The organism is Marvinbryantia sp. (assembly GCF_047017445.1).
Lineage (GTDB): Bacteria > Bacillota > Clostridia > Lachnospirales > Lachnospiraceae > Marvinbryantia.
This window is the reverse complement of sequence record NZ_JBKXTT010000007.1, coordinates 57672-115342: the sequence shown is the minus strand read 5'-3', so window position 1 is coordinate 115342 and position 57671 is coordinate 57672. Positions and strand designations below refer to the sequence as shown.

53 protein-coding genes, 1 tRNA gene and 2 pseudogenes (2 of these 56 cut by a window edge) are annotated in these 57671 nt (G+C 46.9%); 18 read left to right on the top strand and 38 right to left on the bottom strand.

The window, feature by feature from the left end:
- From ACLU9Q_RS09835 to uppS, 9 genes are all read right to left on the bottom strand, one after another.
- A protein-coding gene (locus ACLU9Q_RS09835; RefSeq protein ID WP_412625145.1) for a glycosyltransferase crosses the window boundary here: on the bottom strand, positions 1-574 show its 5' portion. 458 nt of this gene lie to the left of the window's left edge; only the first 574 of its 1032 coding nucleotides appear in the window; the start codon lies at positions 572-574; its stop codon lies beyond the left edge, outside the window.
- On the bottom strand, positions 571-1905 hold the full coding sequence (locus ACLU9Q_RS09830; protein WP_412625144.1) for a hypothetical protein: 1335 nt from the start codon (positions 1903-1905) through the stop codon (positions 571-573). Before ACLU9Q_RS09830 ends, ACLU9Q_RS09835 begins: the two co-directional genes overlap by 4 nt.
- Before the next feature lie 12 nt (positions 1906-1917).
- Complete coding sequence (locus tag ACLU9Q_RS09825; protein WP_412625143.1) at positions 1918-3072, bottom strand: alginate lyase family protein; 1155 nt, start codon at positions 3070-3072, stop codon at positions 1918-1920.
- Positions 3024-3779 carry a hypothetical protein gene (locus ACLU9Q_RS09820; RefSeq protein ID WP_412625142.1) on the bottom strand — a complete coding sequence of 252 codons (756 nt, stop codon included), beginning with the start codon at positions 3777-3779 and terminating at the stop codon, positions 3024-3026. Before ACLU9Q_RS09820 ends, ACLU9Q_RS09825 begins: the two co-directional genes overlap by 49 nt.
- Before the next feature lie 17 nt (positions 3780-3796).
- Positions 3797-4903, bottom strand: a complete 1107-nt coding sequence (wecB, locus tag ACLU9Q_RS09815) for a non-hydrolyzing UDP-N-acetylglucosamine 2-epimerase (RefSeq protein WP_412625141.1) — start codon at positions 4901-4903, stop codon at positions 3797-3799.
- A gap of 34 nt (positions 4904-4937) precedes the next feature.
- On the bottom strand, positions 4938-6158 hold the full coding sequence (locus tag ACLU9Q_RS09810) for a nucleotide sugar dehydrogenase (RefSeq protein ID WP_412625140.1): 1221 nt from the start codon (positions 6156-6158) through the stop codon (positions 4938-4940).
- A gap of 29 nt (positions 6159-6187) precedes the next feature.
- Positions 6188-6943, bottom strand: a complete 756-nt coding sequence (locus ACLU9Q_RS09805; RefSeq protein ID WP_412625139.1) for a WecB/TagA/CpsF family glycosyltransferase — start codon at positions 6941-6943, stop codon at positions 6188-6190.
- Between the two features lie 92 nt (positions 6944-7035).
- Positions 7036-7800, bottom strand: a complete 765-nt coding sequence (locus ACLU9Q_RS09800; RefSeq protein WP_412625138.1) for an isopentenyl phosphate kinase — start codon at positions 7798-7800, stop codon at positions 7036-7038.
- Between the two features lie 42 nt (positions 7801-7842).
- Positions 7843-8478: a polyprenyl diphosphate synthase gene (uppS, locus tag ACLU9Q_RS09795; protein WP_412625137.1), complete on the bottom strand. Its 636-nt coding sequence runs from the start codon at positions 8476-8478 to the stop codon at positions 7843-7845.
- 109 nt (positions 8479-8587) lie between these two features.
- Between uppS and ACLU9Q_RS09790 the strand changes: the two genes are divergently transcribed.
- Both ACLU9Q_RS09790 and ACLU9Q_RS09785 read left to right on the top strand, forming a co-directional pair.
- The gene (locus tag ACLU9Q_RS09790; RefSeq protein WP_412624485.1) at positions 8588-9970 is read left to right on the top strand and encodes an ISNCY family transposase; all 1383 of its coding nucleotides are present in this window, start codon (positions 8588-8590) and stop codon (positions 9968-9970) included.
- Positions 9971-10021: 51 nt separating this feature from the next.
- On the top strand, positions 10022-10261 hold the full coding sequence (locus tag ACLU9Q_RS09785; RefSeq protein WP_412624486.1) for a hypothetical protein: 240 nt from the start codon (positions 10022-10024) through the stop codon (positions 10259-10261).
- A gap of 234 nt (positions 10262-10495) precedes the next feature.
- Here ACLU9Q_RS09785 and ACLU9Q_RS09780 read toward each other — a convergent pair whose 3' ends face one another.
- The 12 genes from ACLU9Q_RS09780 to ACLU9Q_RS09725 all read right to left on the bottom strand — a co-directional run bounded on the left by ACLU9Q_RS09780 (position 10496) and on the right by ACLU9Q_RS09725 (position 24492).
- Positions 10496-10645: an undecaprenyl diphosphate synthase family protein gene (locus ACLU9Q_RS09780; protein WP_412625136.1), complete on the bottom strand. Its 150-nt coding sequence runs from the start codon at positions 10643-10645 to the stop codon at positions 10496-10498.
- 36 nt (positions 10646-10681) lie between these two features.
- Positions 10682-14128, bottom strand: coding sequence for a hypothetical protein (locus ACLU9Q_RS09775; RefSeq protein ID WP_412625135.1), 3447 nt, complete (start codon positions 14126-14128; stop codon positions 10682-10684).
- Positions 14125-14805, bottom strand: coding sequence for a hypothetical protein (locus tag ACLU9Q_RS09770; RefSeq protein ID WP_412625134.1), 681 nt, complete (start codon positions 14803-14805; stop codon positions 14125-14127). Before ACLU9Q_RS09770 ends, ACLU9Q_RS09775 begins: the two co-directional genes overlap by 4 nt.
- Positions 14806-14917: 112 nt before the next feature.
- Entirely contained in the window at positions 14918-16759 is a 1842-nt protein-coding gene (locus tag ACLU9Q_RS09765; RefSeq protein WP_412625133.1) for a hypothetical protein, read from the bottom strand.
- A 278-nt stretch (positions 16760-17037) separates the two neighbouring features.
- Positions 17038-17364, bottom strand: coding sequence for a helix-turn-helix domain-containing protein (locus ACLU9Q_RS09760; RefSeq protein WP_412625132.1), 327 nt, complete (start codon positions 17362-17364; stop codon positions 17038-17040).
- Positions 17351-18364, bottom strand: a complete 1014-nt coding sequence (locus ACLU9Q_RS09755) for a polyprenyl synthetase family protein (RefSeq protein WP_412625131.1) — start codon at positions 18362-18364, stop codon at positions 17351-17353. The genes ACLU9Q_RS09760 and ACLU9Q_RS09755 overlap by 14 nt, the downstream gene beginning before the upstream one ends.
- A gap of 85 nt (positions 18365-18449) precedes the next feature.
- Positions 18450-19223, bottom strand: a complete 774-nt coding sequence (locus ACLU9Q_RS09750) for a hypothetical protein (RefSeq protein WP_412625130.1) — start codon at positions 19221-19223, stop codon at positions 18450-18452.
- A gap of 201 nt (positions 19224-19424) precedes the next feature.
- Positions 19425-20573: a phosphotransferase gene (locus ACLU9Q_RS09745; RefSeq protein WP_412625129.1), complete on the bottom strand. Its 1149-nt coding sequence runs from the start codon at positions 20571-20573 to the stop codon at positions 19425-19427.
- Between the two features lie 40 nt (positions 20574-20613).
- Positions 20614-21120 (bottom strand): antiterminator LoaP, encoded by a 507-nt coding sequence (gene loaP / locus ACLU9Q_RS09740; protein ID WP_412625127.1) that lies wholly within the window; start codon positions 21118-21120, stop codon positions 20614-20616.
- Positions 21121-21360: 240 nt separating this feature from the next.
- Complete coding sequence (locus ACLU9Q_RS09735; protein WP_412625126.1) at positions 21361-22770, bottom strand: sugar transferase; 1410 nt, start codon at positions 22768-22770, stop codon at positions 21361-21363.
- 367 nt (positions 22771-23137) lie between these two features.
- Positions 23138-23842: a hypothetical protein gene (locus ACLU9Q_RS09730; RefSeq protein WP_412625125.1), complete on the bottom strand. Its 705-nt coding sequence runs from the start codon at positions 23840-23842 to the stop codon at positions 23138-23140.
- 158 nt (positions 23843-24000) lie between these two features.
- Positions 24001-24492, bottom strand: coding sequence for an N-acetyltransferase (locus ACLU9Q_RS09725; RefSeq protein ID WP_302591583.1), 492 nt, complete (start codon positions 24490-24492; stop codon positions 24001-24003).
- Positions 24493-24786: 294 nt separating this feature from the next.
- Here ACLU9Q_RS09725 and ACLU9Q_RS09720 point away from each other — a divergent pair, with 294 nt between their 5' ends.
- On the top strand, positions 24787-26157 hold the full coding sequence (locus tag ACLU9Q_RS09720; protein WP_412625124.1) for an MATE family efflux transporter: 1371 nt from the start codon (positions 24787-24789) through the stop codon (positions 26155-26157).
- Here the strand turns inward: ACLU9Q_RS09720 and ACLU9Q_RS09715 are convergent.
- The 10 genes and pseudogenes from ACLU9Q_RS09715 to aspS form a co-directional block, all read right to left on the bottom strand.
- Positions 26130-26816: a winged helix-turn-helix domain-containing protein gene (locus tag ACLU9Q_RS09715; protein ID WP_412625123.1), complete on the bottom strand. Its 687-nt coding sequence runs from the start codon at positions 26814-26816 to the stop codon at positions 26130-26132. The genes ACLU9Q_RS09720 and ACLU9Q_RS09715 overlap by 28 nt on opposite strands.
- Before the next feature lie 144 nt (positions 26817-26960).
- Complete coding sequence (locus ACLU9Q_RS09710; RefSeq protein ID WP_308594059.1) at positions 26961-27941, bottom strand: ABC transporter permease; 981 nt, start codon at positions 27939-27941, stop codon at positions 26961-26963.
- Positions 27942-28029: 88 nt separating this feature from the next.
- Positions 28030-28725, bottom strand: a pseudogene (locus tag ACLU9Q_RS09705) (ABC transporter ATP-binding protein); the annotation flags it as partial.
- A 3-nt stretch (positions 28726-28728) separates the two neighbouring features.
- Entirely contained in the window at positions 28729-30003 is a 1275-nt protein-coding gene (locus ACLU9Q_RS09700; protein ID WP_412625121.1) for an NEW3 domain-containing protein, read from the bottom strand.
- Between the two features lie 334 nt (positions 30004-30337).
- Entirely contained in the window at positions 30338-32470 is a 2133-nt protein-coding gene (nrdD, locus tag ACLU9Q_RS09695; protein ID WP_412625120.1) for an anaerobic ribonucleoside-triphosphate reductase, read from the bottom strand.
- 140 nt (positions 32471-32610) lie between these two features.
- On the bottom strand, positions 32611-33906 hold the full coding sequence (locus ACLU9Q_RS09690) for a hypothetical protein (RefSeq protein WP_412625119.1): 1296 nt from the start codon (positions 33904-33906) through the stop codon (positions 32611-32613).
- Positions 33907-33967: 61 nt separating this feature from the next.
- Positions 33968-35404, bottom strand: coding sequence for an Asp-tRNA(Asn)/Glu-tRNA(Gln) amidotransferase subunit GatB (gatB, locus tag ACLU9Q_RS09685; protein WP_412625118.1), 1437 nt, complete (start codon positions 35402-35404; stop codon positions 33968-33970).
- The gene (gatA, locus tag ACLU9Q_RS09680; RefSeq protein ID WP_412625202.1) at positions 35405-36868 is read right to left on the bottom strand and encodes an Asp-tRNA(Asn)/Glu-tRNA(Gln) amidotransferase subunit GatA; all 1464 of its coding nucleotides are present in this window, start codon (positions 36866-36868) and stop codon (positions 35405-35407) included.
- Positions 36869-36906: 38 nt separating this feature from the next.
- On the bottom strand, positions 36907-37200 hold the full coding sequence (gene gatC / locus ACLU9Q_RS09675) for an Asp-tRNA(Asn)/Glu-tRNA(Gln) amidotransferase subunit GatC (protein WP_296907220.1): 294 nt from the start codon (positions 37198-37200) through the stop codon (positions 36907-36909).
- Positions 37201-37210: 10 nt separating this feature from the next.
- A complete protein-coding gene (gene aspS, locus ACLU9Q_RS09670; protein ID WP_296835530.1) occupies positions 37211-38956 on the bottom strand; it encodes an aspartate--tRNA ligase in 1746 nt (581 codons plus the stop codon).
- 721 nt (positions 38957-39677) lie between these two features.
- Between aspS and ACLU9Q_RS09665 the strand changes: the two genes are divergently transcribed.
- From ACLU9Q_RS09665 to ACLU9Q_RS09595, 15 genes and pseudogenes are all read left to right on the top strand, one after another.
- Positions 39678-39851 carry a hypothetical protein gene (locus ACLU9Q_RS09665; RefSeq protein ID WP_270395762.1) on the top strand — a complete coding sequence of 58 codons (174 nt, stop codon included), beginning with the start codon at positions 39678-39680 and terminating at the stop codon, positions 39849-39851.
- 13 nt (positions 39852-39864) lie between these two features.
- Complete coding sequence (locus ACLU9Q_RS09660; RefSeq protein ID WP_117974597.1) at positions 39865-40239, top strand: TnpV protein; 375 nt, start codon at positions 39865-39867, stop codon at positions 40237-40239.
- A gap of 140 nt (positions 40240-40379) precedes the next feature.
- Positions 40380-40952: a TetR/AcrR family transcriptional regulator gene (locus tag ACLU9Q_RS09655; protein ID WP_117974599.1), complete on the top strand. Its 573-nt coding sequence runs from the start codon at positions 40380-40382 to the stop codon at positions 40950-40952.
- Positions 40949-41485: a flavodoxin domain-containing protein gene (locus ACLU9Q_RS09650; RefSeq protein ID WP_117974601.1), complete on the top strand. Its 537-nt coding sequence runs from the start codon at positions 40949-40951 to the stop codon at positions 41483-41485. The genes ACLU9Q_RS09655 and ACLU9Q_RS09650 overlap by 4 nt, the downstream gene beginning before the upstream one ends.
- 207 nt (positions 41486-41692) lie before the next feature.
- The gene (locus tag ACLU9Q_RS09645; RefSeq protein WP_270395761.1) at positions 41693-42265 is read left to right on the top strand and encodes a TetR/AcrR family transcriptional regulator; all 573 of its coding nucleotides are present in this window, start codon (positions 41693-41695) and stop codon (positions 42263-42265) included.
- Between the two features lie 3 nt (positions 42266-42268).
- Positions 42269-42985 (top strand): flavodoxin family protein, encoded by a 717-nt coding sequence (locus ACLU9Q_RS09640; protein ID WP_117974605.1) that lies wholly within the window; start codon positions 42269-42271, stop codon positions 42983-42985.
- A gap of 195 nt (positions 42986-43180) precedes the next feature.
- The gene (locus tag ACLU9Q_RS09635) at positions 43181-43615 is read left to right on the top strand and encodes a helix-turn-helix transcriptional regulator (protein WP_412625117.1); all 435 of its coding nucleotides are present in this window, start codon (positions 43181-43183) and stop codon (positions 43613-43615) included.
- Positions 43606-43878 (top strand): annotated as a pseudogene (locus tag ACLU9Q_RS09630) (transposase); the annotation flags it as partial. The gene ACLU9Q_RS09635 and the pseudogene ACLU9Q_RS09630, both read left to right, overlap by 10 nt.
- Positions 43879-44288: 410 nt before the next feature.
- Positions 44289-44591, top strand: coding sequence for a plasmid mobilization protein (locus ACLU9Q_RS09625; protein ID WP_147337196.1), 303 nt, complete (start codon positions 44289-44291; stop codon positions 44589-44591).
- Positions 44592-45944, top strand: coding sequence for a relaxase/mobilization nuclease domain-containing protein (locus ACLU9Q_RS09620; protein ID WP_117974613.1), 1353 nt, complete (start codon positions 44592-44594; stop codon positions 45942-45944).
- Positions 45941-46834 (top strand): ParB/RepB/Spo0J family partition protein, encoded by an 894-nt coding sequence (locus ACLU9Q_RS09615; RefSeq protein ID WP_412625115.1) that lies wholly within the window; start codon positions 45941-45943, stop codon positions 46832-46834. Before ACLU9Q_RS09620 ends, ACLU9Q_RS09615 begins: the two co-directional genes overlap by 4 nt.
- Before the next feature lie 10 nt (positions 46835-46844).
- A complete protein-coding gene (locus ACLU9Q_RS09610; protein WP_270395758.1) occupies positions 46845-47123 on the top strand; it encodes a hypothetical protein in 279 nt (92 codons plus the stop codon).
- A gap of 86 nt (positions 47124-47209) precedes the next feature.
- Positions 47210-48910: a recombinase family protein gene (locus ACLU9Q_RS09605; RefSeq protein WP_270395757.1), complete on the top strand. Its 1701-nt coding sequence runs from the start codon at positions 47210-47212 to the stop codon at positions 48908-48910.
- A gap of 201 nt (positions 48911-49111) precedes the next feature.
- The gene (asnA, locus tag ACLU9Q_RS09600) at positions 49112-50122 is read left to right on the top strand and encodes an aspartate--ammonia ligase (protein WP_296835532.1); all 1011 of its coding nucleotides are present in this window, start codon (positions 49112-49114) and stop codon (positions 50120-50122) included.
- A 75-nt stretch (positions 50123-50197) separates the two neighbouring features.
- On the top strand, positions 50198-51166 hold the full coding sequence (locus ACLU9Q_RS09595) for a hypothetical protein (RefSeq protein WP_296907210.1): 969 nt from the start codon (positions 50198-50200) through the stop codon (positions 51164-51166).
- A 198-nt stretch (positions 51167-51364) separates the two neighbouring features.
- On the opposite strand, the gene ACLU9Q_RS09590 is transcribed toward ACLU9Q_RS09595, so the two are convergent.
- The 7 genes from ACLU9Q_RS09590 to prmC form a co-directional block, all read right to left on the bottom strand.
- Positions 51365-52435, bottom strand: a complete 1071-nt coding sequence (locus ACLU9Q_RS09590; RefSeq protein WP_296835536.1) for a branched-chain amino acid aminotransferase — start codon at positions 52433-52435, stop codon at positions 51365-51367.
- 189 nt (positions 52436-52624) lie between these two features.
- A complete protein-coding gene (gene gdhA / locus ACLU9Q_RS09585) occupies positions 52625-53959 on the bottom strand; it encodes an NADP-specific glutamate dehydrogenase (protein ID WP_296907204.1) in 1335 nt (444 codons plus the stop codon).
- Positions 53960-54168: 209 nt separating this feature from the next.
- A complete protein-coding gene (locus tag ACLU9Q_RS09580) occupies positions 54169-55185 on the bottom strand; it encodes an SH3 domain-containing protein (RefSeq protein ID WP_412625114.1) in 1017 nt (338 codons plus the stop codon).
- Positions 55186-55226: 41 nt separating this feature from the next.
- Positions 55227-55299, bottom strand: a tRNA-Arg gene (locus ACLU9Q_RS09575).
- Between the two features lie 114 nt (positions 55300-55413).
- Positions 55414-56301, bottom strand: coding sequence for a DUF5688 family protein (locus tag ACLU9Q_RS09570; protein WP_296907198.1), 888 nt, complete (start codon positions 56299-56301; stop codon positions 55414-55416).
- A gap of 204 nt (positions 56302-56505) precedes the next feature.
- Complete coding sequence (gene prfA, locus ACLU9Q_RS09565) at positions 56506-57579, bottom strand: peptide chain release factor 1 (protein WP_296835544.1); 1074 nt, start codon at positions 57577-57579, stop codon at positions 56506-56508.
- Between the two features lie 12 nt (positions 57580-57591).
- Positions 57592-57671, bottom strand: the final stretch of a protein-coding gene (gene prmC / locus ACLU9Q_RS09560; RefSeq protein ID WP_412625201.1) for a peptide chain release factor N(5)-glutamine methyltransferase. Its footprint extends 772 nt past the window's final position; the window shows 80 of its 852 coding nt (coding positions 773-852); the start codon falls outside the window, past its right edge; the stop codon is at positions 57592-57594.

Here is a 57671-nt window from a genome sequence, read left to right as displayed (position 1 = left end):
CTTCATTCAGCTTATCAACCACCTCAAACAAATAATGCGCCCCTTTTTCCTTGCATATCCTCGAGAAGAAAACCAGTTTCAATACACCAGATACATCTATAGTTTTTCCACTATAATCCGTGTGAGACAACACTCGACAATTTGGAAAATAATGTGTATTTTTAATTCCCAAAGCCTGGAAATCTGCGTTTATTAATCGGCTTTCCGTAAAAATCGCCTTTACATTACGAAGCAACGATACCATCTGCACATTTTGTTTTGCATAGTTCTGAAGGGTACTACCCATCATAATAATCGAACACTGATTAAGCTTTTTACTTCCCCGCGTTTTCTTTATAATTTGCATTAATCTCTCAAGCCGCTTATTACTGCCAACTCCTAAAATGATCATTCCTTTCACGCAGATAATCTTAAGTATCAGCCTCAGCAAATTTAATGGATTTCTTTTGCAGCTATATAGATCAAAAAAATCCATATCATCAGCATTGTAAATTTTATTTTTTATTAATTCATTCTTTACAGTAACCCCACCCATCGGCGGTGGAAACTCTCCAATATACAAATTTTTCTTCATTGCTCCACTCTTTTCGCTATTTTATTAACTGCCCAGTTATACTTACCGCGTTTTGTCAGCTCAACACTATCCACTATCCGCAGTTCGATATCAAGTTGATTTTCAACCCTTCGGGATAAATATCCTAAAATCTCCTCTTTATCTGCTTCCGTCAAAGTTTCTACCAATACCAGATCCAGATACGCTTTTCCGGGTTCGTATTGTACATATTGATACTGTTTCACTTTCTTAAAAGCATCAAGATGCATTGTCAATGCCCCTTTGAAAATTTTACTTCCCGATTTCGAAATAAGACTGACCTCGGAAAACTTATGTCCCTGTATCTGTGCATATCCCTTTTCATTAAAGCGCACAACATCATCCGTCACATAGCGAATAAGCGGCATTTTGCGCGAAATAAAGCCAGTGCAGCAAATTTTATATTCACCCTCTATTTCTGTAGGCAAAAATTCTGTATAACCGTACAGACCGTTGAAAAGATATCCGTCTTCGTACTCTTCTGCGAATACAGCCCTTTCCGTATGACCATAATTGGATACCGCTTTGCATTGCAGTGTCTGTTCAATATAGCGTTTCATCTCGTCCGTATGATTTTCAGCATAAAAATTAACCAGCTTAAATTTTCTCTTTTTTCCGTTCCGCTCCATCATCTGTGCAAACAAATAGATAGCTGATGGATATCCCGAAATAAAATCCGGCTTAAATTCTTCCACTGCTTTCCAGACTACCGGAAAAGATTTTTCATCAAATAATTTAAATGGAGAAATCACAATCTCATTTTTTAATGGAGAAAAATAATAATCATCATCCTTGTTATGTCCCCAGAATGCCAATGTTCTTGTATTTCGAAGATCATAACCATATTTCCCCAGAAAGTGATTTGTAAAAGCACGCTCTTTGTATATAGAATCTTTATCCAATACTACTTTCAACGCCCGTCCGCTGCTTCCTCCGGTTACAGATTCATAACAGTCAATCTTCTTCCTTGACAGAATTTCCGCCCCTGCTTCAATCGCGTCGTCTTTTGTTAAAAGAGGTATTTTTTCCATTTCTGATATATCTGTCATTTCCTCCGGATTAAAACCCGCTTCTGAAAATCTTTTCCGGTAATACGGAACATTATTATAAGCTTCTATTAACGTTTCTTTAAGCTTTTCAAACTGAACAGCCCGCTTTTGAGCATCATTTAATTCATCGAATTCTTTAAGTTCTTTTAGCGTTTTCTTATATACTTTATTATTCAAAATCACTCTTATAAATAACGGAGATAATAGTTTTTTTATCGTTTTCGGCAATCCCTCATAAACCAATTTTAGCCTGTTTGCGTTCATTGTTCCTCCTGTTCAAATAGCACTATTTTTTATGTTTAAACTACACCGGAAATTTTCTTTACCAACCTGCAAGCAAACCTTTGCCGGTGTTTTGTTTCCATAACAATGCGATATATAAGAATCTGATAACTCAACCTGCTTATCCGTAATCATCGTCAATATGCAATTGAAATCTGCGTCAAGCACATCTGTTCTGTTATCTGCACACTGCATATCCAAGCCCGGGGCAACGTGCCAGACCTGATGTGCCTTGTCGGCACCATCAACATAATCCTCAATAATTAATCTCCTATTAAAATCAAATGATGCCTTTCTCGTATGACAGATTCCCGCATAAGAAACTGTTGCCTCTATCATTACACCGCCACTCTTTTCTTCAAGAACCACATTTTCGACTTTATAACGCTTTCCCCATAAAAATGGTCCTAACATTTCCGCCTGCTCTATTCCCTCCACGCAAACCGTATTATGTGCTTTTGTACTGCGAAATAAATCCCTGGTATTCTTTGGCACATGGTAATTATAGGTTCCCGAATCAACCAAAATTGGCTTTCCACAGTAATAAAGCTGAATACTCAATGCATCAGCATGTCCGTGAGCTGCAATACTTCCAAATCCAAGCTCTGCATGATCCATGCCAATTAATACTTTTCGGTCCATACTTCTAATAAGTGTGTATCCGCCTTTCGGATAGGAACATACAAGCTCCGGTTTATAAAGCCTTTTCTTTCGATAATCTGTCTCCTGCTTCTTTGTAATCAACCAACTGATATTCTCCACAAACGGCAAATCTGTATATCGGAAATTTAATACAGTCCCCATCAACTGAAGCACATATCTGTAATGGTCTTGTATTTTCCCTTGCAGATCCAGAATCTTTCCCTCATCATTGTCCCCGAATGCAATAACTTCTCCATAATCACCGCAGCAATCTGCCAGATATTGACTCATTGAACCAAGGTATGATTTCCAGCTATCCGGGATTTTTATATTATTTTTTTGCAGTGCCAGCCATAATATCCCATATGCCTCCATCGCAAAGCTTTGATAATGGAGTGACATCTCCTTATTTACCCCATCTTCATAGTTTTGCTTTGGCAACTCTTCCGACAAAATTTTTACTGATAGACTTGTCCATGCTCCATAATCAAAAAAAAGCCCTGCCATATAAGATGGTTATTCGCCGAAGAATATCTTGCCCGATGTCTTACAATGTAGTCTGCCATAACAAGCACCCCGCATCGGATCTGTTCCAGCAGTTCCTGCACTTCCGTCTGATATTTAGCTGCTGCGTAATGAAGGAATACATAAGTATAGATCCATGATACAGAGCGGATCCCTATTTCCATTGCACTTGTCCACTCTACACCATGCAGGAACAAATTATGCCGATTCCAGTCATCAAATAATTCTTTTAATTCATTCAGATAAGCAGCATCGCCAGACAGGTAATAGTTTTTTGCCAGACATGCAAACTGGTAGTGTCTGTTCAATTCCCAGTTTGTGCGGATATCGCCAATATCTTCTCTTTGACCAACCGCAATGGAATATGAAAAATCCTTTTCCGGCCAGCTATTGCCTGTCTGAAATCCAGCATTCCATTTATCTTTATATTCCTCATATTCATATTTCCCAAAAATATCAAGAACGCTGAACAATGTATAATTTTTATTTTCTTTGTTGAAAGGTATTCTGCCAGCATCCGGCTGCAATTCATTCAACGCTTGCGGCAAAGAAATTTCTGTTACAGGCAGATGCAGTGCATACAAAGCCTTGTACTCTTTTTTCTGTAAAAACTTTTGCTGCACCCGCCAACCCATTTCCAGAGCATTCATCGACCTTAAGCGATTGATCAGCCATCTGATGTCTTTCATATCGTCTCCCCATTTTTTCAGATTTCTGTATATCCTTTTTCTAATATATCGGCAATTCTTTCACAGGCATGCCCGTCTCCATATGGATTTGCAGCGTGTGCCATCTTTGCATATTCCGTCTCATCATCCAGCAGCCTTGTAAACCATTCGTAAATGGTTTCTTCACTGGTTCCTACCAGTTTCAGCGTGCCAGCCTCTACGCCTTCCGGACGCTCTGTTGTATCTCTCATCACCAGAACCGGCTTTCCATAAGAAGGACACTCTTCCTGAATCCCGCCGGAATCCGTTAAACACAAATGGCATCTCGCCTCAAAGTTATGGCAGTCAAAAACCTCTATCGGTTCGATGATATGAATCTGACTGCAGTCCCCCAATTCCTCATCTGCCGCTTTTCTTACAATCGGGTTCATATGTATTGGATAAATAGCTTTTACGTCCGGATGTTCATCCAATACTCTTCTGATTGCCCGGAACATATGATGCATTGGCTCGCCAAGATTCTCTCTTCTATGTGCTGTAATAAAAATCATCCGGTCATTTCCCACCCAATCAATTTCCGGATGATGATAATCTTCCACAACGGTATGCTGCATCGCATCAATAACTGTATTGCCAGTCACATATATCGTCGTTTCATCTTTTCCTTCCTTTATCAGGTGTTCCTTTGCCAGCTTCGTTGGTGCAAAATTATATTGACTGATAATCCCAACTGCCTGTCGATTAAACTCCTCCGGATATGGCGAGTAGATATTATATGTGCGAAGCCCAGCCTCCACATGCCCAACCGGAATCTGAAGATAAAAACAAGCTAATGCTGTTACAAATGTTGTGGATGTATCACCATGTACAAGGCAGACATCCGGCTTTACCTCTTCAAGCACTATTTTTATTTTTGCCAGTATATTCGTTGTTACATCAAAAAGCGTCTGTCTGTCTTTCATGATAGAAAGATCATAATCGGGAATAACATGAAACGTATCCAATACCTGATCCAACATTTGGCGATGCTGTCCCGTAACACACACGATTGTCTGAATTCCTTTTCTCTTTTTCAGCTCATTAACAAGTGGGCACATTTTAATTGCCTCTGGTCTTGTGCCAAAAACCAACATAATTTTTTTCATATCCACTATCCCTTTATCTTAAAATCTTCCCTTTTTAAATGTGATATACCTCATCAAGATGAATAATATTTTGACAGTCGAGAATTACCTTACCCGCCAGTTTTTCAACATTTTCTTTAATCTCGTTATGCTTGACCATAACGACTACCATATCAACCGATTCCAGAAAGCTGTCCAAATCATGATACTGGTTCTTAACTACATCTTTTTTAATAAATGGATCGTAGACCTTGAGACCTGCTGCAAGATGCCGCTCCTGACTTTCAAGCAGCTGCAACGTTGGCGATTCACGCATATCATCAACATTTTCTTTATAGGTAAGACCATACAGACCTACTTTCGAAATATCTGTCAGCCCTCTCTCTTTCATGATTTCATAAATGCGGTTCAGTACAAAATCCGGCATTCCATCATTCGTTTTCATCGACTCATCAATTACTTTGGCTAGTGAAGGATAATCGCCTACAAGGAACCATGGATCTACTGAAATACAATGTCCGCCAACACCCGGTCCCGGCTGAAGGATATTCACGCGGGGATGCATATTACATATTTTAATAATTTCATAAACATCCATATTATCGTGACGGCAAATTTTCGCAAGTTCATTTGCAAAAGCAATATTTACAGCCCGAAATGTATTTTCCACTACCTTTGTCATTTCTGCCGTTTTAATATCTGTCACAACAATTTCTCCCTGACAAAAAGAAGCATATAATTTTTTTATTGTCTCCCCTACTGCCTTATCGTCCGCGCCAATCGTTCGATTATTGTGCAGAAGCTCGTATACCATATTTCCCGGAATAATGCGTTCCGGTGCATGAACCAAATGAATGTCTTCACCAATTACAAATCCATTTTCTTCAACAGCCGGTCGAATATATCTGTCCATCGTTCCCGGGGATACAGTCGATTCTACAACGATTGTCGCACCCTTCGGGCAAACTTTTAGTACATCCTTTACTGCCGCTATAACATAGCAGGCATCAACTTTTTTGCTAAATTTATCATATGGGGTCGGGACAGAGACAATATAGGTATCCGTAACCTGGTACTCTGTTGTAAACTTGATTCCTGCTTCTACTGCCGTCGCAAATAACTCATCCAGACCATCTTCTTTAAACGTCGTATGCCCTGCGTTCAGGGTAGCCACAAGCTCTTTGTTGTAGTCCGTTCCAATTACCTCTACCCCATGAGATGCCATCATAAGGGCTGTTGGAAGTCCAATGTAACCCAATCCTATTACGTTGATCATTTTTCATATCCTCCTCTGTTTTCTTAATGTTAATTCTTTTTAGCTTTTCGCTTATATTTATATGTCAAGGCAACAAATTTAGCGTTGCCTATAATATAACGTTTCCACATTCTTCCCGGCTCCTGAATAAACCGGTAGAACCACTCCAGACCATGCTTCTGCATCCAGATTGGTGCCCTGTCCGTAACTCCGGCGACAATATCAAAACTGCCTCCAACACCCATGACAAATGGAATATTTAACTGATCTAAATATCGATTTACCCAATATTCCTTTTTGGGAGATGAAAAAGCCACAAACATCATGTCTGCTCCCGACTCTGCCATAGCTTTGACAATTTCCGGTTCATCCGCTTCCGTAAAATATCCATTTCTATATCCTGCAATGCACAGTGTGGGATACTGCTCTTCAAAGATTCTCTTAACCTTTGTAACAACCTCTTCTTTCGCTCCAAAAAGGTATATTTTATATCCCTTATCCGCGGCTACCTTTACGAGTTCCTGAAAAAGATCACATCCTGTTACTCTCTCATTCAAGGGAACCCCTAACTTTTTGGCAGCCCAGACGATAGAAGCTCCGTCCGCGTTGATCAGTGGGCAGGAATTTACAATCTTTCTTAACTCTGCATCTTTCTCCATCAAATTGACTTTTGAAGCATTCACCACAACATGTTGCGTCGGCACGCCCTTTTCAATAATCTTTTCGACCATCTGTATTGTTTCTTCCATGGACACTGCATTTACATAAGTATTCAGGATCTTGTATCGCTTATTTTTTTCCTGCAATTTCCTCTTCTCTCCTTTTGTTACCATTTGTCATAGCTTTCGCCCGATTTTCTCAAATAAAAAAGACCTCTTCCTGATATAAAGGTCTTCTCTTATCCTTGAATTATTGTTCCAACGGTTTTTTCATTTTTCAGCGCCTGTGCAAGTCTTCCAGGCTTTTTTCCGTTTATTACCTGCACCGGACAGTCCATTTTGAACGCCATCCACACTTTTTCGCTCATGCCGCCAGTGACATCATAGCCTTCGGTTGGCTGCTGAAAGATTCCCCAGTCTGCAAAATCCTCGCGCCATATAACCGGTATTACATTACCGTGCAAATCCTCCACTCCATCGCGGTCAGTACAGAAAATAATTTTCTCCAGCTCATAGCCACAGGAGGGTGTATTTGCAATCTGTTCTCCCAGGCGAAAAAATATCTCTTCTGTGGATACGATCCGACAGCTTCCATTTATCTGATATAGGAAATCTCCGTATACCACCGGAAGCATGTGGTAATTCAGGCAGCTAAGCATTCTTTCCTCCAGGCATTCTTTTTCCAGAAACTGTTCTATCCGAAAGGTGTTGGCCGGTATCCCAAAGTTCAGCAATACCTTCACCAGCTCTGCATTCAGAAAAGCATTGCCATTTTTGCCTCTGCACATCCCCATAAGCGCCTGCGTTCCGGATGGTTTATCAACTATGTGATATTTTTTCGCATAGTAATGCCCGAAGGAACCGCCGCCGTTTCCCAGGAGAACCGCCGTGTCGGACTTTTTCCTGAAATCTGCAAGTTCCGCTCCAAGCTGCTTCATTACGCTTTTTCGTATGACACATGGACTGGCTTTGTTTGTCAGAACCGCTCCTCCGAATTTCACCATGATCATTTTTTTCATTACACTAATTTTAAACCTCTTATATTCCTATTTCCCAAGATTAATTTTCACCGTTTTGTAATCATCCACAAACTCGGAAAATTCCTTTTCTGAAAAATCCGGCCACAGTGTGTCTGTAAAATAGATTTCTGCATACGCCGACTGCCATATGAAAAAATTACTCAGACGATGGTTGCCACCGGTTCTTATCACCATGTCAATCATAGGGATTCCTGCGGTATCCAGGTTTGCGCTGATTTCTTCTTCCGTGATTTTCTCTGCTGTAAGGCGTCCGGCTCTGATATCTGCTGCGGTTTTTTTCATTGCACGTACAAGCTCGTCTCTTCCTCCATAGCTAATGCCGATCTGTGCCAAAAGCCGGCTGCACTGCCTGGTCTTTTCTTCCGCCTGCTCAATAATACTCCTCTGCTTCTCATTTAGTCTGCTTCGGTCACCTGCCACTACAATCCGAATTCCCCGCTGCAGGCAGTCCGACAGCCTGTTTGTAAAAAAACGCTCCATAATGGCAAACAACCCATTAATCTCAGCTTCGCTGCGATTCCAGTTTTCTGTAGAAAATGCGTAAACAGTCAAATATGGTATCCCATGGTCAAGACACCAGGTACATATTTCCATAAATTTGTCAACGCCTTTTTCATGTCCGTTCAGCACTGTATAAGCCATTTATGATAATGTCCTAGTATACCACATATGAAAATGTCCCGGATGTGGTAAAATATCCTCTATCTATTTTAGATTGGAGGAAATCATTATCAGAAAGGTAATACTTACAATGGATGAACAGAAAAAATACGAAGTGATCAAATCTCTGGCAGATCACCCGGATGGGAATAAGGACAGGGCTGCCCTCACCCTTGGCTGCACCAAACGCCATATCAACCGTATGCTGGCTGGATACCGCAAAGAAGGAAAGGCTTTCTTTATCCATGGCAATAGGGGACGTAAACCGTCCACCAGCATCCCTGACGAGACCCGCAATCGCATCATCGATCTCTACCTTACAAAATATTTTGATGCTAATTTCCAGCATTATTCAGAACTCCTTGAGGCCCATGAACACATCTGCGTCTCACCTTCTTCTGTAGCTAAGATCCTGGAAAGTAAATATATTCTTTCTCCGAAAGTTACAAAGGCCAAGAAAAAGCGTATGGAAAAGGAGCTTCAGGATAAAAAGAAAAGTGCCTGCAGCCTGAAAGAAGCCGCTGTGCTCCAAACCAATCTCGTAGCGGTTGAAGATGCTCATTCAAGACGTCCAAGATGTGCTTATTTTGGGGAACTGCAGCAGATGGACGCAACTCCCTATGAATGGATCCCCGGGCAGGTATGGCACCTCCACCTGGCTATTGACGATGCTACCGGCCGGGTCACCGGAGCCTGGTTTGACACGCAGGAAACCTTAAAGGGCTACTATCACGTATTCCACCAGATCCTGACCACCTACGGCATCCCTTACAGGATCTTCACAGACCGCCGTACGGTATTTACCTATAAAAAGAAAAACTCCCCATCTCTTGATGAGGATACCTATACCCAATTCGCTTATGCCTGCAAGCAGCTTGGTGTTCAGCTGGAATCCAGCAGTGTCCCGCAGGCCAAAGGCCGCGTAGAACGCCTCAACCAGACACTACAGTCGCGCCTGCCAATCGAATTACGATTAGCAGGGATCACGACCATAGATGCTGCCAATGAATTCCTCCACTCATACATAAAAGAATTCAATGAGAAGTTCGCGCTTCCCCTTAATGGTATCAAATCTGTGTTTGAAACGCAACCGGAAAATGAAAAAATCAACCTGGTTCTCGCTGTCCTGACAGAACGGACCGTGGATTGCGGGCATGCGATCCAGTTCCGGCACCGCCATTACCGGATGCTGGACGCCAGAGGGAAACAGGTACATTACCGCAAAGGCACAAAAATAATGGTTATCCAGGCTTTTGACGGAAGCCTTTTCTGCTGTGTCAATGACAAGGATGTCCATGCACTGGAGGAGATCCCCGAACATATGGAAAGATCCCGGGATCTGGATGCAGACTATCAGCCGCCCAAAGCAAAAAGACATTATATTCCGCCAATGAGCCATCCCTGGCGCAGCAAAACTTTCCAGAAATTCGTAAAGACACAGGAGCACCATCTAATGGATGACGTTCCAGCATAAAAAGCAGCAGAAAAAGATGATAGGTATATACCTACCGAAAGGAGAGATCACATGAGGGACTGGATCGACTGCATCGAAGCGCATACAAAAGCACAGAAAAAATATGATAAAGAACATACACAGGGAATTTACTTAAAACTGAACCTCCGCACAGACCTTGATATCATCCGCTGGTTTTGGGAACAGCCGTCAAAACAGGGAGCCGTAAAACGGCTGATCCGTGAGGAGATCGCCCGAAAAAAGGCGGAAGGAACAGGGAGCGGAGGCGTTGTCAGGAGAACCGTGGAATAATGGGGTTGGGGCCCCGTTATGCCGCGAAAGTCTCTTGAGATAAGCCTCACGGAAAACGCTGTTTCTAAGGAGAAAGGATATATGCCCTTTCTCCTGCCCCCTGCGGGGCGGGTTCGGGCAGGGCCCGATTATGGGTCAAGGGACAGGTCCCTTGCGGGTTCTTAGGGCAGAGCCCTAAGCTTCCAGAGGACATCTGCCACGTAGCCATATGAAATCAGCACCGGAAAACCGGTGCTAATGTTTCAGTTTTTTCGGGACATTTTCAAAAATGCTTGACACGCCTTTTTCATGTCCGTTCAGCACTGATTGAAGCTTATTCTTCCTTGCCCACCGTCGGTTTCCGTCCATGATAACGCCCACATGCTTCAGCTCATTTCCGTCCATACTCCGCTTCCTTTCTCATATTAGTTTTTTCTGCAGCTACCATTCAAAATTTTCCTCATACATTTCAGCCAGCATTTTTTTATATTTTTCATCAATCTGGCCAATTTCCAGTCTGCTGTTCCCTTTGTTCATCTGATGCCTGTACACCCAGAAGCACAAATAACTATATTCCGGTTTTTCTGTAATACAAGTGATAAAAGCTTCTCTGCTCACCAGCCGTACCATTTTTGCTTTTGCGTCTCCATCTGGCCTGTCCGCGTCAAGTCCCATCAGCAGCAGCATATTTATGCATGCGCTGCAGCTGACGGGTGATATCAGATATACTGCTCTGCGCTCTGTACTTATTTTTTTCTGACAGTCTGACGGCAGGATATCTACACGCAGGTCATCATACTTTTTGCAGGTAACATTTTGTGCAATATATCTTGTTTCTTTGCTCATCCAGAAAGCGTCCCGGACAAATTTCTTTTCATCCAGATGCCCCTGCTTCTGATATTCCCAATCCTCATCCAATCCACGGATCCTTGCATAGACAAGATCCTGCCTGTCTCCCGATATTTTAAAATGCTTTATGTCAAACCTTTTTCCCAGATTCAGCAGAGCATAACATATGTCTGGATTACTGTAAATTTCCCCCGCCGCTTTTAACTCCTGTACCAATTCTGTGACATATTGCCGATCCTCCGTCAATAAAGAAGCCATTTCTCTCAATGGAATAATCGGGATTGTATCAGGCGGAGGCAACGGTTCCTTCGCAACCACAAACAACGTTCCCTGCCCTTCATCAATATTTTTTGTAAAAATGCTCTTCAGCTTTCTCAGAGCTTCCTTCGTTTCTTTTGAGCCCGGTACCACTTTATCATTCTCTATCCTCCAGATAGTTATCTGCTGCGGGTTCTCCATAATATCAATGAAATATGATAGCACGTCCTCCAGCGTTTCCCGTTTCAACACCTGAATAGCCAAAAGCAAATACTGAAAAACCGACAGGATACTGTTAATTTTATCTCTATCCTTCCATTTTCTGTCCGGACTGTCCTTTATCTTTCGATAAACCGCCTCCACATACACCGCCAGGCACTCGCGGTAATAAATTTCGACTGGAAAATTCTGTGCAAAATCATTTCTGCGGACAGACAGAACGTCCTCCATTTTTCCGCCCATAATATCAACGCAGGTATCGAAGAAATAATTGTATTCAATCCCTCGTTCCTGTTCCTTGATATCCTCTACCTTTACGCCTTTATAACAAAAATGATTTCTGGTTCTTCCAGTCTGAATGTCGAATTGTATCGGATTGCAGTTATGTTCTTTCGCATACAAAAACACCTGCTTTTCCTGGTCCCATATCCTCGCTTCCAGATTTTCTGAAATACTGCAGACATACCGGTCATGCAGCATAAAGGTATTAGTCCAGATGCCAAATCCATTCTTATCCGAAGCGAAAGGACTGCTATACTCAGTTTCTTCCTTACGACCCCCTGTAATCCTGATTGGAAAAAGTGGATTCACGATTTTTTTGCTCACATAGTAAGCAAAAAAATCTTTGATATAGTCTTCACTATTCTCTTTTGAAAAGCCATCACAATCCTTCACTCTGGAATCGCTGTGCTCTTTAAGATACTCATTTAAACCATACCATTCTTCTTCCCGGATAGCGGTATACAGCAGTTCAAGCGGAATATAAAAACAAATATCCGTACCCGCCCGCTCTTTCTTTTTGTGCATTTTAAGGATAGCGCCGCCCTCCCTGGGAGAATCAAGCTTCACGATATACCCTTCTGCCTCATTAGTTGACCGGGTGTAGATTTTCACCTGCCGTGTCAGCATAAATGCAGACTGCAGTCCAATCCCAAACCCGCCTGTCGGTTTCAGCCAGTCCGGCATCTGTGAGATTTCATTCTGATACGCAGTTCTTCCTTTCCAGCTTCTTCCCACAACAGCAAGACTGTCAACACATTCCTTCTCCATCCCGACTCCACGATCTGAAATCCGAATGCACACATAGGGTTCTTTCGGTTCATCCAGCTCAATTCCTCCGGAATCTCCTGTGTCTTTGCTGCTTGTACTTTTGTCGCTCTTCTCCAAGATGATGGAAATATCAACTTCAATTGCACGCATCTGATAGCTTTCCGCGCTGATATCAAAAGGAGTTAGTTTCGTTTTATCTATTCCGTTTTGTATAAGCTTTGTCCGGCCGCTTCTGATATCGCTCCAGAGCCGCATCTTGGTTGCATCCATTGCATTTTGTATATATTCACGCAGGCAATCCAGCTTGGAGCTGTATATATTGTAGCCTGTCATCAGATTGATCAGCCGTTTCTGATCAACCTCATAGCTTTTCTGCCACCTAGCGTCAAACTTTGTATCACCAAAGTATATATCCAGCCGGCAGCGCTGAAGTTCACAGCCTTTCAGCAGCGGAGGAGCAAAGCGGTTCCAGTCACAGCTTATATTTTCCACTTCCTCTTTAAGATACTGGAACCACTTGCTGATTTCCTGGCAGACCTTATAATCACCGGAGCTTGCCGAAGCCTCTATCATGGTCGGTGTAATCGAAAAGTGATAAATGGCGCGATGCTTTTCGTAGTGGAAACCGCTCAAAGCCGGAAGCCTGCCGAAATGCTCTATTGCACGGACATTAAAACGATTATTATCCATATCCAGCAAATCTCCCAGCCGCAGCATGGCAGCTACAAATTGTGGATACATCCTGTCCGTTCCAAATCCCACCGCACAATTGGCTACCTTTTTCTCAATCTCCGAAAAGCTTCCACCGTGAAGCTCCGATATCTCCCCGATCAGCCGGTTCATCCGCTCTTTAATTACGCCGGAACCTGCAAATTTTTCTTCATTGGCAATCATAAAGCGATGACTTCTCTGCGGGTGTTCCCTGCGTACATAGTCGGACATGAGAATCATGATATTTCGCTGGAAAACCAACGGCCATTCCGGAGGAAATTCCAATTTTTTGATTGTACTGCCGCTTCCTCGCTCACTCAACAGGCTGTTCATTTTCTCATAATATTCTGCTGCCTCCGCCAGATCGATATCATTTCCTTCAAGAACTTTTTGCAGATACGCGCGAAACTCCTGGCTTTTCCAGATTTTCGACATTTCTTCGTAAGTCAGTGCCATACCGATGTCATGAAAATAAGCAGTTTCCAGAAGCAGCCACAAATCGCTTGCAGACAGCAGCTTGACACGATTTCTCCCGATAAGCAGTTCAATATAATTTAGAATATTAATAGAGTGACTCACATCATGCTGGCTATAGTGCTGAAAATCGAAAAAAATCGTCGAAAGATAAGATATGTATGTCTGCTTGCGCGCTCTCCATTCATTCACGATGTCATTTCCCTGTGCGAGACCAATGCATTTCTGCTCAAAACACCATTCAATAAAGGTATCCGCCTGTGTCTTGTAGTCTATTAATTTCCATTGCAGCTCTGACATGTCTGCGTTCCAGTCGCGAAATTTCATTCTTTTTCTCCTATTTTGGAAATATATACAGCAATGTGTTCCATGCACATCTCAGCGTAGTCGCTTTGTTTGGTATTTTTTCGATAATTGTTGTCGGCCGCAGTATCGCAGAATACCTGCCCGTACTTTCTCATCTGAGCCAGCAGATAGTTATACATTTCCGCTCTGTCTTCTACAACATCCTTACCTATATTTTTAATAATTCCAGCAGTAATTTTTTTCCTGAATTTCTGCTCCTCTTCGGCCCCGCTGTCCTTATCGAATATGCTGTAATACATTGCATACAGAAACAGCTGCGCAAACCACTCCCGCTCCTTCGCATCTGAAATCAAATAATGACAGACCCACCCACATTGATGCCAATATCTAAGCAGGGCGATTTTTTCTGCCGCATAGTCTCTGATTTCAACATCCTCTATTTTACAGACTTCCGGTTTTGCCATATAATACAGCCGTTCAAAATCCTCCCCATATAATAAGGATATCTCCTGTTCCGGCTGCCCGGATGGGAAATATCCTATTAACTGTCCTATGGAAGGATCCTCTGAGGATGCTTCCAAATATAAATTTTTTACAAGCTGCTCTGTCTCAGAAAAAGTATCCGGCGTCCATCGATCCAGATAACTCTCCTGCAGTTCCTGCATGGAAAGCAACACAGCCTTTATAAATATCGGCATGCTTAACCGCATCCGACTGATTTTCAGGTGCTGCCAAAATTGCCTCTGATAGATTTTGGAATAATATAACAGTGTCGTGTTAATTATTTCATGAAGCATTTCCATGTCTGAGTTATTCTTCATTTTTCGATTCCTCCGCCGCAATTTTTTCCGCTTCATCAATCGCCAGATCCTGAACCCTTATCAGCCCTGGATCCTTCAGATTTCTTACGAGAAATCGTTTCCCCATAATCTTATAATGGACATCCCACATATCTACTGACAACACCATATCCAGATAACGTTCAAAAACTGCTTTCGACACCTCTCCCTCAAAAAATCCTTCTTTCACCAGAACAGACTCCATGTTGTTTAAATACTGCTCTCTATATTTCAGATATTTCTCTCTTCCAAATGAAATATAAAGTACATCTACGCAAATATGACAAAGCAGCTCTTCCTTCGATATCAGCAGATCACTGTTCTCCCCATGACGAAAAGAACGGATAATATTTTCTCCGGAAACATAAATATAATTGCCGCAGACACTTGTTTCCAGCATCAGCTCTATGATACTGGTAGCTGCACGCCTTCTTTGAATTTCATTTTCAAATTTATATTGATTACTCAGGCTCTGCTCAATATCTTCTATACTCAGACATTTTTTGCGGTAGCTTTTCTCCTGCACATTATTTTCTCTGTCTTCTATCTGATAATTTTGCTCCTGAATAAGCTGACTGATATATTTGTACGCATCATCCAGCCAAAAGCTCTCCTTCCATTCATTACTTTCTCTGCCTATTGTTTTTGCTTTGTCAGCGGAATGAAGCGATGCAATCTCCGGAAAAGCGGTATTCTTTTGTACCTCCCTCTGCTTAGCTATCATAGACTGGCGAAAATCTTCCTCAGAATTTTCCTTCATGATCTCCCAGTCATAGCCTATCCCAAAAACTCCGATCTGCATTAAATGACTGCGGAACTTTTCACTGATGTAGAGACTCAGGATATAAATTACCGCGCGAAAAACTCCGATCCACTCCTGCTCTGTCAGGTCATCTACCGATTGCTTAAGTATTTTTTTGCCATAATCCGTCTCCCCTGCAAGTTTTTTAAAAATTGCCAACAACTCTGTTTTTTTGCAGGAGCGCACCATCGCAAAAGGAATAAAAATTAAATGATAATTTCCATCCTGATCAATGTTGTATTTACATTTTACAATCGCATTTTGCAAAAAGCTATGACCTGCTATTTCCGTCCATTCATCATGATACTCAAAATAATTACACTGAATAATGGTATTCAGGCAGCTGTTTTTTACAAAATTGCTGTCGGAATCCGATCGGTCCTTCGGATTTTCTCCAAAGGAATTCGGTATATAAGACCATTCCCTGGTATCTACACACAGTCTGTCAAACTGGCTTTTGCTTAACGTAAAAGTATCTTCCAACACTTTTCCGCCTTCCTGTCTGCTTACCAGCATCGGAAGGTCAATCACAAAAGGGCATAGTGTCTTTTGAAACAACTCTGTCTCTGCAAGACAAAGCTTTGAAATATTATCCTGATTCAGATAACGATAGCAATACAGCTTTTCAATAAAACGTTTTCGTGTCTCTTCTGCTTTTCTTTCTGTATTCTCATCTACATTCTCCGGAAATATCCCATTTACCTCATAATAAATCTGATGCAAAGGCTCCTTTAAGGTTTTTCTGGGAAATTCGGTACTCAGGGCATACACAGCCGGAATCACATCCTCTGCCCCTGCTTTTTTCATAATGCAAAAGTAGCGGAATAAGTTAAACCCATGCGTCATGGTATCGTCCACAAGATATACCGTTTTGCCTTGCAATAATTTGCGTTCAGCCGCCTTCATCAGATAGCGATCGCTGAAAACCCTGCCATCCTCAATCTTAAGCTCTGGATTTGCATGCACTATCAGCTTATAGCTCCAGTAACCTTTCCGCGTCACCAGAAACACATAAGCATTCTCCTGCTCTTTTATTTTGCCTTGCAACTTCTGAAAGAAGGAAGGCATTTGAGCTGCTTTTGTATATTTTATAAATTGTTTGACTATCTCATCCATCTATATAAGCCGAAGCGAATCCTATTCTGCATAAACAAAAAATGAATCCGTTTCCTTCCTCCCTTTTCTTTAAAATACTCCATAACACATTAATTATATTATGCTGTCAAGCAAGCCGCTATAACTGTATTACGCTTTTTCTATCTGTTTTCCGCTTTTGGCAAAATAACAGCTTACATCATATCAGACTGTGAATTAAGCAACAGCTTCCCTATTTCCATCCACAGCTGATAGTTTTTTTCACTGAGTCCCATTGTTTCCTGATTCGGCTTCTCTCTGTCTACCAGTGCGTACCTATCCCCAAAAAACTCGCAGATTGTCATATCCAATGCCTCACAGATGATCTCCAGCGTCGACACTCTTGGACTTGCTTTTCCATTTAGAATACTATATAAGCTTGACGTACTAAGCCCTGCCCGTCTTGCCAGCTGATAACAATTTATATTTTTTTCTTTACATATCTTCTGCAGCCGAAGGGCAACAAAGTCATCCGTTTTCAAAACTTTCCATCCCTTCAAACTTTTTCAAAAACTGTTTTAACACTGCTACTCCTTCTGGGCTAAAACAGCAATCCCCGGAATTCAGCTCCTTCAATGCCCACCCGCAACTCTCTTTCTGCTTTTCATCAAGCTGTGTATACACTTTATCATAAGGATAATGCTCTTGAATCCATTTCTTGTCTCTCTGCGTTTTATTCTCTTTTAGCAAAATACCCTGGAACTTTTCAGATTCCTCTTTTTCGGTCCCCAAAGCGATTGCATTTGCATATGACAAACGGTAAGGCGCCACATCTGTACAGACATCATCCTTCGTCTGAAGTCCCTCTACAGCTTTTCGGTCATTACTTAACTGATATATTCTGCCAAGATGACAACCGAGCCTTCTTGCCCATAAAATCTCCTCTGATCGTTTTCCCGCCAAGAGAATTCCCATAACAATCGGAGTCTCAAAAGAATAGACCGCCGTTTTTCTAATTGCAATTTCAAGAGCCAGTTCACGGCGAACCTTGTCATCAAACTTATCGCTCTCATCCCCATTATAAACCGGTACAAGAATGTCCATCGCTTCTCCATGCAGAGTATTAACCAACATGGTACAATACTCTTTCACTATTTCCCTGCCAGATGCTTCCTCGTTCTCGCAGATTTCATGAATCAGTTTTGTTGCATATGCGATTCCCATACCGCCGATCAGCGCTGCTGCTGTATTGGCATCCCTCTCACTTTTAGAAAAAGATGCATTCTTATCCCGAAATAATGCCTTATGTAGCGATGCCCTGCCCCTTCGCATATCACTCTTGTCAATAATATCATCCTGAATTAAAATAGATGTTTGAAGAAATTCCATTGCCACCGCCAACTGTAAAGCAGAATCCATCTTCTCCTGCGCCTCACTGCACGCCGCATAGGAAAGCAACAGAAGCATCCCCCTCAGATGCTGTCCTTCCGTATTCATTTTCCCAAACAACTTTATTTCGGCTATGTCTGCATTTTTCGCCACAAATTCCCTCGTTTTTTTCTGCAGCAAATCTAACAATTTCTGCTGCTGTTCTTTAATCTGTTTCTCTCTTTTCTCTTTCAAGTGTTTATCCAGCCTTTTTTATATCTTCAATATTCTTCAATTTTATGCACTCTTCCATCAATGCTGCTATTTCGCCGCAGCCACCTGTCTTTTTTACTTCTCTTACAAAATCCTCATCGTCCTGGTCTGTCGGCAATATTAACGGATATCTTATGTTTTCCGGTGCCATCCTTCTAAGCCAGTTGCATTTCATACCAAATTCTAACCTTTTCAAAAGAGGTTCCAGCTTCTGTTGTTCCGGAGTCACACCTTTACCAGGATCCCTGCAGATCTGGCCAAGCCGATAAGCGGATTTATATCCGCCCTCTTTCCAAACGTTCTGTAATTTCTCTATAAGCTCTTCCTTAGTCTGACTTTCCATCAAACATTTCTGCTCTATGTATGTCAGCTTCATTTGCTCAAAATACCACTTCAAAATTTCTGTATACTCTTTTCCGAACGCATACTTCTCAGTTCTATCATATGCTTCAACCAGCATATGATCTGCCATTCCAAGTACTATCCCTCGCAGCACCTCCTCTTTCTCCTCTGCCACAATTCCTTTATATCCGTTCAATATACACTCTGTAATCTCTTTCAATCTATAAATCGACTTCGTTGTAATAAGAAGCCAGTGCATCAGTAAGCTTTCCTGCAGGGCATCTACAGCTCCCGCCAGAGCAAGCAATCTTTCTTCCTGCTCATCACTCTGCGCTTTTTCTTCTCCGGGGAGTATTCCATCCAGAAACATCAAAGCTGTACGGCACATCCGATCGTCATTGCTCTGATTCTTCAGCAATTTTTTCTGCCCATCCAGAACACGCCCCATGATCTGTTTCGTAAACAGGCACGCCTCTTCATTTATCTTATACAGGCTACTCAAGGTATCTGTCTCCCTGGCATTTTTTTCTTTTATATTGCTATGCCGATCCTGTCGCGACCATTCTGCCCTTGTGTACATGGTTATCCCCCTTTTGTTTTACATTTTTAATGAACTGTCTCATATCCAGCTGTTGTCAGATATTCTGATTTTGCGTTCATGCTGCGCATCCAGCAGAATTCCGAGATTTCTATACATCCGTTCCATGTAAGTGTCCTTCTTTTTGCTGTAGCATAAAAAATACATATTCATTCGCGTAGCACCAAATTTAAGCAAATTTATATAAAACTGTTCTCTGATATCCGATAAGCTCACGTAAAAGCCATATTTATTTAATGCATTCCAATATATAGACAGCCATTTCTCCGGCAAATCATTTATCAGACTTTCAGAAGAAAGGCTTATGAGAAAATCCACCACATCTGACAACGGATTTTTCCAATCAACAAACTCCCAGTCGTAGACCATTAGCCGAAAGCAACTGGTATTAATACAAATATTTCTGATATTAAAATCATTATGTATCATCCGTTTTCTATACTGCGAGAGACTTTTTTCGTATTCCGTCTGATGTGCAAGGAACTGCCTTGCTGCCTGTTCTGTTTTTAAAGCACGCTCCATTCCGGCAAATCTGTACATCGATTCATGAAATGCTGTTGTAAAGCGTGACACTGCCGCCAGATCTATCTCTTCCTCCTGCTTTTCAATCTCTCCTTCCGGGCATATTTCTATAGAATGAAAAAAGGCCAGCGTCTCAAGCGCTAACCGTATTTCTCTATATCCCCAATTTTGCGGACTGGAAATCTGATTCATATATCTACAGCTACTTATATCCTCCATTAGGATGCAGTATGTGTCCTCCATTTTTATCTCCCCATAGTAAGCAGGTATATAAGCCTTCAGATCCGGATGACAATTCCGGTAAAATATCCTTTCATGCCGGTGCATATTTTGCATGGACAGATATCCACAGCAGGAATCAAAATCCGACAGTTCTTCTGCCGACGCATGTCCATAATATTCGTAAAGGCTGCGAAACAAAAGCCTCGGCTCCTGCTCTTGGAACTTTATCGCCAGCGGAGTCCATGTTCCGTCGTGTCCCACTAAAAGCTTTTTAATCGGTTTGTTCAACAGACCGTCCTTACCCGGATTTCCATTTTCACGAATTTCCATTATTTTCCAGCCTTTTTCAGAAAGACTTTTCCAAATTTTTCTAATCGGCTCTTCTTTACTGTCAAACTTATTTTTTATAGCCCTTTTTTCTGCCATACTACCCTATTCTGTCACAGCTTCAGAATGATCCGCTGCATTATTCTTTTTTTACAATCTCCAGCCCAACTATGGCATCCACCATTCTGCCAAACATCTCTATCTGTATTTCAGCGCGTCGTCTGTGCCTGTCTATTCTTTTAATACATCCTTCCAAACCTTTCAAAGGACCCTCACCGACGATAATCTTGTCATTTTCAATTACACCTCTGGACATCTCCACAACGTGTTTTTCACCGCCAAAGCACAGGATAAATTTCACCTCATCCTCTGCAAGAGGGAGCAGATACATCCGGTCTCCCAGAATTTTTGTAAATCCTTCTACCTTCTTCAGCTCTGCATACAAGGTATCGATCTGCTCTGTTTCCGCGAAGATGTATCCCGGAAACAGGATTTTTCGTTTCCTGTGCCACTCTCCCAAATATTTTTTCATTTCCTCATAATATGGTATAAAACATTCTGTCAGTACCTCCTGCGATATTTCACTTTCACACATTTCCTTCATCTTTTCTTCTTTTCCAGTAAATACCTGAATTACATACCACAAGATAAGTTTCTCCTTCCTATATCCCAAAGAATCTCTCAGGTTTCATAATCATGGTAGCTTCTATACAGACACTGAAAATGGGCAAGCTTCGCCATTCCGACACTGACATCCAGTCCCGAAGTACTTTTTCCTTTATGACCGCCCTCCCCATACAGCGCGGCAATGCGACGACTGCAGGATCCGGCTTTTACAACGCCAATATTTCGTCAATTAAAATCGAACCAGACATTCTTCCCTGCTCTACTCCGCTCCCCTGCCCGTAAAGATGACTCCCACGGTTTTCAGGAGGATTTTAATATCCAGCCCGAAGCTCCATTCTTCTATGTACTTTGCATCGAGCTTTACTACTTCCTCAAAGTCTGTGATATCGCTCCGCCCGCTGATCTGCCACAGGCCGGTTATGCCGGGCTTCATGCTGAGTCTTTTTTTGTGGTGGAGATCGTACTGCCGGAATTCATCCACGGTCGGCGGCCTGGTGCCGACCAGGCTCATGTCGCCTTTTAAAACATTCCAGAACTGCGGGAACTCGTCCAGGCTTGTCTTCCGTATGAATTTTCCCACCTTTGTGATGCGCGGGTCGTCATCCATCTTGAACATCAGCCCCTGCATCTTGTTGTCCTTCTGCAGGTCTTTTTTCTTCGCTTCCGCGTCATTGCACATGGAACGGAATTTGTAGATCTTAAATATCCGCCCGTTTTTCCCGACGCGGTCCTGCGCAAAGAAGATCGGACCTTTGCTCTCCAGTTTGATGGCAGGTCCCAGGAAGATCGTGAGGATCCCTGTCAACAGTACACCGACCAGTCCTCCCAGGATATCCAGCAGACGCTTTGCCATCATCTGCCCCGTGCTCATGTCCACCATATGGGAAGTGGCGGCTATGTAATCCCCCACCCGGTCGATCCCCATGTTGGTCATGTCAAATGCCATCCCGTCAAGCAGGATATAAAGCGTGACGCCCATGCTCTCAAACTTCTCCAGCATCTCCTGAAGTCCCTCCGTATCATACGGGAGGTCGATCACCACGGCGTCCACCACATTCTGCAGTGCCAGAGCATACATATCCTCCCTGCAGGCGTTTACCGGCACGCCCTCCAGGACGGTTCCACGGTCGTCCGCATCGATCACAGCCGCGGAGCTGATATAATAGCTCCCGTCCTTTTCTGCGATCAGCCGGTCAATGACGACCGGCGCATGGTCGTGCGTGCTGACCACCATGAGCTTCTGGCTGCCGCTCCCGTGCCGGAACCGCGGCAGCACCCATTTTTTTATGATCACATGGCTGCCATAGATCAGCAGGATGTTCAGTGCGAAAAACCATATACAGACGGTCCTGGAATACCCCTGTCCGCTTTTTGCAAAGAACAGCACCGCAAACGTGACCGCGGCAAGGATCAGGTTTACTTCCACAACCTTCTGCAATTCCTTGAAATAGCCTCTCTGGTAGATCCCCTGGTAAATGTCCCGCGCATAGCATACGGTGATATAGACTGCGACCTGAACGATCAGCAATATAAAATGGATCTGCGGCGCCCGGAATACACTGCCAAGGCGGATGTAAAGCGAAACCGCGTAAGATACAAAAATACAAACCAGATCAACAATCAGCAGCACTATATTTAATTGATTACGGAACTGATTTCTGACCTTCATTTCTCTCTCCCCTGTTTCATTTGTACTGAAATTTTTTACGACAGACACCTGTCTACCGTAAACTTCCAAAAATACATAAAAAATATAGGGTATTAAAGCTAGAGAAATATCACTTTGAAATGACGAAAAAAGATAATTAATACAATGATTGAAATTTGCCGTCCAAATTAAGATATGACTGCCATGCATCCGAAGGGACCTGCCACCGGCAGCTCCCTTCGGATACATGGCAACAAAAACCCTACCGCCCAGCCCGGCAGTCTCTGGTCTCTGCCTGGCTTTTGAGCGGTAGGGCTCACACACAAAAAGGAGAAAAGGTTATTCTATATGAAAAAAATTAGTATGCATCTCTACATTCTGATATACGCTATGACTGCTGCACTACCATAATCTGTACGGCATTTCCGTCCTCATCCAGCTGAATCGCCAGGATATCGCCCTCTGTTATATCGGTAAGTGCAAGCTCTTCTGCATCTGTCAGCGCTTCCGTTCCCGCGTCTGCATCATCCGCAGCCTCCGCGTTCTCTGCAGTTTCGGCTTCTGTGCCGTCCTCTGCTGCTGCGCTTTCTGTTTCTTCTGCGGCTTCACCGTCCGCCGCAGCTTCCGTACCATCTTCTGTCTGGTCCTCCTGGGTATCCTCCAGCGCTTTTAAGCTCTCTTTCGCTGTCTCCCAGTCCACCAGCAGGATTGTGGCATCCTCCGCCACCGTCACGTTCTTCTCTTCGCCCGTCAGCATAAGCTCCGGTTTTTCTGCTGACGTGCTTTCACCATCCGCTGACGTATCTGCATCTGCATCCGTGACCTCCTCCGACGCATCCTCCAAAGCCTCTGCTCCGGCTTCCTCAGAAGCGCCGTTTTCTTCGCCGTCCTCCGGCAAATCTCCAACTGCAAGCGTTATGCTATCGTCACCGACCTCCTTTACTTCCCCGATGATAATGTCGGACTCCTCTTCCTCCAGCATTATCACCGCCTCTGTAACCGCCTCTGTATCTTCCTCAGCAAAAGCGCTCACTCCGGATACGGCAAGAGCCAATCCTAAAATCACCGCTATCTGTTTTCTTTTCAATGTCATCAGATCCTTTCCTGCTCCCCGAAGGGTTTTGTTCGTAGCTGCTACTTCCTGTCGACACTGATAATATAACAAACAAATATGTCCGGTTTGTGGAAACCAGGTGATGCTTTTGTGGCGTTTTTGTTATCTGGATATAAATAAATTATAAAACGTTCCATCTACATTTTCTCATACGCGATCCGCTGCGTTCCGTCATCGGTATAAATGATGCCGCATTCCCTGAAGCCGTTCTTCTTTATAACATGCTGCATCACCTTATTGTTTTCGTGCGTGTCCATCCGCAGATGCCGGATCTGCTGCCAGGCAAACGATACGATCGCATCAAATATCCCATGCGCCTCCCCGTCGCTGGCAACGCGGTGCAGCGTGCCGTACTCCTCATCCGACAGCCACCCGCCCTGCTCGATTTTTTTGTAGGTCGGGTCTGCCCCGATGAGAAAGAAAAAGACTCCGTGGATCGCATTCTCTTCCTTTACCACGTAAAGCCGCTCCTTTTTTATGTCATCCGCAAGCAGCTCTTTCGGCGGAAAGCTGTCTCCCCACTGTCCCCCGTTGCCCGTCTCCCTCATAAACTGCCTTGCGCGCGCATAGATTTCCAGAATCCGCGGCAGATCAGCCTCTTTTGCTTTTTCAATTTTAAATAACTGCATTTTTCAGCTCCTCCAGACTTTTTTGAAACATATCGATTTCTTTCGCATGATTGTTCTTTTAGTATAAACGAAACTGCCGGGCTGCGCAACCTCGGAGTGAAAGCCTTGCCCCTTCCATAATCGCACCGCTCTTCCTGCAAGACCACAATATTCGCTTATATCCTGCAAAACCGCAATATTCGCTCATTGACCATGTTCTCTGGCTGTGATATAATCACATACTTGTGATGATACCAGTGGCAAACGGACAGCGATCCGGTATCACAGGGGTTAAAATCAATATACTATATGGGGATGAAGGTTTTGAAGAGTAATAAATATGAAATTGATATGTGCAGCGGCTCCATTATGGACAAGCTGATTTCGTTTTCGCTGCCGCTGATGCTTTCCGGCATTCTGCAGCTTATGTTTAATGCGGTGGATATTGTGATCGTGGGACGCTTTACCGGAAGCGAGGCACTCGCTGCCGTCGGCTCCACGTCCGCCCTTATTAATATGTTCACCAATCTGTTTATCGGCATTTCCCTCGGCAACAATGTACTGGCTGCCCGCTACTATGCCTCCGGCAGGACGAAGGAAATGTCAGAGACCGTACATACCGCGATTTTGTTTGCGCTCCTCAGCGGCATTGTGATGGCGTTTGTCGGGCTGATCTTCTCCCGGTTTGCCCTGGAGCTGATGGGAACGCCCGACAATGTTATTGAGCACTCCACACTCTATATGCGGATTTATTTTCTGGGAATGCCGTTTTTTATGCTCTACAACTACGGCGCCTCCATTCTGCGCGCTGTCGGCGATACTAAACGGCCGCTGCTCTTTCTGATCATCTCCGGCATTCTGAATGCCGGACTGAATATGTTTCTCGTTATCGTGTTCCACTTAGGCGTGGCTGGCGTTGCGATCGCTACCGTCATCTCCCAGATGGTCTCCTGCGTTCTGGTGCTCCGCTGTCTTTATCTGTCGGACGGGAGCTATCAGCTTCGCTTTTCCAGGCTGACCTTAAAGTGGAATTATTTAAAACCGATTTTCCAGGTTGGCATCCCTGCCGGTATCCAGAGCACTGTAATCAACTTTTCCAACGTGCTCCTGCAGTCCTCTGTGAATTCCTTTGGTTCTACCGCTATGGCAGGCTATACGGCGGCAAACAATATTCTCAGCTTTTTATATGTCTCCGTCAACTCCGTCACGCAGGCGTGCATGAGCTTCACAAGCCAGAATTACGGCGTTGGAAATTACAAACGCATGGATAAAATTCTTGTCAACTGTATCGCATTGTCCGTCAGCGTCTCCCTCGCGCTCGGCTGCATCGCCTACTTCTTCGGGCCGGAAATCCTATCCATCTACACCTCCGACCCGGAGGTGATCCGGTGTGGCGTCGAGGTGCTCGCCTATACGACCGTCACGTATTTTCTGTGCGGACTGATGGACCTGTTTCCGGGTCCAATGCGCGGGATGGGACACTCTGCCGTTCCCATGCTGATGTCCATCATCGGGACGGTCGGCACCCGGATCGTGTGGATCTTTCTGCTCTTCCCGCAAAACCGGACGCTGGCATTTTTATTCATTTCCTACCCGGCTTCCTGGATCGTCACGATCCTTCTGCAGGTAGTCTGCCTTTACTTTGTACGAAAAAAGGTTTACCCGACGTCTGCGAGGCAGAGATGATAAAGCGCCTCCTCCGGGATGCAGTAGCCGACCGAACGCACGCAGCGGATCGCATCCCCCAGCCCGCTTTGCTGCCGGATACTGCTGATGTGGGTGTCTATGTTGCGCTGGGTGCCGCGCAGACGCTGGGGCAGCCGGTCGTTCAGGTACTGACGCGACATCACACGCCCGATATTCTTCAGCAGCATCAGCAGAATGTCAAAATCCACCTGGCGCATTTTTATTTCTCTTCCGTTCACCCGGAGCATCCGGTTTGCCGGACAGATTTCCAGCTCTCCAAATACAAGGGTGCGCTCCTGCCAGATTTTTGGCTGAAAACAGGATTGTACCGCCTCGCAGAAGTTCAGATACTGAAACGGGCAGAGTGTCCGGCAGCCCGCATTTTCCAGCTCTCTGCCTGCCAGATTCCACTCCGGCTCACAGTCCGGCACAAAAATCACCGGAAACCGCAGAGTAAGTACCAGAAACATATCCTTTTCCAGCATCCGTATCATCTCGCCATCTATCAGTATCACAGTCACGCTGCCATCCAGTCTGCCGTTTTCCCGCAAAAAACACTCCAGGCTGCGAGTATGCATTCCCGCCCGGAATGCGTAGCTCTCAGCCTGCTTCTGCAATTCTTCTTTATGTATTCCATTGATAACCGTCAATGCGCTCATTGTGTGCCCTCCTGCTTTTTATGATATATGATTCCTTCATGATTTTTCCATACATACGCATTTTTAAAATCATGTCTCATATATACACCAGGAAGCTAAACCCAATTTAAACACAGACAACTAAATTATGGATTCTTTGTGAAATCAGCTGGAACGGATTTCCTGCCGCATAAAGCCCACGTAGGAGCCGCCGAAGGCTGCCAGCATCAGCGCGATCAGCGCAACCAGATGCGGCCACACCAGAAGGAGGCTCTGTCCGAGCGAAAGATAGCCCGAAATTGCTCCCACAAGCTGATCCACCGTCACCACATTCACCGCGCGCACGCTCGGACTCATGATCGTGGAAACCGCCTCACTGTACAGATAATACGGCGAGATCCGGTTCAGATTCAGCTCCAGCGTGTAGTTGCCCACCGTGTTCACCATAGAATTATAATAATCGTCCACCGGATAAACGATGTTTGCAATAATATTGGCGATCAGACTCATGAACAGCGCAAAGAAAATCCACAGCGAGATGACCGCCAGTGCCGAGGTCGCCGAGTGGCGGCAGAACACGGAAAACAAAATGGAAAGCGCAAGCCAGAAGGCAATATACACCACGGTAAACAAAAGGAAAAAGAAGATTCTTCCGATTTCTTCCGCCTGCGGCACCAGCCCGGTTCCAAGCATCCCGACCGCTCCGATCAGAATGCCCATGGAAAAGACCATAATGGTGATGATCGCCGTTCCCGCAAGAAATTTTCCGATGATAATGCAGTCCCGATAGATCGGCTGCGCCACCAGCCGGTTTAAGGTACCGGCGCTGCGCTCACTGTTGATCGCGTCAAAGCCGAGCGTCAGCCCAACGAAGGGACCGAGCAGCGCGATAAAGGTCATAAATGAGGGAATGGACTCCCCGCTGGTCGTGTACAGCTTTAAAAAGAGAAAGTTACTGTCGTTTGCCACCGCGTCCGAGAACCCCAAGAGCGCTCCGTAAAGACTGGCAAAGCAGGTGGCGTAGATCAGCGCCAGGATAATGAGGAAACGTCTGCTCCTCAGATGATCCGCCAGCTCCTTTTGGAACAATGCCCGCAGTCCGATGCCGCTGCTTATGTGCTCTTCCCTTTTTTCGGCGCGGGGCATCGTTTTTGTTTTACTTTTTACTGCGATTGTTTTCATCCTTCTGCCCTGCCCTTTCAAAATATAGTCTGTAAATCTCGTCCAGATCGCCGCCCTCCTGGTTCACCTGCCTGCCAAGCTCGTCAATCCTTCCGCACGCGATCAGCCTGCCGCTCACAAAAATGCCCACCCGGTCGCAGATCTGCTGGATCTGGTAAAGCTGATGCGAGGAAATCAGAAGCGTCCTGCCGTCCTCACTGGCAAGCTCGTGCATCAGCATCAGCAATTCATGCATTCCCTCGGGATCGATACCGAGCGTCGGCTCATCCATAATGATAACGCGCGGATCCTTCATCAGAACATCCGCAATGCCGAGCCGCTGCTTCATACCCTTAGAGTAGGTGCCAGTTTTCTGATCGCCGTATTCCGTCATGCCGACGCGCTTCAGAAGCTGCTCAATACGTTCCTCGATCATGTCCTCTCCAAGACCGTTCAGTCTGCCGGTGAAACGCAGATTCTGCCTGCCGGTCAGATCCGGGTAAAATCCGACGTTGTCCGGCATATATCCGGCAACGCGTTTTACTGCCACCGGATTGCGCGTGCAGTCCAGCCCCTCGATAAACGCCCTGCCTGCCGTCGGCTCCGTCAGACCGAGCAGCATCAGGATCGTTGTCGTTTTCCCGGCGCCGTTCGGACCGAGCAGACCGAAGATTTCCCCCTGGCATATGGAAAGATCGAGGTTGTTTACCGCAATTTTGTTTCCATAATGCTTTGTGAGTCCCTGCATCTCTATTATTTTCTGTTCCATATGCTACCTTCTTCCATACTTCTTAAACAAAAAGCCCAGTCCTGCAAGCAGCGCAATGATGATCGCAACCGCAACGATTCCCCAGAGCGTCTGTGTTTTTACCGATATGCGGAATTCCGCCGTCGACGTCGTCTCGTCATTGCTGACTGTGATCGAAGTCACATAGTCCCCGGTAATCGCATCGGAGGACGGCTTGACATAGGCAGTCACTTCCTTCGTGGCTCCCGCCTCCAGAAGCTCGATGGTCGATTCGTCGAAACGCACCTCCCAGTCGGTCGGCGCAGATGAGGTCAGATTTAAATTGCTCAGATCCACATTTCCGTTATTGATCACGCTTAACGTCACCGCCTTTTCCTGGTTTGCGTAAGCGTCCATGCTCAGATTGCCGGTCGGTGTGGATAACTGCACCTCGTAGGAGCCGGTGATCGTCACCTTCAGCTCTGCAGACAGCGTTTCATTTGCGGAAATCGCCGTGCAGGGAATCGTGTATTCGCCCTCCTTAATGGTCTCCGGCGGCGTCACGTCCACCGTCAGCCCCTGGCTGGAGCCCGGCTCCACCGTGATGCTCGCCACTTGAGTGCTCTCACCGGATGGGGTAAAGGATACCTGCCAGCCGCTCTCCGCCTCCGCCGCAAGACTGTAGGTCTGCTCTGTTCCACGGTTGTTCACCAGCGTGACGTCGAAGCTGAAGCTCGTCCCGGAAGCCCCCTGCTGCTCCGGATATTCGGACGTTAAGCTGCTCTGTCCGTTCTCCGTTTCTGTCACGTTAATTTCAAGCTGTAAGGTGTCGGAAGCTCCACTGCCGGCATCTGCTTTCAGGGTAACATTGTAGGTGCCCTCCTCCACCTCATCGGGAAGCGTCAGGCTGAAGGTGGCAAGCTCCGAGTCTGCAAACTCTGATTCTGCATCTACATGTACCATTGAGATTTCGCTGCTGCTGCTCTTGAAGTAGCCCTCCCAGCCCTCCGGGATAGACTCGATGGAAAGCGACGCATCGTAGCTGTCTCCGGAAAGGCTTGCAAAATCCAGCCCAAAACTGACGCTCTCGCCCGCTTTCACCGTGATGCCCGGATAATCAGTCGTCATGTCGATGCCGTTCTGTGCGCCTGCTGCCGTTTCTGTCCCTGCATCTGTTCCCGCATCGTCCTTTGCATCCGCTTCCGTCATCGTGTCAGCCTCAGCCGCAAACGCCGTCTGGCCGCCGCCTGCCGCCAGTACGCCCATAAGTGCCGCCGCACAAATCCGTGCGCATCCCCTTTTTCTCCATCCATGTCCCATATCTTTTTCCTGCCTTTCTGTAAGTTTTTTCCGGCATCACACCACCCTCACGTCCCGGCGGCGTCTGACTGCCTTCCTGATTTCTTATTTTAAAAAGCCGGTGTGGAAAATGATTGATGATTGCGTAAGACAGGTATAAAAGAAAAACAAAACTTATAAAATTTTTATAAACTTTTAGAACCTACAGGACCTGCCACCGACAGCTTCCTTCGAATGCACGGCAAAAAAAGACGGAGGAATCAGATTCCTCCGTCAGAAACTACCGTACAGATCAGATATATCGTCACAACATTTGCCAGGGAACTCCAAATGCCAGAGTGAATCGCAAACACTCCTACATCGATACGCGCTCCGCGATTTCCGCCATCTTCGCGTAGTTCAGCCTTGTATCGCCGTGTACGCGGCTGTAGGAAAGATAGCCGTTCATGCGGTCAATCTTTGTAAGGTTTTTGGAACCGCACTTCGGGCAGACATCCATCTCCAGTTCCTGGTGACCGCAGTCGTCACAGTAGGCGAGTGAAAGGTTGACGCCCTCATAGTAACCCAGCTTCATCGCACGCAGGATGAGACTTTTGATCGCCTCTTTATTATAGTCGATCGGATAGCGCACATACTGGATCTTGCCGCCGTTGCACAGATCCCAGAAGCGCCCCTCCAGATCCTGCTTCTGGATTGGGGAAAGATCCTCCGTCACGTGGCAGTGGAAGCTGTTGCTCACGTACGGGCGGTCGGAAACATTCTCCACGATGCCATACTGCCTGCGGAACTGCTCCACCTGCAGCCCGCAAAGACTCTCCGCAGGAGTACCGTAGATGGCGTACAGCCAGCCGTCCGCCTCCTTGTACTCATTTACCTTCTTATTAATATACTGCATAACCTCCAGCGCAAACTGCCCGTCCTCGGCAATGGATTTGCCATTATAAAGCTCCTGCAGCTCGTTTAAGGCAGTGATGCCAAAGGAGGCCGTCATCGGCTTTAAGAGCGGCTTGATCTTATCTCTCGGATCAAGGTGTCCGCCGTAGAAGCCGCCCTCGCAGTAAGCGAGCGGGTTCGTGGAGGCACGCATCTCCCCAAGATATTCGTAGGTGCGGATGTGGATACCTCTGATCATCTCCAGATAATAATCCAGCACCTCGTAAAAATCGCGGCTCTCCTGACGGGATTTCGCCAGGATCATCGGCAGATGCAGGCTGACAGCGCCCACATTGAAGCGTCCGACAAATACCGGCTTATCGTCCTTATCCGCCGGGTGCATTCCCCCGCGCTCATACCAGGGGCTCAAAAACGCCCGGCAGCCCATCGGACTGATCACGCGGCCGTACTGCTTATACATGCTCGCCACATAGCCCTTGCCGGAGAGGGAAAGCCAGTCCGGATACATGGTCTTTGCGGAGCACTCCAGTCCCGCCTCAAACACATCCTCGCACGGTTTGCCGTCGCCGTGCAGGTTCTCATCGAATAAAAATACGATTTTCGGGAACAGCACCGGCTTTTTGTTGCCCGGCTTGCCCTGTCCCTCTTTATGTACATTCAGCAGGGAAATGCTGCACATACGCTCAAAATCAGACTGCCCCAGCCCGAGCGTCATGGTGACAAACGGATAATCCCCGCGGGAAGAGCCGACCGTGTTCAGCTTGTACTCGATGCCCTGCCAGCCCTGGTCATAATCGCGCTTCACCTTATCGAGCGCATACTGCTTCGCCCGCTCCTGAACGCCGTCCCAGGAGGCATCCATGTATTTCAGAAATTCTTCCACATATTTTTTGTAGCTCTTCTCTGCATAGGGCGCGAGGATCTTGTCGACCTCCGGCACCGTAAAGCCGCCGTACTGCTGCGCCGCTGTGCTCAGCACGATGTCGCCCATCACGTCAAACGCCGTATCCAGCGTCTTCGGCTCGTTATACCAGACATTTCCCATCTCGAAGCCGCCCTTTAAGACAGAGCCGACGTCAAACAGGCAGCAGTTCATGGTATCCAGACGCGCAGACTGGTCATGAATGTAAATATAGCCATCCTTACATGCCTGACGCTCGTCGCGCGTCATGAAAAACTTCTGGTAGAGATTTTTATTCAGCTCATTGAAGATAAGGCTGCGCTTCGTCGCCACCAGCGCGCTGTCCGTGTTGGCGTTGCTCTTGTCGCCGATGTAGCGGATAGACTGGCTCTTCGTGTAGACATCGTCCATCATATGGATAAAATCCACTTTATAATTGCGGTAGTCACGATAACTCTTTGCGACCGCCGGGCTTACCTTCTCCAGCGCGCTCTCCACGATGTTGTGCATCTCCTGGATCGTGATGCCCTCCTTGCCCATCTCCTGCGCGCGTCTGGTCGCATACTCGCACAGTTCTTTAATCTCCTCCGGCTTAAACTTATATAATGCGCGGGCAGCGGATTTGTTTACTGCAACGACAATTTTCTCAACATTAAACTCTTCCCGGGTCCCGTCTTTTTTGATCACATACATTTCGATTCCTCCCATATTACTATATCTGGTATGACATTTTAATTTTTTCGCAAGATGTAGTTCCAGTATAGAGGAATTTCCTCCATTTGTAAAGAGGCAAGATAATAAGTTTTTTTTAAGTTTGTGTAAGGTTTCTGTAATTATTCGAATGCCGGTCTGGTTTTATCAAAGATCTCATCCACATCAAAAAAGTCAGTCAGATAGTCGGCATACATATAAAGATCATAACCATCCAGCGTTCTGCGCGTCTGCCGCACATAGTCCGGCTGAACCTCAATAAAATCCGCCGTAGTCCAGATGCTGAAAAAAAACTGATAGCCCTTCTCCAGCAGCAGCTCCTGTTTTGCCGTCCCGGCAGTCACTTCCTCACCGTACGGATAGATCAGAAGATCGGTATCGCCCACAAGCGAGCCAATCTTACTGCTCCACGTATCCAGATCGCCCTCCAGCTCATCCAGATCCAGGTCGCTCTCCATGGTGTTGTCGGAAAAGCCCTGGCAGGCAATCTCCCATCCGGTCTCCTTCAGGCGGTCTGCGATTGCCGCGATCGTGCTTGCTCCAGTCTCGATCCCATAGCCAAACACGCCCTCATAGCCTGTGACAGAAACAATTCCCTTCGCCCCGCGCAGGGAAAAATCCGGGTGCTCCTCCACAAATTCATCCACGATCGGAATCACATCATACGCTCCGATAAGCGTCTGCCCGGAGGCGTCCGTGTACTCATTCATCACATTGCCATTCTCATCCAGCACCAGTCTGCCCGCAAACCCGTCCCCCTGCTGATAATCATAGTAATTTGCCTCCGTGAAGGAAAGCACCATCGGCGTCTTTCCCTCCGGGACAGACGGCGTATTGACGGCAAAGCTGGTCGTCCCGTCCTCATTTTGGATATCCACCACCTTCTCGTGAACATCCATCAGCACATATCCGCGGTCGTAAAGCGACTGCAGGATCGCCTTAAACTCATCCACTGTCAGCGTCCAGTTATTATAATAGGAGGACATATCATCTCCGTCAAATGCGCGCGACGGATCCGCCACCAGCGTCTTCACCGAAAAATGCGCGACATCTCCGCCGTACTCCACCATCTGTCCGAGCAGGCGCTGATACTCGATCTTTGCGCTGATCACGCGGTCGTCTTCCGCATGTTCCTCGCTGATCTTCGCGATCTCCTCCAGCGCCGCCGTATAATCGTAGGAGGCAGCCAGACGCGCCGCCGTATTAAGATGTCCTGTCACATCCTCCTCGGCCGCCTCTTTTTGCTCCTGTATCTCACGCTGCGCCTTCATCTTCGGCGTCTCCACCGGCTCATTATTCTCATATTGACCAAGCGTGCCGATACTTTCCGCAATCTGTGCGTTCATCGTCGCACGGCTGCATCCGGTCATAACAAACAGTGTCATCATTAACAAAAAAACAGATATACTTCTCTTCATGAAAGTTCCCCTTTCTCACAAGATAGTATATCTGCTCTTCTGCAAAAAAACAAGCCCTGTCTTATCTGGATAATATTTCCTTCAGCATTTTATTGACGGCTCCCGGATCCGCTTTGCCCTTCATCGCCTTCATCGTCTGCCCGACAAGGAAGCCGATCGCCTTCTCCTTGCCGCCCTTATAGTCCGCCACAGACTGCGGATTTGCCGTGATCACCGCCTCAACGACGCTTCTGAGCGCACCCTCGTCGCTGACAGTTTTCAGCCCGTGCTCCTCCACATATTTCTCCGGGTCAATATCATCCGTGAAGATTTTTTCAAAAACCTCTTTTGCCACCTGATTGTTCACAGCTCCCGCATCCGCAAGATTTACCAGCTTCGCCAGATTCTCCGGCGAGAAGCGCAGCTCCTCCGGCTCCTGCCCGCGCTCCTTTAACAGGCGGAGCGTCTCGCCCATCAGCCAGTTGGAGACCTTCTTCGGCTTTTTGCAGATCGCCGTCGCCTCCTCAAAGAGATCCGCAAGGCGCTTCGATGAGGTGAGGATGCCTGCATCATAGTCCGGGATCGCAAATTCCTCCCTGTAGCGCTGCAGCTTTTCCGTTCGCAGCTCCGGCTGTGCGGCGCGTACGCGTGCGATCCACTCGTCGCTGATATACACCGGCGTCAGATCGGGATCCGGGAAATAGCGGTAGTCCTGCGCATCCTCCTTAGAGCGCATTGCATAGGAGTATTCCTTCGTATCGTCCCAGCGGCGTGTTTCCTGCACCACTTCTCTGCCAGCCTCGATAAGGTCGATCTGACGCTCCCGCTCATTCTCGATCGCGCGGGCGATCGCCTTAAACGAATTCAGATTCTTCATCTCCGTGCGGGTGCCGAATTTCTCCGCCCCCGCCTCGCGCACCGAGAGGTTGACATCCGCACGCATGGAACCCTCCTGCAGCTTGCAGTCGGAAGCTCCAAGATACTGGATAATCAGGCGCAGCTTATCGAGATAGGCAATCACCTCGTCCGCACTGCGCATATCCGGCTCCGAAACGATCTCGATCAGCGGCACGCCGCTGCGGTTGAAGTCCACCAGGGAACAGTCCTCCCATTCGTCGTGAATGAGCTTTCCGGCGTCCTCCTCCATGTGGATCTCATGAATGCCGACAATCTTTTTGCCGGCCGCCGTTTCGATCTCGATCCCGCCGTCGTGACAGATCGGCAGGTAAAGCTGTGAAATCTGATAATTCTGCGGATTGTCCGGGTAAAAGTAGTTTTTGCGGTCAAATTTGCAGTGCTGGTTGATCTGGCAGTTGGTCGCCAGACCAACGGCGAGCGCATACTCTACCACCTGCTTATTTAACACCGGAAGCGAGCCGGGCATCCCGGTGCAGACCGGACAGGTGTGCGTATTGGGAGCGCCGCCAAACTGCGTGGAGCAGCCGCAGAAAATCTTTGTCTTTGTCGCAAGCTCCACATGAACCTCCAGGCCAATGACTGTCTCATATTGCTTTTCCATTTACTCCACCGCCTTTCCCGCAAGCGCCGGCGCCTCGTAAGTGCGGCTGCACTCAAAACTGTAAGCCGCCCGGAGGATCTTCTTCTCCTGGAAGCAGTCGCCGAGAAGCTGCATCCCGATTGGCAGACCTTTGCCGTCCTTTCCGCAGGGCACGCTGATGCCCGGTATGCCGGCAAGATTTGCCGAGATCGTGTAAATATCGCCGAGATACATCTGCAGCGGATCGGAGAGGCTCTCTCCCAGCTTTGGCGCTGTCGAGGGCGCTGCCGGTCCTAATATCACATCGTATTTTGCAAATGCCTTATCAAACGCCTGTTTGATCAGCGCCTTTGTGCGCAGCGCTTTTAAATAATATGCATCGTAATAACCAGAGCTGAGCACGAAGGAGCCGAGCATGATACGCCGCTTTACCTCCGGTCCGAAGCCCTCCGAACGGCTCTTTTTATACATCTGATGCAGTCCCTCATACTCCTTTGCACGGTACCCGTACTTGATGCCGTCGAAGCGCGAAAGGTTAGAGCTTGCCTCCGCCGATGCGATGGTGTAATATGCCGGGATCGCATATTCCACAAGGCTTAAATCAAATTCCTCCACCTCGGCTCCCTTCTCCCGCAGTACATCCGCCGCCGCCAGGATCGCACGCTTCACCTCTTCATTCAGCCCGCTGCCGAAATAGTCGCGCGGAATCCCGATTTTCATGCCCTTCACATCGTCCGTCAGCGCCGCTGTAAAATCGCAGTCGTCTCGTTTAATCGAAGTGCTGTCTTTTTTATCGTAAGAAGCGATCACCTCCAGGATCGCCGCGCAGTCGCTCACATCCTTCGCGACCGGTCCGATCTGATCGAGCGACGAACCATAGGCGATCAGCCCGTAACGCGATACGGTGCCGTAGGTAGGCTTGATGCCGGTGACTCCGCAGAACGAGCTTGGCTGGCGGATAGAACCGCCGGTGTCCGAGCCGAGTGCGAAGGAGCATTCGTTTGCCGCCACCGCCGCGCAGGAGCCGCCCGACGAACCGCCCGGCACATGCTCCGGGTTCCAGGGGTTCCGCGTCACCCCGTATGCGGAGGTCTCCGTCGTGCTGCCCATCGCAAATTCATCCATGTTCGTCTTTCCAAGCACCACCACGCCCGCTGCCTCCAGATTTTCCACCGCCTGTGCCGTGTAGGTCGGCACAAAGTTTTCCAGAATGCGGGAGCTGCAGGTGGTCAGCAGATCTTTTGTACACATGTTGTCCTTGATCGCCGCCGGAACCCCGGCAAGCGGTCCGGTCAGTTCCCCCGCTTCGATTTTCTTCTGCACCTCCGCTGCCCTTTTCAGCGCGCCTTCCTCATCAACCGTCACATAGGCATGCACCGTGCCCTCCAGCTTTTTTATCTGATCAAGCGCCGCCCGCGCCGCCTCCGGCGCGCTCACCTCGCCCGCCCGGATCTTCTTCGCGAGCGCAAGCGCCGTCATATCCATTAAATCCACGTCTTTGCCCCCTTGTATCCATTCATATTCTATTCCACAGTCCTTGGCACCACAAATGCCCCATCCTTTTCCTCCGGTGCATTTTTCAGGATCGCCTCCCGGTCGTCGCCGTTCGTGACAACGTCCTCGCGAAACACGTTCTGCACCGGGAACACATGCGACATCGGCTCAATTCCCGTTGTATCCAGCTCGTTTAATTTATCAATATAATCCAGCATTTTTCCCATGTCCGCCTTCGCCTGCTCTTTTTCCTCGTCAGACAGCTCCAGCTTCGCCAGGATGCCGACATATTCAATCGTCTCATCAGAAATGATGTTTGCCATAATAATTCTCCTAATCCCTTACCTTAATGTGTACCTCGCGCAGCTGCTGCTCCGTGACCGTGCCCGGCGCGCCGCACATCAGATCCTCGGCGTTGCCGTTCATCGGGAAGGCGATAACTTCGCGGATGTTTTCCTCGTTCTTTAAAAGCATCAGCATACGGTCGATGCCCGGCGCCATACCGGCATGTGGCGGCGCTCCGAAACAGAAAGCACTGTAAAGTGCCCCGAATTTGCTCTTTAAAACCTCCTCATCGTATCCGGCGATCTCAAACGCTTTCTTCATGATCTGCAGGTCGTGGTTGCGCACCGCGCCGGACGACAGCTCCACACCGTTGCAGACGATATCGTACTGGTAAGCGAGAACATCCAGCGGATCCATCGTATTCAGCGCCTCCAGACCGCCCTGCGGCATGGAGAACGGATTGTGCGTAAAGCCGATCTGCTTTGTCTGCGGATCCTTCTCGAACATCGGGAAATCGTTCACGTAGCAGAAGCGGTAAGCGTTCTTTTCCAGAAGATCCAGCTTTTCGCCAAGCTCCGTGCGGATCATGCCGGCATAGTAAGCGGCTCTCTCCTCCTTATCCGCCATGAAGAAAATGGTGTCGCCCTCCGAAAGTCCGGCAAGCTGCGCAAACTCCTCCTTCAATTCCTCCGGGATAAATTTGTCGATCGGTCCCTTGTAGGATTTATCCTCCAGTACCTCCAGATAGCCGAGACCGCCCATGCCGATGCCTGTTGCAAATTTCAGCAGACGCTCGTGGAAGCCCTTGGACATCTTCTCATGCACGCGGATGGCGCGCACGGTTCTGCCAAGGAATGGCTTGAAGGTACATTTCTGGAAAAAGTCCGTCACGTCAATGATGCGCAGCGGATTTCTCAGATCCGGCTTGTCAGTGCCGAATTCCAGCATCGCCTGCTTATAGCTGATCACCGGATACGGCGCTTTCGTGACCGCATAGCCCTCCGGCGCAAATTTTTCAAAGGTCGCCGTCAGCACCTCCTCGCCGACCTTAAAGACCTCCTCCTGGGTGGCGAAGCTCATCTCGAAATCGAGCTGGTAAAACTCGCCCGGCGAGCGGTCCGCACGCGCATCCTCATCGCGGAAGCAGGGCGCGATCTGGAAGTATTTATCAAAGCCGGACACCATCAGAAGCTGCTTATACTGCTGCGGCGCCTGCGGCAGCGCGTAAAATTTCCCCTTGAATTTGCGCGACGGAACGATGTAGTCCCGCGCCCCCTCCGGGGAGGACGCACACAGGATCGGCGTCTGGATCTCCAGGAACCCAAGCTCCGTCATCTTCTGGCGCAGGAAGGAAATTACCTGCGAGCGAAAAATGATATTATCCTTCACCTTTTTGTTGCGCAGATCCAGATAGCGGTATTTCAGACGGACGTCCTCGCGCACCTCGCGGCTGGTCTGCACCTCAAACGGAAGATTTTTGTATACCCCGCCGAGAACGGTGACCTCGTGCGCCTCCAGCTCGATCGTTCCGGTCGGGATCTTCGGATTGTACGTTTCCTCATCGCGCTTCTCCACCAGCCCTCTGATGGAAACCGCCTGCTCCCGGCGGATTCCCTCCAGCAGCGCGCCGTCCCGCAGGACCACCTGCATCACCGCGTACATATCGCGCACATCGACAAAGGAAACGCCGCCGTGGTCGCGAATGTTCTCCACCCAGCCCGCAATGCGCATTTCCTTTCCGATATCCTCCTCACTCACCTGGTCTAATGTAACGTCTCTGTAAATGTTGCTCATAATCTGCACTCCTCCTATTCTTTCCCGATGTGCACCTCCATTTCGCTTCGCTCCATGTCGGCCGCGCAGCTGATGCGAAAAAAAGCGCCCCGGGATACAAAGATATCCCGGGGCGAATAAATCTCTTTATCCGCGGTACCACCCGCATTCACAGAATCCGCAGATTCTGTCTCAAAAGCATATAACGTCTGCTTTACGTACCGACCTACTGCAGCCTGAAAAGCGTTCCCCTCAGAAAATCCCCGCGTTTTTCCCTCATCAGAAAAGCTGCCCGTTCAACCGGTCTGCTCCGGAGTGTTCCCTTTTTATCCGTTCCCTCAAACAGCGCTCTCAGTCGGTGACGCCGTATTCCTGTCAAGTTCCGTGGACAAGAGTCTCCTTCATTGCATTTATCTTGTTTCACATGATAACATATCATTTTTTTAATTACAAGCCCCATTTTTATGAAATATATTTATTACTGCGATGTAAAAATCTCATGCATAACGCTTTTTTGATAAATATTGCAATAAAAAACAGCACCGGCGCAACGCTAACGCCACATAAGGAAGTAATTTGAAAACACATCGAAAATACAACTTTATGGGCGTTGCAAAGGCGGAAAGACAGCGTAGAAGGCAGAAATGCTTTTTACGCTGTCTTTCTCTATGTTCAAAAATAAAATCGCACATTCGAATTCCTTACCTAAATTGCTTACAATGTGAGCAAGGAGGTTAAAACTATGCGAGAACAAAAATACTACTTGGTTTTTGATGAGGTTGAACGAGGTATCATTTTACGAAGTCTGAATGAATTGCATAACCGCCTGCTTTCAGAAGGTAGATATACAGACGCTGTAGATGAATTGCTCATCAAATTTGTAAATGCCAAGAAAAAGAAATTCAAAATTATATGAGGAGGACAACACAATGGCAAAATCAATTTTTGAAGAAATGGGCGGTACATACGAACAGCAAGGGGATTATCTTATTCCCTGCCTTACCTTATCAGTCGAAGAAGAAAGCCCAATAGGTGTATTTGGTCAGAGGCATTTACGGTACCTGAAAGAGTGCCACAGGATTACATACGCTAATTTGCTTACAAGCGGCAATCTTAATGCTTACCTTGCCGACATTGACAGACAGGCACAGGAACGCTTTGGGCGGATCGTAGAGGATATGAAGTTGGCGCAGGGTATCACGGAACAATTAAAGGCTGAAAACGCCTTAGAATGGACAGGGCGAATGAATAGCATTCGGGTGTGTGCGATGGAGATTGTAAACGATGAGATAATCTATATATGACAAATTGGCGGTAGGGAGCATATTACTACATTCCTTGCCGCCTTCCTTTTTGTTCTGATGGTATTGACATTTTCTTGAATCAAAAGTATAATCTATTTATATAAATGATTTATATAAATAGATTATACGGAGGTGCTACAATGCCGAAGCAACGAATAACAAAAGATATGGTTGTTGAAGCTGCTTTCAAAATCGCCCGTCAAAGCGGTATAGAAAAAGTATTGGTCAAAAGTATTGCAGACGAGCTGGGCTGTTCGGTACAACCAATTTACAGTTACTGCAGGAATATGGATGGTCTTCGTGAGGAGGTCAGTAATAAAGCAAGGAGCTTTATCGGAGAGTATGTCGCCCTTCGCATAGACAAGAGCGATCTGTTTCGCAGTACTGGCAGAGCATATATTCAACTTGCAAAGGAAGAACCTCATATTCTGAAAATTTTTATTTTACGGGAACGAAGAAACATATATTCACTGAAGGATATATACGAAACGGAAACAAATCCGCAAGTTGCGAATGTGATTGCAAAGGATTTAGATATAAGCGTTGAGACTGCAAGACAGCTTCATTTGAATATGTTGATTTACACGATTGGTCTTGGCACGATTTTTTCTGTATCATCACCGGGAATACCGATAGATGAGATATTTTTGCAGCAGGAACAGGCGCATCAGGCATTTCTGAATGATGCTTTAAGAAAGAGGGATGGAAAATGAAAGTAGCAGTAATTTACAATTCACAAACAGGTTTTACGAAAAAATATGCGGAATGGATATCTGAAGCAACAGGCGCAGATTGTCTTGAACTCAAAGTCGCTAAAAAACAAGATTTTGATAGATATGACGCTATTGTTTTCGGAGGCTGGGCGTGTGCAGGCAGGATCAGTAAAATATCGTGGTTTAAATCTAATATGGATAAATGGTCAGATAAAACCTTAATTGCTTTCTGTACGGGTGGCAATCCTGCCGAAAATCCTGAAATAGAAACCTTCTTGAATAACAATTTCAGCGAAGCGGAACGGAAAAAGGTTCATGTGTTTTACTGCCCTGGCGGATTTTACTATGAAAAAATGTCGTCAGGTTCAAAGCTGATGATGAAAATGTTTCAAAAAATGGTTGGTGCAAAAAAGGATAAAACCGAAGCCGATATCGAAATGCTGAAAATGATTTCCCATTCATACGATATATCTGATGAAAAATATATTGAGCCAATTGTTAAACTGCTTCATTGCATAGCTGATAGAGTATAGCAAGAAAAAGTAATGCCAATAACCACAAAGTCGTGGCGAGTAGGTATAAACTCCTTACTCGTCATATTTTATGCCCTGCGAGCCGCTTAAACAAAGCATCTTGACACCGAAAAGCGTTACATACTCTGCTTGTATATTGTAACCTCTTGACTTTTTGAACTGCGTTCAGTATAATATATTTGAACGATGTTCAATGGGAGGTACAGTGTGGATAATAAAGAAGCAATCATACAGGCAACGATTAGGCTCATTGAGGAAAACGGGGAACATTTAGAAGAAGTCACAGTCCGTGAGATATGCAAAAGAGCAGGTGTTGGATTAGGGCTTGTGAATTATCATTTTGGAAACAAGGATAAACTCATCGAGCAATGTATTGAGCGTATGATAAACGGAACAGTCGAGCATTTTCAGAATATACGAGAGGAAACAGACGGTTTTACTCCTTTTGAGAAATTGGAATATCTCGGCAATATGACGCTTGATTTTCTGTTTGAACATTATGCTGTTTCCAAAATTTCCGTTCTTACCGATATGCAGTCACCGAAAGAAAATGACAACACTTACAGAACTTATGCGGCATATCTTCCGCTTGTTGCCGCCTGCCGTCCTGACCTTGATGAAGCGGCGATAAGGCGAAAAACGCTGTATTTGATTACCGTTATGCAGCAAATGTTCCTGCGATATGAAGTCATATCGCAGACATTGGGGATTGACCTTAGACAGAAAGAAAACCGCAGGAACTTTCATATACAAGTCTTACATGATATTTTGGAGGTATAAAGAGTGAATATAACAGTGATAAACGGAACAGAAAAACACGGTGTTACCTACCGTTTGAAAGAGATGTTTTTAGAAGAATTTAAGGATAAAGCGAATATTACGGAATATTATCTTCCAAAAGATTGTCCGAATTTCTGTGTCGGTTGCTTAAACTGCACATTAAATGGCGAAAAGACTTGCAAGGACGCTGAATATATTGGGAAAATTGATAAATCACTTTTGGAAGCAGACTTGATTGTAATGACCTCTCCTGCCTATGTGTTTCACGCTACAGGAGCAATGAAAGCGTTGCTTGACCATTTTGCTTATCGTTGGATACCGCACCGCCCTGCTCCTGAAATGTTTGGAAAACGTGCAGTCATCATAACGCAATGTTTAGGCAGCGGAGCAAAATCTGCGGCGAAAGATATGAAGCATAGTTTATCTTGGTGGGGAATTTCAAAAATCGAGATATTTACTGGCGCTTTGATGAGTGATATTGTTTGGGAAAAACTTTCCCGAAAAAAACAAGCCGAGCTTACGGGAAAGATTCAAAAGCTATCCCGAAAGTTTGCCGACATAGATTATACAAAACCTGCACACACAAATTTGATTACGAAATTCAAGGTTTTCTTCTGCCGTATGATGCAGAAATCCTTATATAAATCAGACCCCGAATACCTTGACGGAAAGTATTGGGCGGAGCAAGGTTGGCTTGGGAAAAGCAGACCGTGGAAATAATGTGGGGCAAAACGAAATCTCGGTTACTGGCAGATGTGAAAATGATAAATCAGTGAGTGATATATCAAATATTTTGCTCAAAATCAGTAAATGCCACGCAAAGTAGCAGGAAAATTCCGAATGTCATCTCTGCTTGCTTGTAATGCAAAGCACGGTTTTCTATACTTGGCGTATCAACATAAGGAGGTCACGAGAATGACATTTGCAGAAAAACTAAAATCTATCCGCAAGAAGGCAGGACTTTCGCAGGAACAGCTTGCGGAGAAGTTAGGCGTGTCAAGACAGGCGGTTACAAAATGGGAAACTGAAACAGGCATTCCCGACATTGAAAATATGATGGCTATCTCTGCCCTGTTTGACATTTCCATTGACGAGCTACTTTCCAATGAAAGAGGAATGAAAAAATCAGACGAGTATCTTTTTGAAAGCGTTACGGAATACGATATTGACGAGCCGAAACGCTATGATATGAAATTCGGTGGAGCAAAGCAATTCGTATTGTCTGGTTATGAGGGAGAGAAAATCCGTGTCCGTCTGGTATCTAATACCCTCTCCACGCTCCAGAACGATTTTAAGGTTAAAATTGACGACATCCGAAAACGGATTGATGTAGATGTAATGCGGGAATAGATACTCCGCCTTATGAATCGGGGCAATTTGTTGGTTCTAATCGAAAGATAACTAAACGTGGGTCGGCGGCTCTGCGTAAAGTCGGCTATGAAACCATGAGATGCATAAAAACGCACCCAAGGCCAGATGATCCAGTTTACCAGTATATAGTCAAAAAAGAATCTGAAGGCAAGTCAAAAAAAGCTGCTAAAATAGCAGGGCTGAATAAGTTTCTCAGAATATATTACGCACGAGTTAAAGAAGTCTATACGGATATAAAATAAATATCAAAATGAAAGACTGCAAAAAGGCTGCCTAAATGACAGTCTACTTGTTGTACCTAATTTTATAAAAGAAAAATATTCTAAAAATCTGCAAAAAACTATTGACTTTTCTTAGCAGGTTTTGTTGCCCGAAATGCCGGTTACAACTGAATGACCGGCTGAATGGGATACGATTTTGCGATGACCTCTCTTTCGGAGAGTAAGCGAAACAACGCCGCTTGACGGGGCAGGAACTGCATTCAGGCAGACCGGCGGAAAATAACAGACGATATGCGGCAGAAAAAGTGTCGCATACCGTAACAAGCAGGGAAACTGTATTGACAGTTTCCGCTCAAATCGACTTTGAGAGCCGATTACTCTTTAGGGACACCCTAAAACCCGTTTACAAAATCAAAGAAAGGAATGATGTTATGAATGAAATTAAGAATAAAAATCTGTTTATCCGTGTAAGCGAAAAAGAGAAAAATCTAATTGAGCGTAACGCCGAAAGGTGCGGACTTTCCGTATCGGAATATCTTAGGCAGCGTGCTTTGGGATATATGCCGAGAGCAGTTTTGCCCGAAGTGTTCTTCTCTTTCAATGACAAATTGGATGAACTCTGTATCGCTGTGGAGGGCAAAATCACAGCAGAAACGGAAGAAAAAATAGTTGCTCTGATTGATGAAATCACCGCCGAGTTAATCTTACCGCAAAAGGAAAGGCTGGCGGTGTAAATGGCAACTACAGGATTCTGGCCTGTTAAAGACAGGCTAAAAGAAGTCATTGATTATGCGGAAAATCCCGATAAAACTATCGACAAAAAGTATGTGGACAGCGATTTGTACGCCGCTTTACAGTATGTATCCAACGATAAAAAGACCGATGAGCGTATGTATGTCAGCGGTATCAACTGTAATGCCAAGCGAGCCTATGAGCGTATGACGGCAACTAAGAAACGCTTTGGTAAAATTGGTGGCAATGTAGCCTATCATGGTTATCAAAGCTTTCAGACAGGCGAAGTGACTCCCAAAGAAGCGCACAAAATCGGACTGGAAACTGCAAGGCGTATGTGGGGTGCTGAGTATGAAATTGTTGTTACCACCCACCTCAACACCGATAATCTTCACAACCATTTTGTAGTAAATTCTGTATCTTTTAAGACCGGCAGGAAGTTTGAAAACCACATCTCCGACCACCATAAGCTCCGTGAAATCTCAGACGCCGTATGCTTAGAATATGGAAAAAGCGTTTTGAAAGAAGCGAATTTTTACGGCGGCAAGAAAAAGGAATACTGGCTGAAGCAAAGCGGCGGACTATCGCACAGGGAGCTTTTGAAAGCGGATATTGATACCGCACTTGCCCAGTCTACCAATTTCAAAGCTTTTGAAATTCGCTTAAAGGATATGGGGTATATGATACAGCGTGATGAAAACTATGCTCACTATTCCGTAAAGACACCAAGCTGGCAAAGGGCGGTGCGCTTAGACAAGCTGGGCAAAGAATATACTCCCACCGCTATCCGTGAACGGTTGCTTGACAATCAACGATATGTCGGTTTTGTACCGTTCCACAAACCAAAATATACGCCGTTGCTTATGCTTGAAATCGAGTACCGCAAAATGCGGCGTATGGACGGCATACAGGTATTATTTGCCCTGATTATCGAGCTTTGCAGGCTGATTACAGGCAACAATATTGCCACTGCTGCTCCCCGCCCGCTTTCACCTGAAATGCGGCAGGAAGTTGTAAAACTGAATAAAATCCTTGATGAATACAAGTTCCTATGTGAGAAACAGATTGATTCTCCGCAGGAGCTTGTTTCGTTTATCAGTGAAACACGGGAACAAATCTCTGTTTTAGAAAAGGAACGGCAGTCGGTATATAACCGCAATCGCCATAAGAAAAGCGAAGAGTTGAACGCACAGGCAAGAGAAATCTCAACAAAAATCAAGACTATGCGTAAGGAATTATCCACCGCAAAGGCAATTTTTGAGAAGATACCGAGATTTGAAAAGCTATTAGAAACCGAGCGACAGATGGAAAACGCCGTAGCAATACGATGCAAAGAAAGAAGGGTTGAACGATGACAAATACAACAAATACAATGAACCCGCCGAGGAAAAAGGCGGCAAATATTAAAGTGGATAAGCTCCGTACTTTTGAGGGACATCCATTTAAGGTAATTGATAACGAAGATATGGAAGCGCTTGCTGAGAGTATCAAAACACAGGGCATTATTTCTCCGTTAATTGTCCGACCGATTGAGAACACGGACGAATATGAAGTGGTTAGCGGACACCGCAGATTACACGCCGCCATCAAAGCAGGGCTTTCGGAAGTTCCTGCTTTAATCTACCCCCTTGACCGAAACGAAGCGATGATTGCGGTTGTAGACAGCAATCTCCACCGTGAACGGATACTCCCCAGCGAAAAAGCCTTTGCCTACAAAATGAAAATGGAAGCGATGAAAGCACAGGGGAAAAGAACAGATTTAACTTTATCGCAAGTTGCGACAAAGTCTGATACCGCCGCCGAAATCGGCCAAACGCAGAACGAGAGCCGTGACCAAGTGTTCCGATATATCCGTCTTACGAACCTTATCCCAGAACTGCTTAACAAAGTTGACGAGGGAATAATTGCACTCAGTCCCGCCGTGGAGCTTTCCTATCTGTCTGAAAAGCAGCAGAAAATATTGCTTGACGCAATGAGCCTGAATGACTGCACACCTTCCCACGCACAGAGTATCCGTATGAAGAAGGCCGCACAGCAAGGTACTCTTTCTTCGGATAGCATTTACGAGATTATGTTGGAAGAAAAAGCCAATCAGACAGAGCGTATCAGTTTTAAAGTGCAGGATTTAAGGGGATTTTTCCCAAAGAACTATACGCAGAAGCAGATGACCGATACTATTCTGAAACTGCTGTATGAAAATCAGCGAAAAATGGAACGCAGGCGAAACAGCCGAGATGAAAGGTAAGGTGACGAGAATGGAAAAGATTGATATTTATCCAAACAACGAGGTTGTGCATATTCAGCCGCCTGAACCGATAGACGAAGCTGAGCCTGCTTGTCTTGTGGATTATCTTCTGCCCCGAAGCAAGAACTGCATTTTTGATTACGGCAAGATGCGCCGTTTCGGTGAAGATAATTTTACGATGAAAATCGGTGGGACAACTTATGAAATCTCCACGCATTTTAATCCCAAAGGCAAGCAATGCGTAATGGAGCAATTCAAGGAACTGATACTGTCCGAAAAACTGATTTAACAATCGCATAATAGAAAAAGATGGCAGGGTATAGTAAGCTATATTTGCCTTTGCTATGCCCTGTTGTCGGAAAGGAGAAAAAATTTATGACAACAGCAACGAAATTAAACAGGCAGGCAGAAGAAAAAATCACAGCGTTATATTGCAGGTTATCGGTTGACGACGATAATAAAGACGAGGAATCCAATTCCATTACGAATCAAAAACAGATTTTACAAGACTATGCACGCAAAGAGGGTTACACCAACACAATGTTTTTCGTGGACGACGGCGTATCGGGTACGACCTTTCAAAGACCGAACTTTATGCGTATGGAGCGTATGGCGGAGAACGGAGAAATCGGCACAATTATTGTAAAAGACCTATCTCGTTTCGGTCGTGAACAGGTGGAAATGGGCAGACTGACGCAGGTGGTATATCCCTCGCTTGGTATCCGATTTATCGCTATACAGGAGCGAGTGGACACGCTGACCGGCGACGGTGTGGAGATGATGCCTTTTCACAATATTTTCAACGAGTGGTATGCGGCACAGACCTCAAAGAAAATCCGTGCGGTATGGCAATCCAAAGCGGAACACGGAGAAAGAGTTTCGCCAACAGTTCCGTTCGGGTACAAGAAATCCGAGACTGATAAAAAGCAATGGGTAATTGACGAGCCTGCCGCTGAAATAGTACGCAAAATCTATGCTCTCTGCCTTGCAGGGCTTGGACCGTCACAGATTGCAAGACAACTTGAGAAAGAACAAATCCTCGTTCCATCTGCCTATTATGAAAGTATCGGCAGACCACACGCACAGAAAGTACCCGCTAATCCGTATAACTGGGATCAGAAAACAGTGGTAGGCATTCTTGAAAACAGACAGTACACAGGTTGTGCTGTGAATTTCAAGACCACTACCGTCAGCTACAAGGTGCATAAGACCATCTACAAGCCTACGGAAGAACATCAGATAATTCCGAATATGCAAGAACCGATAATCTCTGAGGAGCAATGGTTAAGAGTGCAGGAACTTCGCCAGCACCGTCGCAGACCGACATCAACAGGCAGTACAAGCCTTTTTTCGGGATTGGTGTATTGCCCCGATTGCGGTGCAAAACTGCATTTCTGCGCCGCAAAGAGCCTGAAACGCAATCAGGAATTTTGGAGATGTTCCAACTATAAGGACGGCAGAGGGACTTGCAAAATCCACTATATCCGAGATGTAGTGCTTGAAAAGATTGTATTTGAAGCCATCAGCGGTTTAGCGGATTTCGTGAAGTGCCACGAGACGGTATTTCTGTATATGCTGGCGAAGAAAACCAACGCAATGCGGAAGAAAGAATACAAGAGGCTTCAGCAGTCGGTTGAGCAAGGTACAAGAAGAATTGCAGAAATTGACCGCCTGATTGAAAAGGTATTCGAGCAGAACGCAACAGGCATACTCTCTGACGAACGCTTTTCTAAAATGCTTCAAAGCTACGAAAAAGAGCAGAAAGCATTAATACAGGAGGTAGCCGACAGTCAGCAGACCTTGCAGGAAACCGAACAAAAGGTTACGGATTTAAGGCTTTTACTCCGTACCTTGCGTGAAATGACGGATATTACGAAGCTTACCCCAACGCTTGTAAATTCTCTAATTGAGTGTATTGAAGTTCACAACAATGATAAGTCAAGCGGTCACTGTTATGTGAAAGTGGATATTTACTTTACGGCGGCGGGAATGATAGATATTCCTACCGAACAGGAAATCCTTGCTATGATGGAAGAAATACGGGCAAACCCGCAGGACTTCCGCTTTGTAGCATAAGAACAAAGGAAAACGGTGTAACCCATTTTACTGAGTTACACCGTACCCTACATAAAAACTTCCTTATCTGGCGTTGTCAAATAGGTTTCCCTGTTGTTTTCCTTGTAATTTTCCAGAAATCTGTTATACTGTGAAAGAAAGAAATTCTCATACTGGCTGCTTCTGTGCGGCCGGCATGGTAAGGGAGGATTTTAACAGGATATGGAACATTTAATTATTCCCGAACATTACGAATCGGCTCTAAATCTTCACGATACACAGGTTGCCATCAAAACGGTGAAGGACTTTTTTCAGCAGACGCTCTCTTCCCGTCTGAATCTGTTGCGCGTATCCGCGCCGCTTTTTGTCACCCCGGCTTCCGGACTGAACGACAACCTGAACGGCGTTGAGCGTCCCGTTTCCTTCGGCATCCGCGAACAGAATGAAAGCACCGCGGAAATCGTGCATTCCCTGGCAAAATGGAAGCGCTATGCCTTAAAAGAATACGGTTTTTCCCACGGCGAGGGGCTGTACACCGATATGAACGCGATCCGCCGGGATGAGGACACTGACAACATTCATTCCATCTATGTGGATCAGTGGGACTGGGAAAAAATCATTTCCCACGAGGAGCGCACGGCGGATACCTTAAAAGAAGTCGTCCGCACCATCTACAAAGTACTGAAAAAAACCGAAAAGTATATGGCGATCCAGTATGATTATATTGAAGAGATTCTTCCGAAGGACATCTTCTTCATCACCTCGCAGGAGCTGGAGGATCTCTATTCGGACTGCACGCCAAAGGAGCGCGAATACCGCATTGTGAAGGAAAAAGGTGCCGTATTTATCATGCAGATCGGCGGCGTGCTCACCTCCGGACAGCGACACGACGGCAGAGCGCCGGATTACGACGACTGGGCGCTGAACGGCGACATCATTGTCTACTACCCGGTGCTGGACATCGCGCTGGAGCTCTCCTCCATGGGAATCCGCGTGGACGAGGAAAGCCTGCTGCGTCAGCTCGAAATCGCCGGATGCCCGGAGCGGGCATCTCTTCCGTTCCAGAAGGCGATTCTCGAAAAGAAGCTGCCCTACACCATCGGCGGCGGCATCGGTCAGTCGCGTATCTGTATGTTCTATCTGCGAAAGGCGCACATCGGCGAGGTGCAGGTGTCGCTGTGGCCGGAGGAAATCACAAAGGAAGCAAGACGAAACGGTATTCATCTTTTATAAGCTTACGGACGAGGAGCCTGGTAAAACAGGTCTCCTCGTCGCTTGTTATTACAGATTACAGAAATGAGGGAACATATGAACACAAAAATATATTTGAAAGCATTCGGCTTTCCGGCATTCGTATTACTGCTGATCCTCCTCGCCGTTCTCATCGACGAGGTATTCGCTCTGCCGCTGCCTTTTCCGGCAGCGCTGATCCCGCTCGCCATCGGCGGCGGCTTTATCTGCTATGACACACTGGAAACTGTCTGGCGCACACGTTCCGTCACAACCGGTATCCTTGTGGTGCTCGCACTGATCGGCACGATCTTTACCGGAGAATTTATGGAAGGCGCAGAGGTTTCCTTTATGATGCTCCTCGGCGAAGCGCTGGAGGACTTCACCATGGAAAAAACACATCTGACAGCAGACGCCCTCCTCTCCTCCCTGCCCGCATCTTCAAAAAACAGCGGACACGCTTCCGGGGAAGGCGGAAACGTGCAGCGTCTTGCCGACCGCTTTTCCAGATACTTCCTGCCGGTGATCCTTGGCATCTGCGCCGTTGTATTTATTTTTACCCGCGATATCTCGCGCGTGATGTCCATCCTTGTCATCGCCTGCCCCTGCTCACTGGTGCTTGCAAGCCCGGCCGCCGTACTCGCCTGCGTCATCAACGCGGCGAAACACGGCATTATCCTTCCGGACGGGGAAACCGTGGAGCGCCTTGGCGCGGCAAACTCTGTGCAGCCCTCACCTCAGGGCGGCCTCTACCGCACAGACAACAATCTGACGCTTGGCTGCTCAGCGGATGCGGACGTCATTTTCACAGATAAATGCAGCAGCGCCAGCCTGTCCTACGCGCTCGCCGTCACCCGCAAGGCGCGCACCATCATTCTGGAAAACATCATCGTATTTGCCTGCTTCGTCAACTTCGCCGGCATCACCCTTTCCAGTCTCGGTCTGCTGCCGATGGTGCCCGGCGCCCTGCTCCACAACGGAGCCACTGTCTGCGTGCTCCTCAACTCCATGCGGCTCATCCGCTGGAAGCCGCGGGCCAAGCGCTGAACCGATTCCAGCAGCTGCTAACTTTTTCAAATTCCCCTGGTAACGGCGCAAAAAATCCGGCATCCCACATCCAATGCAGACACGTTGCTCTTTGAGATTTGCCTATTATCTGCACATGGATGCTGGATGCCGGATTCTATTTAAAAACCTTCTATATTTCTATTTTCCCGTCTGGTAACAGGCGGCTCAAACTGCCTCTTACTTCACCTCTACCGTCCAGCCGTGCTTATCCTCGATCTTTCCAAGCTGAATACCGGTAACGGTATCGTACAGCTTCTGGCTGACAGGACCGATGCCGCCGTCTGCGATCTGGAACACGTCGTTCTCATAGCGCAGATGACCGACCGGGGAAATAACAGCTGCCGTGCCGGAGCCCCATACCTCTTCCAGAGCGCCGGTCTTTGCCGCCTCTACCAGCTCGTCCACAGAAATGCGGCGCTCCTCCACCGGAAGTCCCCACTCCTTACAAAGCTGGATGCAGGTATTTCTGGTAACGCCCGGAAGGATACTTCCGTTCAGCATCGGCGTCACAACAGTGCCGTTGATCTTGAAGAAGATGTTCATAGCGCCAACCTCTTCGATATATTTTCTCTCCACGCCGTCCAGCCAGAGCACCTGGGAGTAGCCCTCCTCGTGCGCCTTGATCTGCGCCGCCAGGGAAGCCACATAGTTACCGCCGGTCTTTGCCTCTCCGATACCGCCCTTTACGGCTCTTACGTACTCATCCTCGATCCAGATTTTTACCGGGTCAAGTCCCTCCGGATAGTAAGCGCCTACCGGGGAAAGGATGATGATAAACTTATAAGTATCGGACGGACGCACGCCAAGGAACGGATCGGTCGCGATCACAAACGGACGGATATAAAGGGAGGTACCCGGCTTTGTCGGGATCCATGCCTGATCCAGTTTTACCAGTGTTTTCAGAGCGTTCAGGAAATCATCCTCCGGAATCTGCGGGATCTCCAGACGCTTGTTAGAGTTGTTTGCACGCTCAATATTTTTGTCCGGGCGGAACAGCAGGATTCTTCCGTCATCCGTCTTATAAGCCTTCAGGCCCTCAAACATCTCCTGTCCATAGTGGAATACCATTGCAGAAGGATCCAGCGAAATCGGCTGATACGGCATGATTTCCGGATCGTGCCACCCCTGTCCCTTTGTATACTCCATCACATACATGTGGTCTGTAAAAATCGTACCAAATACCAGCGGATTGTCCTCCGTCGGAAGCGGCTTCGGGTTTGTTGTTTTTGTGATCTTGATGTCTAACATAATTTTTCCTCCTCATCGCACGTCAGCTTCTCTCTCCCATTAGTGCGCCGTGCTTGTTCTTTATTCCTAATTATTCTCCTTTTACCAGGCAATGTCAAGCGCTTTCTGCGGCAAAAACAAAACATCCCCGCGTGACAGACGCCGTCGTCTGGCAGGCGGGAACATTTTCTGATCTTTTTTCAAATCTATTTACACAATACCCTGTGCTGTCATTGCATTTACAACCTTCTCGAAGCCTGCGATATTTGCGCCTGCCACATAGTTGCCTGCCATACCGTATCTCTCGGCTGCATCAGAAATATTATGCGTGATGTTGATCATAATCTGCTGCAGCTTTGCATCTACTTCCTCAAAGGACCAGCTCAGACGCTCGCTGTTCTGGGACATCTCCAGTGCGGAGGTCGCAACGCCGCCTGCGTTTGCAGCTTTGCCCGGTGCAAAGATCACGCCGTTTGCCTGCAGATACTCCGTTGCCTCCAGCGTAGTCGGCATGTTTGCGCCCTCGCAGACTGCGGTAACGCCGTTTGCCACGAGCTGTTTTGCATCGTCAAGAAGCAGCTCATTCTGAGTAGCGCACGGAAGAGCGAGGTCAACCTTGATGCTCCATACGCCTCTGCCCTCATGGTACTCAGAGTTCGGACGATAATTCCTGTACTCTGTCAGACGCGCACGCTTTACCTCTTTGATTTCCTTCAGCGCTGCCACATCGATGCCTTCCGGATCGTATACCCAGCCGTTGGAATCGGAGCAGGTAACAACCTTCACGCCAAGCTGCTGCGCTTTCTGGATCGCGTAGATCGCAACGTTGCCGGAGCCGGAAACCGCTGCCGTCATGCCGCTGATCTCCTTGCCGTTGATTTTCAGAAGCTCCTGCGTGAGATACAGAAGGCCATAGCCGGTTGCCTCCGTTCTTGCAAGGGATCCGCCGTAGGAAAGGCCTTTGCCTGTCAGAACGCCCTCATACAGACCTCTGATCCTCTTGTACTGTCCGAACATATAACCGATCTCACGCGCGCCGGTGCCGATATCGCCTGCCGGTACGTCAGTGTCTGCGCCGATATATTTGCAAAGCTCTGTCATGAAGCTCTGACAGAATGCCATAACCTCTCTGTCTGATTTGCCCTTCGGATCGAAGTCAGAGCCGCCCTTGCCGCCGCCGATCGGAAGACCTGTCAGAGAATTTTTGAAAATCTGTTCAAAACCAAGGAATTTGATAATGCCAAGATTTACGGACGGATGAAGACGAAGACCTCCCTTGTACGGTCCGATCGCGCTGTTAAACTGTACGCGGTAGCCTGTGTTTACCTGTACCTGTCCTTTATCATCTACCCACGGAACACGGAATTTGATCTGTCTCTCCGGCTCAACCAGACGCTCCAGCAGGGCATCCTTTCTGAATTTTTCCTCGTTTGCTTCCACAACAACTCTCAGTGATTCCAGAACCTCTTTCACTGCCTGATGGAATTCCGGCTCTGCAGGGTTTTTCTTCACAACCTGCTCAATTACCTCATCAACGTATGACATTTTCATTCTCCTCCTTAAATCGTTTCTGGGATGCCGTTTATCCTCGCGGAAATAAACAAATGCAGGCGGAACAGGTCCGTCTGCATTTTCGACATCTTTGTCCATCTATTTTATTATATACTGACTTCTTTTTCATGACAAGAATTTTTCATGATTGTCAATTTGAATAATATAGATAACGTTTATTCATTTTTTTAATCAGAACACCGCTACGCACCAGTATAATCGTCCGCAGTGTAGTCTGCATCTGCCGTACCGTCATCCGTGCTTCCCGGAGCAAAATAATCTGCTTCGTCTGCCGCCTGCGCATCCTCCGCCGCGGAAAGGAATTCGCTCTTTATATACGCGGTCTGTCCGTTGTAGTCGATCACTGTCCATCCGTCGTCCGTCTCTCCTGTCTTTGTAACAGTTTCACCGATATACAGAACAGCCAGAACTTCACACTCCGTATTCGGCTCAGTACGGATATTGCACTCGTCAATCGCCACCATTTCATTGCCGGAGTTTTCACCGTCACTGCTCTGACCTGTCGCGCCCTCCTGCGTGCTGCCGTACTGGCTCATGAATTCCTTCAGCGCCGGATCGGAATTTTCCGCCTCATCGCATTCCTGTTTTACGGAAGCGATCAAATCCTGCACCTCAGACGTCTTGCGCGTCTCTTCAAGATATGCCTCCGTGTCAGTATCGCCGTCATAATCATAAATATAAAGGCTGCCCTCCTCATCACTCTTTAAATAAAACTGAGTCAGACTTGGCACCCGCGTGTCGATATTTACGACCTTTCCGTTGTAACAGACATACACCACATACTCTCCTGCTGCCCGTCCCTGCAGGGAATAAGTCCTGATATCCTCGTATTTTTCCACATAACCGTCTGTCAGCTCTGTGAGCTCCTGGTCTGTCAGGGAAGGATCAAGCTTTTTCAGAGTCTCCGTATCTCCGTTTGTGCGCGCTGAATAGTATGAGGTCATGACCGTCAGCACCCTGCCGTCATTCTCCTGAAGCGTTCCCGTCAATGCGGGCTGCGCATCTGTCTCCACGATCACATCCTTTGTCGTTTCGGATTCCGTTTCCGTCTGCTGCAGATCTGCCACCGGACTTTTTCCTGCTGCGATATTGCTGATCGCCCGAATTCCGATCACAGCAATCGCAAGGACAAGGATCAGTGCAAGTCCGAGAAGTATATAGCGCAGATTATCGGAAATCCACTCTCTGATATTATCCATTTACCCTTCCTCCGTCTTATAATTTCCTTGCAAATTTAAAACGCACCTGGAGGGATTCGAACCCCCGACACGTGGTACCGGAAACCACTGCTCTATCCCCTGAGCTACAGGTGCACGGTACTGAGCATCAGTACCTTTGAATACAATACTACAAAATGCACAAAAAGTCAAGGAAAGCATCCCTGACTTTTTATTTTTTCCGTTTCGGCACAGTCCGGCGTCAGAAATCTACAGGCTGAGTTTATGAAATTCCCTCTGATAACGGTAGATTTCATCCGAAAGAAAATCCTCCGCGGCCACCTCGTTGCGGTTGATCTCGCGTACCATCTCCTGCATCTCTTCTTTGGGCATTGCGGATTCCGCCGGGATAATGATACATTCGTGGATGCTGCTCGGAAGGATCCAGAAATCGTCCTCCAGCTTGTCCGCAATATCCTGCAGTACCGAATCAAACAACAGGCTTGCCGCCCCAAAATAATTTGTTTTGTTCGTCAGCACATACATCGGCAAAACGTTCTCCGTCTCCGCCTTCGCCTCCCCGCATCCCTGAAACTTTTCCAGCACGCCGTCCATACTTAAAAATTCCTCCGGCTGGATGTGCAGGGTGTTTTCCCGCGCACAGGCAAACAGCTCTTCCTCAGTAATTCCCCAGTTTTTACAGTGGCTGCTGTACACCAGGATCGTGCCCGTTCCAAGGCAGCTGTCCTCGAAATAATAGTATGTCACAATTGCAAGATCAAGAAAGATGCGATAAGGTACCGTTTTCAGCAGCTCCCGGTTTTTCTCCCGGTTGATCACACGACACGCCAGATGCTGCTTCACTTTTCCGAAATCTGCATAGAAAGTCGTGTCAAAAGGAACCGTCACCCTGCTTTTCCGGTAAAGCGCCTCCATCTGATCGGCAATGTCCGGAATCGGTGTCCCCTCCTGATATCCACGATAAAAGTCGTTCAGATAGATCGTCGGTGCAATTCCGCTTCCCTCTTCACTGATGGAAAGCGCGTCCAGAACCACAGAATTATTTTTCAAAATCTGATGGAGCTGTATCTGCACCTTCTCCCCCAGCCTTTCCTGCATCTGCGTCTGCATCATGCAGACAAAATCTTCATACTTCAAATAACCACCCTTTCTGTCATTTATTTATAAAACTCGGAGAATTGTGTGCGAACGCACCAGACTATTCAGAAGTTTTATGTCACTGATTATATCACATCGGTCACACAAACGCAAGTGTTATTTTAGAAAATACAAAAAGGATATTTTTCTGCCCGCGTCCTTATCGACTGCCTTCGCAGAAAAATATCCTTCCTTTTACTAAGCTTACTCTTCATTCATTGCCGACAGCTTTGCCGCCTGATCGGCCGCGATCAGGCTGTCCAGCAGCTCGTCGATATCTCCGTCCATGATAGAATCGATCTTGTAGAGCGTCAGCTTGATCCGGTGATCCGTCACGCGTCCCTGCGGGAAATTGTAGGTACGGATTTTTTCAGAGCGGTCCCCGGTTCCGATCTGGCTGCGGCGCAGCTCCGCCTCCGCGTCGTGCGCCTTCTGCTGCTCGATATCATACAACTTTGCGCGCAGCAGCGCGAATGCCTTCGCCTTATTCTGAAGCTGTGACTTTTCCGTCTGGCTGTATACCACGATACCGGTCGGGTAATGCGTCAGGCGCACCGCAGAGTCCGTCGTGTTGACGCACTGTCCGCCGTTTCCGGAAGCGCGCATAACGTCGATGCGGATATCCTTCTCGTCGATTACCACGTCCACATCCTCCGCCTCCGGCATCACCGCAACAGTGATCGTCGAGGTGTGGATCCTGCCGCCGGATTCCGTCTCCGGCACACGCTGCACGCGGTGAACACCGCTCTCGTATTTCAGACGGGAGTAGGCGCCCTGCCCGGTGATCATAAAGTTGACCTCTTTCATGCCGCCGATGCCGATCTCGTCGGCATTCAGCAGCTCCACCTTCCAGCGGCGCTTCTCGGCATATTTCACATAAAGACGGTACATCTCCGCCGCAAACAGCGCAGCCTCGTCTCCGCCCGCGCCCGCGCGGATCTCCACGATAACATTTTTATCATCGTTCGGATCCTTCGGGAGCAGCAGGATCTTTAATTCCCTCTCCAGTTCCGCGATCCTGTCCTTTGCCGAATTTAACTCTTCCTTTAACAGCTCGCGCATTTCTTCGTCGGACTCGCCCTCCAGCATGGACAGGCTGTCCTCAACAGTCTGCTTACACGCTTTATATTCCTTGTACGCGTCCACGATCGGCTGCAGATTGCTCTGCTCCTTCATAAGCTTCTGGAAACGAGCCGGGTCGCCCGCCACCCCTGGCTCATTTAATTCGTTCAGCAATTCCTCAAAACGGATCAACAAATCCTCCAGCTTGTCAAACATGGTTTCCTCCTATTAACACAGCCTGGCGGTCACTACCCTCGGCAGACCTGCCAGGTCCTTTTTTACTATTATCTCCTGATAGCCTTCCTTTT

Coding starts and splice junctions, on each gene's coding strand:
- ACLU9Q_RS09830 (WP_412625144.1), bottom strand. CDS start 1,905: ATGAACGCAAACAGGCTAAAATTGGTTTATGAGGGATTGCCGAAAACG.
- ACLU9Q_RS09825 (WP_412625143.1), bottom strand. CDS start 3,072: ATGGCAGGGCTTTTTTTTGATTATGGAGCATGGACAAGTCTATCAGTA.
- ACLU9Q_RS09820 (WP_412625142.1), bottom strand. CDS start 3,779: ATGAAAGACATCAGATGGCTGATCAATCGCTTAAGGTCGATGAATGCT.
- wecB (WP_412625141.1), bottom strand. CDS start 4,903: ATGAAAAAAATTATGTTGGTTTTTGGCACAAGACCAGAGGCAATTAAA.
- ACLU9Q_RS09810 (WP_412625140.1), bottom strand. CDS start 6,158: ATGATCAACGTAATAGGATTGGGTTACATTGGACTTCCAACAGCCCTT.
- ACLU9Q_RS09800 (WP_412625138.1), bottom strand. CDS start 7,800: ATGGTGAAATTCGGAGGAGCGGTTCTGACAAACAAAGCCAGTCCATGT.
- uppS (WP_412625137.1), bottom strand. CDS start 8,478: ATGGCTTATACAGTGCTGAACGGACATGAAAAAGGCGTTGACAAATTT.
- ACLU9Q_RS09790 (WP_412624485.1), top strand. CDS start 8,588: ATGGATGAACAGAAAAAATACGAAGTGATCAAATCTCTGGCAGATCAC.
- ACLU9Q_RS09785 (WP_412624486.1), top strand. CDS start 10,022: ATGAGGGACTGGATCGACTGCATCGAAGCGCATACAAAAGCACAGAAA.
- ACLU9Q_RS09780 (WP_412625136.1), bottom strand. CDS start 10,645: ATGGACGGAAATGAGCTGAAGCATGTGGGCGTTATCATGGACGGAAAC.
- ACLU9Q_RS09775 (WP_412625135.1), bottom strand. CDS start 14,128: ATGAAATTTCGCGACTGGAACGCAGACATGTCAGAGCTGCAATGGAAA.
- ACLU9Q_RS09770 (WP_412625134.1), bottom strand. CDS start 14,805: ATGCCGATATTTATAAAGGCTGTGTTGCTTTCCATGCAGGAACTGCAG.
- ACLU9Q_RS09745 (WP_412625129.1), bottom strand. CDS start 20,573: ATGGCAGAAAAAAGGGCTATAAAAAATAAGTTTGACAGTAAAGAAGAG.
- ACLU9Q_RS09735 (WP_412625126.1), bottom strand. CDS start 22,770: ATGAAGGTCAGAAATCAGTTCCGTAATCAATTAAATATAGTGCTGCTG.
- ACLU9Q_RS09730 (WP_412625125.1), bottom strand. CDS start 23,842: ATGACATTGAAAAGAAAACAGATAGCGGTGATTTTAGGATTGGCTCTT.
- ACLU9Q_RS09725 (WP_302591583.1), bottom strand. CDS start 24,492: ATGCAGTTATTTAAAATTGAAAAAGCAAAAGAGGCTGATCTGCCGCGG.
- ACLU9Q_RS09720 (WP_412625124.1), top strand. CDS start 24,787: ATGAAGGTTTTGAAGAGTAATAAATATGAAATTGATATGTGCAGCGGC.
- ACLU9Q_RS09715 (WP_412625123.1), bottom strand. CDS start 26,816: ATGAGCGCATTGACGGTTATCAATGGAATACATAAAGAAGAATTGCAG.
- ACLU9Q_RS09710 (WP_308594059.1), bottom strand. CDS start 27,941: ATGCCCCGCGCCGAAAAAAGGGAAGAGCACATAAGCAGCGGCATCGGA.
- ACLU9Q_RS09700 (WP_412625121.1), bottom strand. CDS start 30,003: ATGGGACATGGATGGAGAAAAAGGGGATGCGCACGGATTTGTGCGGCG.
- nrdD (WP_412625120.1), bottom strand. CDS start 32,470: ATGTATGTGATCAAAAAAGACGGGACCCGGGAAGAGTTTAATGTTGAG.
- ACLU9Q_RS09690 (WP_412625119.1), bottom strand. CDS start 33,906: ATGAAGAGAAGTATATCTGTTTTTTTGTTAATGATGACACTGTTTGTT.
- gatB (WP_412625118.1), bottom strand. CDS start 35,404: ATGGAAAAGCAATATGAGACAGTCATTGGCCTGGAGGTTCATGTGGAG.
- gatA (WP_412625202.1), bottom strand. CDS start 36,868: ATGGATATGACGGCGCTTGCGCTCGCGAAGAAGATCCGGGCGGGCGAG.
- gatC (WP_296907220.1), bottom strand. CDS start 37,200: ATGGCAAACATCATTTCTGATGAGACGATTGAATATGTCGGCATCCTG.
- aspS (WP_296835530.1), bottom strand. CDS start 38,956: ATGAGCAACATTTACAGAGACGTTACATTAGACCAGGTGAGTGAGGAG.
- ACLU9Q_RS09665 (WP_270395762.1), top strand. CDS start 39,678: ATGCGAGAACAAAAATACTACTTGGTTTTTGATGAGGTTGAACGAGGT.
- ACLU9Q_RS09660 (WP_117974597.1), top strand. CDS start 39,865: ATGGCAAAATCAATTTTTGAAGAAATGGGCGGTACATACGAACAGCAA.
- ACLU9Q_RS09655 (WP_117974599.1), top strand. CDS start 40,380: ATGCCGAAGCAACGAATAACAAAAGATATGGTTGTTGAAGCTGCTTTC.
- ACLU9Q_RS09650 (WP_117974601.1), top strand. CDS start 40,949: ATGAAAGTAGCAGTAATTTACAATTCACAAACAGGTTTTACGAAAAAA.
- ACLU9Q_RS09635 (WP_412625117.1), top strand. CDS start 43,181: ATGACATTTGCAGAAAAACTAAAATCTATCCGCAAGAAGGCAGGACTT.
- ACLU9Q_RS09625 (WP_147337196.1), top strand. CDS start 44,289: ATGAATGAAATTAAGAATAAAAATCTGTTTATCCGTGTAAGCGAAAAA.
- ACLU9Q_RS09620 (WP_117974613.1), top strand. CDS start 44,592: ATGGCAACTACAGGATTCTGGCCTGTTAAAGACAGGCTAAAAGAAGTC.
- ACLU9Q_RS09615 (WP_412625115.1), top strand. CDS start 45,941: ATGACAAATACAACAAATACAATGAACCCGCCGAGGAAAAAGGCGGCA.
- ACLU9Q_RS09610 (WP_270395758.1), top strand. CDS start 46,845: ATGGAAAAGATTGATATTTATCCAAACAACGAGGTTGTGCATATTCAG.
- ACLU9Q_RS09605 (WP_270395757.1), top strand. CDS start 47,210: ATGACAACAGCAACGAAATTAAACAGGCAGGCAGAAGAAAAAATCACA.
- asnA (WP_296835532.1), top strand. CDS start 49,112: ATGGAACATTTAATTATTCCCGAACATTACGAATCGGCTCTAAATCTT.
- ACLU9Q_RS09595 (WP_296907210.1), top strand. CDS start 50,198: ATGAACACAAAAATATATTTGAAAGCATTCGGCTTTCCGGCATTCGTA.
- ACLU9Q_RS09590 (WP_296835536.1), bottom strand. CDS start 52,435: ATGTTAGACATCAAGATCACAAAAACAACAAACCCGAAGCCGCTTCCG.
- gdhA (WP_296907204.1), bottom strand. CDS start 53,959: ATGTCATACGTTGATGAGGTAATTGAGCAGGTTGTGAAGAAAAACCCT.
- ACLU9Q_RS09580 (WP_412625114.1), bottom strand. CDS start 55,185: ATGGATAATATCAGAGAGTGGATTTCCGATAATCTGCGCTATATACTT.
- prfA (WP_296835544.1), bottom strand. CDS start 57,579: ATGTTTGACAAGCTGGAGGATTTGTTGATCCGTTTTGAGGAATTGCTG.